Annotated in this window: 46 protein-coding genes and 1 riboswitch (1 of these 47 running past the window's edge); of the genes, 26 read left to right on the forward strand and 20 right to left on the reverse strand. The window is 53.7% G+C overall.

Annotated features, from left to right (window positions below; all coding sequences use genetic code 11):
• Nucleotides 1-342: 342 nt before the first annotated feature.
• Both murI and btuB read right to left on the reverse strand, forming a co-directional pair.
• Nucleotides 343-1194, reverse strand: a complete 852-nt coding sequence (gene murI / locus HV477_RS19975; protein ID WP_000201805.1) for a glutamate racemase — start codon at nucleotides 1192-1194, stop codon at nucleotides 343-345.
• Nucleotides 1139-2983, reverse strand: coding sequence for a TonB-dependent vitamin B12 receptor BtuB (btuB, locus tag HV477_RS19980; RefSeq protein ID WP_079899248.1), 1845 nt, complete (start codon nucleotides 2981-2983; stop codon nucleotides 1139-1141). Before btuB ends, murI begins: the two co-directional genes overlap by 56 nt.
• 65 nt (nucleotides 2984-3048) lie before the next feature.
• Nucleotides 3049-3242, reverse strand: a riboswitch (cobalamin riboswitch).
• 114 nt (nucleotides 3243-3356) lie between these two features.
• Between btuB and trmA the strand changes: the two genes are divergently transcribed.
• Nucleotides 3357-4457, forward strand: a complete 1101-nt coding sequence (gene trmA, locus HV477_RS19985) for a tRNA (uridine(54)-C5)-methyltransferase TrmA (RefSeq protein WP_000186967.1) — start codon at nucleotides 3357-3359, stop codon at nucleotides 4455-4457.
• Nucleotides 4458-4503: 46 nt separating this feature from the next.
• On the opposite strand, the gene HV477_RS19990 is transcribed toward trmA, so the two are convergent.
• Nucleotides 4504-4863: a YijD family membrane protein gene (locus tag HV477_RS19990; protein ID WP_000813837.1), complete on the reverse strand. Its 360-nt coding sequence runs from the start codon at nucleotides 4861-4863 to the stop codon at nucleotides 4504-4506.
• A 15-nt stretch (nucleotides 4864-4878) separates the two neighbouring features.
• Nucleotides 4879-5514 carry an HTH-type transcriptional repressor FabR gene (gene fabR / locus HV477_RS19995; protein ID WP_000971958.1) on the reverse strand — a complete coding sequence of 212 codons (636 nt, stop codon included), beginning with the start codon at nucleotides 5512-5514 and terminating at the stop codon, nucleotides 4879-4881.
• A 198-nt stretch (nucleotides 5515-5712) separates the two neighbouring features.
• On the opposite strand from fabR, the gene sthA reads away from it, so the two are divergent.
• Nucleotides 5713-7113, forward strand: coding sequence for a Si-specific NAD(P)(+) transhydrogenase (gene sthA, locus HV477_RS20000; protein WP_001120791.1), 1401 nt, complete (start codon nucleotides 5713-5715; stop codon nucleotides 7111-7113).
• Here the strand turns inward: sthA and oxyR are convergent.
• From oxyR to argC, 4 genes are all read right to left on the reverse strand, one after another.
• The gene (gene oxyR, locus HV477_RS20005) at nucleotides 7096-8013 is read right to left on the reverse strand and encodes a DNA-binding transcriptional regulator OxyR (RefSeq protein WP_001025919.1); all 918 of its coding nucleotides are present in this window, start codon (nucleotides 8011-8013) and stop codon (nucleotides 7096-7098) included. The two genes, sthA and oxyR, sit on opposite strands and share 18 nt — an antisense overlap.
• A 284-nt stretch (nucleotides 8014-8297) precedes the next feature.
• A complete protein-coding gene (gene argH / locus HV477_RS20010) occupies nucleotides 8298-9674 on the reverse strand; it encodes an argininosuccinate lyase (protein WP_079899249.1) in 1377 nt (458 codons plus the stop codon).
• Nucleotides 9675-9791: 117 nt separating this feature from the next.
• On the reverse strand, nucleotides 9792-10568 hold the full coding sequence (argB, locus tag HV477_RS20015; RefSeq protein ID WP_001575262.1) for an acetylglutamate kinase: 777 nt from the start codon (nucleotides 10566-10568) through the stop codon (nucleotides 9792-9794).
• A gap of 7 nt (nucleotides 10569-10575) precedes the next feature.
• Nucleotides 10576-11580 (reverse strand): N-acetyl-gamma-glutamyl-phosphate reductase, encoded by a 1005-nt coding sequence (gene argC / locus HV477_RS20020; protein ID WP_079899250.1) that lies wholly within the window; start codon nucleotides 11578-11580, stop codon nucleotides 10576-10578.
• Nucleotides 11581-11668: 88 nt separating this feature from the next.
• Here argC and argE point away from each other — a divergent pair, with 88 nt between their 5' ends.
• The 4 genes from argE to HV477_RS20040 all read left to right on the forward strand — a co-directional run bounded on the left by argE (nucleotide 11669) and on the right by HV477_RS20040 (nucleotide 18796).
• Nucleotides 11669-12820 (forward strand): acetylornithine deacetylase, encoded by a 1152-nt coding sequence (gene argE / locus HV477_RS20025; protein WP_000800208.1) that lies wholly within the window; start codon nucleotides 11669-11671, stop codon nucleotides 12818-12820.
• Between the two features lie 368 nt (nucleotides 12821-13188).
• Nucleotides 13189-15840: a phosphoenolpyruvate carboxylase gene (gene ppc / locus HV477_RS20030; protein WP_001005548.1), complete on the forward strand. Its 2652-nt coding sequence runs from the start codon at nucleotides 13189-13191 to the stop codon at nucleotides 15838-15840.
• Nucleotides 15841-16050: 210 nt separating this feature from the next.
• The gene (locus tag HV477_RS20035) at nucleotides 16051-17784 is read left to right on the forward strand and encodes a phosphoethanolamine transferase CptA (RefSeq protein WP_001192092.1); all 1734 of its coding nucleotides are present in this window, start codon (nucleotides 16051-16053) and stop codon (nucleotides 17782-17784) included.
• Nucleotides 17785-17944: 160 nt separating this feature from the next.
• Nucleotides 17945-18796: an AraC family transcriptional regulator gene (locus HV477_RS20040; RefSeq protein WP_000274596.1), complete on the forward strand. Its 852-nt coding sequence runs from the start codon at nucleotides 17945-17947 to the stop codon at nucleotides 18794-18796.
• On the opposite strand, the gene HV477_RS20045 is transcribed toward HV477_RS20040, so the two are convergent.
• From HV477_RS20045 to HV477_RS20065, 5 genes are all read right to left on the reverse strand, one after another.
• A complete protein-coding gene (locus tag HV477_RS20045; protein ID WP_000290522.1) occupies nucleotides 18783-19136 on the reverse strand; it encodes a PTS fructose-like transporter subunit IIB in 354 nt (117 codons plus the stop codon). The two genes, HV477_RS20040 and HV477_RS20045, sit on opposite strands and share 14 nt — an antisense overlap.
• A gap of 1 nt (nucleotide 19137) precedes the next feature.
• Entirely contained in the window at nucleotides 19138-20016 is an 879-nt protein-coding gene (locus HV477_RS20050; protein WP_000171724.1) for a [formate-C-acetyltransferase]-activating enzyme, read from the reverse strand.
• Complete coding sequence (locus HV477_RS20055; protein ID WP_000149714.1) at nucleotides 19982-22279, reverse strand: formate C-acetyltransferase; 2298 nt, start codon at nucleotides 22277-22279, stop codon at nucleotides 19982-19984. The genes HV477_RS20050 and HV477_RS20055 overlap by 35 nt, the downstream gene beginning before the upstream one ends.
• 98 nt (nucleotides 22280-22377) lie before the next feature.
• On the reverse strand, nucleotides 22378-22698 hold the full coding sequence (locus tag HV477_RS20060) for a PTS fructose-like transporter subunit IIB (protein ID WP_000161258.1): 321 nt from the start codon (nucleotides 22696-22698) through the stop codon (nucleotides 22378-22380).
• A 14-nt stretch (nucleotides 22699-22712) separates the two neighbouring features.
• The gene (locus HV477_RS20065) at nucleotides 22713-23792 is read right to left on the reverse strand and encodes a PTS fructose transporter subunit EIIC (protein WP_000661597.1); all 1080 of its coding nucleotides are present in this window, start codon (nucleotides 23790-23792) and stop codon (nucleotides 22713-22715) included.
• A gap of 308 nt (nucleotides 23793-24100) precedes the next feature.
• Here HV477_RS20065 and ptsP point away from each other — a divergent pair, with 308 nt between their 5' ends.
• The 4 genes from ptsP (at nucleotide 24101) to HV477_RS20085 (ending at nucleotide 29272) form a co-directional block, all read left to right on the forward strand.
• Nucleotides 24101-26602, forward strand: coding sequence for a phosphoenolpyruvate--protein phosphotransferase (gene ptsP, locus HV477_RS20070; protein WP_079899251.1), 2502 nt, complete (start codon nucleotides 24101-24103; stop codon nucleotides 26600-26602).
• Between the two features lie 10 nt (nucleotides 26603-26612).
• A complete protein-coding gene (gene fsa, locus HV477_RS20075; RefSeq protein WP_000424866.1) occupies nucleotides 26613-27275 on the forward strand; it encodes a fructose-6-phosphate aldolase in 663 nt (220 codons plus the stop codon).
• An 11-nt stretch (nucleotides 27276-27286) separates the two neighbouring features.
• Complete coding sequence (locus tag HV477_RS20080) at nucleotides 27287-28390, forward strand: glycerol dehydrogenase (protein WP_000374031.1); 1104 nt, start codon at nucleotides 27287-27289, stop codon at nucleotides 28388-28390.
• Nucleotides 28391-28648: 258 nt separating this feature from the next.
• The gene (locus HV477_RS20085) at nucleotides 28649-29272 is read left to right on the forward strand and encodes a DUF1287 domain-containing protein (RefSeq protein WP_000666689.1); all 624 of its coding nucleotides are present in this window, start codon (nucleotides 28649-28651) and stop codon (nucleotides 29270-29272) included.
• A 57-nt stretch (nucleotides 29273-29329) separates the two neighbouring features.
• Here the strand turns inward: HV477_RS20085 and katG are convergent, their stop codons facing one another.
• From katG to HV477_RS20100, 3 genes are all read right to left on the reverse strand, one after another.
• Complete coding sequence (katG, locus tag HV477_RS20090) at nucleotides 29330-31510, reverse strand: catalase/peroxidase HPI (protein ID WP_000108105.1); 2181 nt, start codon at nucleotides 31508-31510, stop codon at nucleotides 29330-29332.
• 164 nt (nucleotides 31511-31674) lie between these two features.
• Nucleotides 31675-32565: a methylenetetrahydrofolate reductase gene (metF, locus tag HV477_RS20095; protein WP_000007507.1), complete on the reverse strand. Its 891-nt coding sequence runs from the start codon at nucleotides 32563-32565 to the stop codon at nucleotides 31675-31677.
• A gap of 194 nt (nucleotides 32566-32759) precedes the next feature.
• A complete protein-coding gene (locus HV477_RS20100) occupies nucleotides 32760-34316 on the reverse strand; it encodes a bifunctional UDP-sugar hydrolase/5'-nucleotidase (protein ID WP_000865261.1) in 1557 nt (518 codons plus the stop codon).
• A gap of 135 nt (nucleotides 34317-34451) precedes the next feature.
• On the opposite strand from HV477_RS20100, the gene HV477_RS20105 reads away from it, so the two are divergent.
• From HV477_RS20105 to mscS, 3 genes are all read left to right on the forward strand, one after another.
• Nucleotides 34452-35576: a hypothetical protein gene (locus HV477_RS20105; protein ID WP_001134808.1), complete on the forward strand. Its 1125-nt coding sequence runs from the start codon at nucleotides 34452-34454 to the stop codon at nucleotides 35574-35576.
• Between the two features lie 234 nt (nucleotides 35577-35810).
• The gene (locus HV477_RS20110) at nucleotides 35811-36809 is read left to right on the forward strand and encodes a hypothetical protein (RefSeq protein ID WP_023245395.1); all 999 of its coding nucleotides are present in this window, start codon (nucleotides 35811-35813) and stop codon (nucleotides 36807-36809) included.
• Between the two features lie 2 nt (nucleotides 36810-36811).
• On the forward strand, nucleotides 36812-37669 hold the full coding sequence (gene mscS / locus HV477_RS20115) for a small-conductance mechanosensitive channel MscS (protein WP_000398243.1): 858 nt from the start codon (nucleotides 36812-36814) through the stop codon (nucleotides 37667-37669).
• Between the two features lie 115 nt (nucleotides 37670-37784).
• Here the strand turns inward: mscS and HV477_RS20120 are convergent, their stop codons facing one another.
• Both HV477_RS20120 and metB read right to left on the reverse strand, forming a co-directional pair.
• Nucleotides 37785-40217, reverse strand: coding sequence for a bifunctional aspartate kinase/homoserine dehydrogenase II (locus HV477_RS20120; RefSeq protein ID WP_079899253.1), 2433 nt, complete (start codon nucleotides 40215-40217; stop codon nucleotides 37785-37787).
• A 2-nt stretch (nucleotides 40218-40219) separates the two neighbouring features.
• The gene (metB, locus tag HV477_RS20125; RefSeq protein WP_000197213.1) at nucleotides 40220-41380 is read right to left on the reverse strand and encodes a cystathionine gamma-synthase; all 1161 of its coding nucleotides are present in this window, start codon (nucleotides 41378-41380) and stop codon (nucleotides 40220-40222) included.
• 264 nt (nucleotides 41381-41644) lie between these two features.
• Here metB and metJ point away from each other — a divergent pair, with 264 nt between their 5' ends.
• From metJ to HV477_RS20140, 3 genes are all read left to right on the forward strand, one after another.
• A complete protein-coding gene (metJ, locus tag HV477_RS20130) occupies nucleotides 41645-41962 on the forward strand; it encodes a met regulon transcriptional regulator MetJ (protein WP_000852811.1) in 318 nt (105 codons plus the stop codon).
• Nucleotides 41963-42417: 455 nt separating this feature from the next.
• On the forward strand, nucleotides 42418-44208 hold the full coding sequence (locus HV477_RS20135; protein ID WP_079899254.1) for an aryl-sulfate sulfotransferase: 1791 nt from the start codon (nucleotides 42418-42420) through the stop codon (nucleotides 44206-44208).
• 200 nt (nucleotides 44209-44408) lie between these two features.
• On the forward strand, nucleotides 44409-45071 hold the full coding sequence (locus tag HV477_RS20140; protein WP_023261633.1) for a TIGR02117 family protein: 663 nt from the start codon (nucleotides 44409-44411) through the stop codon (nucleotides 45069-45071).
• A gap of 44 nt (nucleotides 45072-45115) precedes the next feature.
• Here the strand turns inward: HV477_RS20140 and rpmE are convergent, their stop codons facing one another.
• Nucleotides 45116-45328 (reverse strand): 50S ribosomal protein L31, encoded by a 213-nt coding sequence (gene rpmE / locus HV477_RS20145; RefSeq protein ID WP_000715284.1) that lies wholly within the window; start codon nucleotides 45326-45328, stop codon nucleotides 45116-45118.
• 203 nt (nucleotides 45329-45531) lie between these two features.
• Between rpmE and priA the strand changes: the two genes are divergently transcribed.
• From priA to rraA, 7 genes are all read left to right on the forward strand, one after another.
• A complete protein-coding gene (gene priA, locus HV477_RS20150; RefSeq protein WP_000109389.1) occupies nucleotides 45532-47730 on the forward strand; it encodes a primosomal protein N' in 2199 nt (732 codons plus the stop codon).
• A 154-nt stretch (nucleotides 47731-47884) separates the two neighbouring features.
• A complete protein-coding gene (cytR, locus tag HV477_RS20155; RefSeq protein ID WP_000841337.1) occupies nucleotides 47885-48910 on the forward strand; it encodes a DNA-binding transcriptional regulator CytR in 1026 nt (341 codons plus the stop codon).
• 93 nt (nucleotides 48911-49003) lie between these two features.
• Nucleotides 49004-49978 (forward strand): cell division protein FtsN, encoded by a 975-nt coding sequence (ftsN, locus tag HV477_RS20160; RefSeq protein ID WP_000068811.1) that lies wholly within the window; start codon nucleotides 49004-49006, stop codon nucleotides 49976-49978.
• A gap of 91 nt (nucleotides 49979-50069) precedes the next feature.
• Nucleotides 50070-50600, forward strand: a complete 531-nt coding sequence (gene hslV / locus HV477_RS20165) for an ATP-dependent protease subunit HslV (protein ID WP_000208240.1) — start codon at nucleotides 50070-50072, stop codon at nucleotides 50598-50600.
• A gap of 9 nt (nucleotides 50601-50609) precedes the next feature.
• Nucleotides 50610-51941 carry an HslU--HslV peptidase ATPase subunit gene (hslU, locus tag HV477_RS20170; protein ID WP_001293360.1) on the forward strand — a complete coding sequence of 444 codons (1332 nt, stop codon included), beginning with the start codon at nucleotides 50610-50612 and terminating at the stop codon, nucleotides 51939-51941.
• A 66-nt stretch (nucleotides 51942-52007) separates the two neighbouring features.
• A complete protein-coding gene (gene menA, locus HV477_RS20175; RefSeq protein WP_000139639.1) occupies nucleotides 52008-52937 on the forward strand; it encodes a 1,4-dihydroxy-2-naphthoate polyprenyltransferase in 930 nt (309 codons plus the stop codon).
• A 92-nt stretch (nucleotides 52938-53029) separates the two neighbouring features.
• Nucleotides 53030-53515, forward strand: a complete 486-nt coding sequence (gene rraA, locus HV477_RS20180) for a ribonuclease E activity regulator RraA (RefSeq protein WP_000872918.1) — start codon at nucleotides 53030-53032, stop codon at nucleotides 53513-53515.
• 221 nt (nucleotides 53516-53736) lie between these two features.
• On the opposite strand, the gene zapB is transcribed toward rraA, so the two are convergent.
• On the reverse strand, nucleotides 53737-53976 hold the full coding sequence (zapB, locus tag HV477_RS20185; protein ID WP_000051370.1) for a septal ring assembly protein ZapB: 240 nt from the start codon (nucleotides 53974-53976) through the stop codon (nucleotides 53737-53739).
• 398 nt (nucleotides 53977-54374) lie between these two features.
• Here zapB and HV477_RS20190 point away from each other — a divergent pair, with 398 nt between their 5' ends.
• The 3 genes from HV477_RS20190 to glpX all read left to right on the forward strand — a co-directional run.
• A complete protein-coding gene (locus tag HV477_RS20190; protein WP_000084285.1) occupies nucleotides 54375-55220 on the forward strand; it encodes an MIP/aquaporin family protein in 846 nt (281 codons plus the stop codon).
• A 20-nt stretch (nucleotides 55221-55240) separates the two neighbouring features.
• A complete protein-coding gene (gene glpK / locus HV477_RS20195) occupies nucleotides 55241-56749 on the forward strand; it encodes a glycerol kinase GlpK (protein WP_001523753.1) in 1509 nt (502 codons plus the stop codon).
• Nucleotides 56750-56860: 111 nt separating this feature from the next.
• Nucleotides 56861-57671, forward strand: partial view of a class II fructose-bisphosphatase gene (glpX, locus tag HV477_RS20200; protein WP_001250624.1) — the 5' portion only. Its footprint extends 200 nt past the window's final position; 811 of the gene's 1011 nt are visible here — the first part of the coding sequence; the start codon lies at nucleotides 56861-56863; its stop codon lies beyond the right edge, outside the window.

Consider the following 57671-nt stretch of genomic DNA (forward strand, 5'->3'; position numbering starts at 1 on the left):
ATTACGTGTTCACTCTTGAGACTTGGTATTCATTTTTCGTCTTGCGACGTCAAGAATCCGTATCTTCGAGTGCCCACACAGATTGTCTGATAAATTGTTAAAGAGCAGTGCCGCTTCGCTTTTTCTCAGCGGCGCGGGGTGTGCATATTACGCTTTCCCGCTTCAGAGTCAAGCGTTTATTTTCGCTTTTCTCCGTGAGGTTCTGGTCTGAACCCCGCTGACCCGGCGGCCTGTATGCCGTTGTTCCGTGTCAGTGGTGGCGCATTATAGGGAGTTATTTCTGCCTGACAAGAGGAAATTTAAAATAATTTCTCAAGTGCCTGGTATTTACCCAAAACGCCATTAAACCGGCAGTTTTTCGAGCGTTTCAAAGCCATAACGCTGTAAAACGGGTAATAATTGTTCAGCTCCTGGCGTCATTGCCATGCAATAAGCAATATTGGCATCGGTTGATTTCGCATCCGGCGCTTCATGTTCCAACAGCCAGGCTGTACGACGCGCTATCGCCGCGCCGGAATCCACTAACCGCGTCCCTTCGGGCAGGACTTGCAAAAGCTCGTCCCGTAATAGAGGGAAATGCGTACACCCCAGAACGACCGTGTCAGGCGGCTCCGGCATTCGTAGCCATGGGCGTAATATGCGGCGCAGCTCTTCCAGCGAGACCGAGTCGCCATGTAATTTCGCTTCCGCCAGTTCCACCAGTTCTGCCGACCCCAACATCGCTATCTGACATTCATTAGCGAAGCGCGCAATCAGCTCGTGAGTATAAGGACGTTTGACCGTGGCTCTCGTCGCCAGTAGCCCGACGACGCCATTGGCGGTAAGCCGCGCCGCTGGTTTAATCGCAGGCACAACGCCCACCACCGGGAAGGCAAACTTTTCACGTAATGCGGGAAGTGAGACCGTACTGGCGGTATTACAGGCAATCACCGCCAGTGAAAGGGGATAGCGCTGCTGTACCGCAGTCACAATCTCGACAACGCGCTCAACGATAAACGTTTCACTCTTTTCCCCGTAGGGGAAAGCCACGTTATCGAAAGCATATATATAGTGGAGATCCGGCAGGAGCCGCCGAATCTCATCATAGACCGACAATCCACCGACGCCGGAATCAAATACCAGCACGGTGGGACGTGGTTCAGAAGGTGTAGCTGCCAGACAAGGTGTATTCTCGTCCTGCAGTTTGGTAGCCATAAACTGTCTCGTAATCTTTGTCGAACAGGTTGGCTATTTTACCACGAACTGTCAGATGTGAGGTGACCGGATATGCAACCGTAAGATCCCATAAACTGACGCCGCCCATTTTTACTGTCCGGTATGGGTAAGCGGAGTAATCCGAATCATAGCGGGAACCAAGGTATTGATATGTCACCCCCCAGTCAAAATCGTAAACGTCCCAGTCAAGTTGATATTTTGCCATCTGTTTGGAACGCCGCAGTAATGGCGTATCGGTAATCGCATTACGCGCATCAACGTAATCGTAACTGACCGTATGCGTTAACGGTCCGGTATCGAAATTCGCCGTCGCCTCAATACCTTTAATGCGCGCCTTACCTTCGTTGTAATATTTTTGCAGATGATCGTCATAATCGATCATGTCATTAATATCGTTACGATAACCTGAAATACGCCAGCTGACGCCAGCGGTTAGCCCTTCAAATGCGCCTTCCCACTGTTTACTCTTTTCAGGATTCAGGTTCGGATTACCGTAATAACCATACAGTTGGCCCAAATTAGGCGCTTTGTAGGAGGTTCCGTAGGAGGCAATAAAGCGATAACCTTCTATAAACTCCCATCCCGCGCTGGTTTGCCATGTACCATGACGACCAAACTGGGAGTTGTCATCACTGCGCGCCGCCGCTTCCAGAGTGAAGTCACCCAACTGTTGTAATCCTGTCAGGTAAACCCCGGTATTACGCTGGTCATATCCCTCGGGCACATAGCCGGTACCTGGCGTGGTAGTCTGTTTCTGCCAGTCTACGCCCGCCCCAACATTACCGTGCCCCACGACCACACTGTTGGTCCATTGAACATTGTACTGTTTCATCTCATCCAGCGTGGCGGAGGTATCATACCGGCCATAGTGCGGATCATAGTTGTAATCTTTACTGTGGCTATAGCTTGAAACCAGCTGAGACTGAATACGTTCGCCATTAAAGCGCAGCCCGGCGTCCCAGCTTTGGCTATAAAGTTTGCGTGTATCAATCAGCGGCGAGCCCGGCGAGTAATAGGCGTCGTAATCGGTACGGTTATCGTAGCCATAACCACGCACGAATCCGCTCCAGCGATCAGAAAAGGTATGCTCTAACGCGCCATAAAGCGTTTTACTCAAAAAGCCGTCCCGGTCAGGCTGCGCCTGCATCCCGGTACCGCCTTTCGCTACCACGTCAAACCCTTTGGTGTATTCGTAATCGCCGATCAACGTCGCCCGCGTGTTTTCGCCAAGTTGCTGTTGCGTCGAGATGTCGTAATTCTGGTAGCTATTGCTTCCCCATCCAGCGGTTAATTCTGTGCCTGGGTTATCGCGCGTCGTAATGATATTCACTACGCCGCCGATAGCATCGGAACCATAAATAGCGGAGCGCGGACCGCGAATATATTCAATGCGCTGTACCAGCGACACCGGGAACTGGCTGAGATCGGCGGACCCGCTCACGCCTGCTAAATTCAGACGCACGCCGTCAATCAATACCAGTACATGGCTGGAGTTGGTGCCGCGAATGAAAATGGAGGAGTTTTGTCCGGCGCCGCCGCTCTGCGCAATATCGACGCCAGGCAAACGGCGCAGAACATCATTTACGGAGGTCGATTGCCAGCGTTCAATATCCTGACGCGTCACGATGGTAACGGGCGCCAGAACCGCGCTGCGCGGCTGCTGAAAACGGTTGGCGGTGACAACCAGGGTATCCGGGCTAGTGTCCTGCGCCCAAGCGGAAAAGGCCGTGACGGAGAACGCCGTCAGCAGCGTAGCTTTTTTAATCATTGTAAAGCATCCACAATATAAGAAGGATGCCGCAGGCTTCATCGATAGTACGCGATGATGAAAAACCAGATGCGACGTTAGCCGGCAGGTCTTCGGGCTTGGAGGGTTATCCGTTGGCTGGATAGCAGAAATGATGACTTCCCGCCGGAGGCAGTGTCTGCTTACGCTCTCATCTCACCTTTCCTTACCGCTGCGCGTCAGCTCCAGATTTTCACTGGATTCCCTATTAACTCACAGGACCGGCCCACGGATGCTACCGTCTGTCACAACACCCTGTCCAGACCGCGCATCACAAATCAGAAATCATCAATAGCTGGACATCCACTGAGCAATCCCTACAATCCCCGCGTACTTTTATTATTCAGGATGCGATATGACCCCCGAACATCTTCCGACAGAACAGTATGAGGCGCAGCTAGCCGAAAAAGTGGCGCGCTTGCAGAGTATGATGGCGCCGTTTTCTGACCTGGTTCCGGAAGTATTTCGCTCGCCGGTCAGTCACTATCGTATGCGTGCGGAATTTCGCCTGTGGCATGACGGCGATGACCTGTACCACATTATGTTTGATCAGCAGACCAAAAGCCGGATTCGCGTTGACACCTTCCCGGCGGCCAGCCAACTGATTAATACCTTAATGAAGGCGATGATTGCCGGCGTGCGCGATAATCATGCACTGCGGCATAAGCTGTTCCAGATCGATTATCTCACGACCTTGAGCAACCAGGCGGTAGTGTCGTTGCTGTACCATAAGAAGCTGGACGAAGAGTGGCGTGAAGCCGCCACTGCGTTACGCGATGCTTTACGCGCGCAAGGTCTGAACGTACACCTGATTGGCCGGGCCACTAAAACTAAAATCGAATTGGATCAGGATTATATTGATGAGCGTCTGCCTGTGGCAGGTAAAGAGATGATCTACCGCCAGGTCGAAAACAGCTTTACGCAGCCAAACGCCGCCATGAATATTCAGATGTTAGAGTGGGCGCTGGAGGTGACGAAAGACTCAAAAGGCGATCTGCTTGAGTTGTATTGCGGCAACGGCAATTTTTCTTTAGCGCTGGCGCGCAATTTTAACCGCGTGCTGGCAACCGAAATCGCCAAACCGTCCGTCGCTGCCGCACAGTACAATATTGCCGCTAATCATATTGATAATGTGCAAATTATTCGCATGGCGGCGGAAGAGTTTACCCAGGCGATGAATGGCGTTCGTGAGTTTAACCGCCTGCAGGGGATCGACCTGAAGGGCTATCAGTGCGAAACCATTTTTGTCGATCCGCCGCGCAGCGGTCTGGACAGCGAAACGGAAAAAATGGTGCAGGCTTATCCACGTATTCTGTACATTTCCTGCAATCCGGAAACGTTGTGCAAAAACCTGGAAACGTTAAGCCAGACGCACACGGTGTCTCGCCTGGCGCTATTCGATCAGTTCCCGTATACACATCATATGGAATGCGGGGTATTACTCACCGCAAGGTAAAATGTACGTCGGATGGCCGGTTATACCGCCATCCGGCATTCGCACACTATTCCGCGGTGTCCTCCTTGCGGTTACGCAGTTTAAAGCCAATCCAGAATACCAGAATCACCGACAGCACCGCCGGGAAGAAATTAGAGCCAATATCCGGATATTCTGCACGCACGACGGTGCTATACAGTAAAACGCCAAGAATGAAACAAGCGGCGGCCAACCCCGGCAAACCTACCGGCATAGTACGATTTTGGTAGCGCTGATGCAGGCAATATACCGTCAGCACCAGCGAGATAACCGGGAATACGGAGAACGGCACAATAGCGCTAAACAGCGCCGCGAATGTGCCGTTAATCGATAAGCCAGCGATGAGCGCCAGCAACAGCGTACCTTTATCTTGACCTGACTGTTTCATTACTCGTCCTTCACGTTATTCGGAATGATGTGCTATTTTCTCTTGCTCACGGCGATACCAGTAATACGCCCCTTTCGCAATCATGCGCAGTTGCAATACCAGCCGCTCTTCTAATTGCCGACGCTGTTCAGCGCCGATGTCCAACGCCTCTGCGCCCGCGCTAAAGACAATAGTCACCATCGCTTCGGCCTGGGCTTCAGTAAACGCGCGCGGCATATGGTTTTCGAGTTCCAGATAGTCGGCAAGTTCCGCAATAAAATGCTGAATCTCCCGCGCGACGGCGGCACGAAACGCCGCTGAAGTGCCGGAACGCTCGCGCAACAACAGACGGAAGGCGTTGGGGTTGTTGCCGATAAACTCCATAAATGTGGAGACCGACGTGCGAATGACGCTGCCGCCTTTCGCGATGCGCTGTCGCGCCTGACGCATCAACTGACGCAGCATCAGACCGCTTTCATCCACCATCGTCAGACCGAGTTCATCGACATCGCGAAAATGACGGTAAAACGACGTTGGCGCAATGCCCGCTTCACGCGCCACCTCACGCAAACTCAGGCTGGCAAAACTCCGCTCAGCGCTCAGTTGGCTGAATGCGGCTTCCACCAGCGAACGCCGGGTTTTTTCTTTTTGTTGCGCTCTAACACCCATCACAATGTCTGAATCCTTCCATATGCCTTATTCGGCACTATACCAGAGAATAAAAGTAACGGGTTCACACTGGATTGTGAATGATTGTTTACAGACAGTTTGTGCTCCGGCTTCGCAAAAAAGCACAACGATAATTGGGTTAAAGCTGGGCAAATGTTATCATCGTGTTTATTTTATGTATAAAAACAGGTGAGTAATACCATGCCACATTCCTGGGATTATGATGCAGTCGTCATAGGGTCAGGCCCCGGCGGTGAAGGCGCTGCAATGGGTCTGGTTAAGCAAGGAGCACGCGTCGCGGTGATTGAGCGTTATCATAACGTTGGCGGCGGATGTACCCACTGGGGCACCATCCCATCCAAAGCCCTTCGCCACGCCGTCAGCCGCATTATTGAATTTAATCAAAACCCGCTCTATAGCGACCACTCCCGTCTCCTTCGTTCTTCTTTCGCCGACATCCTTAATCATGCCGATAACGTGATTAATCAACAAACGCGTATGCGTCAGGGGTTTTATGAGCGTAACCACTGTGAAATATTGCAGGGCAACGCCCATTTTATTGACGAACATACCCTGGCGCTGGAATGCCATGACGGCACGGTTGAAACCCTGACGGCAGAAAAATTTGTTATTGCCTGTGGTTCGCGTCCTTACCATCCCAGTGATGTGGATTTCTCGCATCCGCGCATTTATGACAGCGACTCAATCCTGAGTCTCCACCATGAACCGCGCCACGTTATTATTTACGGCGCTGGCGTTATCGGCTGCGAATATGCGTCCATCTTCCGCGGTATGGATGTGAAAGTGGATCTGATCAACACCCGCGATCGCCTGCTGGCCTTTCTCGATCAGGAGATGTCCGACTCTCTCTCTTACCATTTCTGGAATAGCGGCGTGGTTATTCGCCACAATGAAGAGTATGAGAAAATCGAAGGCTGCGATGATGGCGTCATCATGCACCTGAAATCCGGCAAAAAACTGAAGGCTGACTGCCTGCTCTATGCTAATGGCCGTACCGGTAACACCGATTCGCTGGCGCTGGAGAATATTGGTCTGGAAACAGACAGCCGTGGACAGCTCAAAGTCAACAGTATGTACCAGACCGCCCTGCCGCACGTCTATGCGGTGGGCGACGTGATTGGCTATCCCAGTCTGGCCTCCGCCGCCTACGATCAGGGGCGTATTGCAGCGCAGGCGCTGGTGAAAGGCGAAGCGACCGCGCATCTCATCGAAGATATCCCCACCGGGATTTATACCATTCCGGAAATCAGTTCTGTCGGCAAAACCGAGCAGCAGTTAACGGCAATGAAAGTGCCTTACGAAGTGGGCCGCGCGCAATTTAAGCATCTGGCGCGAGCGCAAATCGTCGGCATGAACGTCGGCACGCTAAAAATTCTCTTCCACCGCGAAACCAAAGAAATTCTGGGGATTCACTGCTTTGGCGAACGCGCCGCCGAAATTATTCATATCGGCCAGGCGATCATGGAGCAGAAAGGTGGCGGTAACACCATCGAATACTTCGTTAACACCACCTTTAACTACCCAACCATGGCGGAAGCTTATCGGGTTGCGGCGTTGAACGGCTTAAACCGCCTGTTTTAACGCCTTGTCGAAATGGCCATCCATTGCGCCACGGATGGCCTCTGCCAGTTGCTCATAACGGCTACGCAGCGGCGATCCCGGGCGATAAACCAGCCCCACGGTACGACGCGGCTCCGGCTTAATGCATGGCAGATAAACCACGCCGTCGCGCTTACGCTCCTGCGGTACGGCCAGCGCGGGGAGTAGTGTAATACCACTGCCCGCCGCCACCATGTTGCGCAGCGTTTCCAGACTGGTCGCCCGGAAATGGGTATCTTCATCCGCTCCCGCTTCAAAACAGAACCCCATCGCCTGATCGCGCAGACAGTGACCATCTTCCAGCATCAGTAATTTCTCGCCCGCCAGGTCGGACATCGGCACGCGATCGCGATTCGCCCACGGATGATCCTCATAAATAGCCAGCATCATCGGTTCATCAAACAGCGGCACTTCGATAAACGCCTCGCTCTCTTTCACCAGCGCCAGAATAGCGCAGTCAAGCTTGCCGCTATCGAGTTGCGCTAACAACTGATGCGTTTGCGCCTCATGCAGATACATTTCCAGCTTCGGGAAAGTCTGGTGCAACATTGGAATGATAAGCGGCAGCAAATAGGGACCAATTGTTGGGATTAAACCAATATGCAGCGGGCCGGACATCGTCTCGCCTTGTTGGCTTGCCATCTCCTTGAGCACCTTGACCTCACGCAGTACGGTACGCGCCTGATCCACCAGCAGTAAGCCCGCCTGGGTAAACAGCACTTTACGGCTCGTACGCTCCAGCAGCATAACGCCCAGCTCATCTTCCAGCTTACGTATTTGCCCACTAAGGGTTGGCTGGCTGACGTGACAGGAGTCCGCCGCTCGCCGGAAATGGCGATGTTCGGCTAACGCCACCAGATATTCAAGATCACGAATATTCATTATTCATCCTCCGTCGCCACGATAGTTCATGGCGATAGGTAGCATAGCAACGAACGATTATCCCTATCAACCTTTCTGATTAATAATACATCACAGAACGGAGCGGTTTCTCGTTTAACCCTTGAAGACACCGCCCGTTCAGAGGGTATCTCTCGAACCCGAAATAACTAAAGCCAACGTGAACTTTTGCGGACCTCTGGTCCGCTTTTTTTTTGCGTAAAAAAGCCCGGCGTCGCTGATGCTCGGCCAGGCAGTATTACCTGATAGCGCTACGCTTATAAGGCTTACAACGCGAGGCGCGCCTTCGCATCGTTGATGGCCTGCGCCACCTGCTGCGGAGAAACGCCGCCTTTTGCCGCCCGTTTATCCAGACACGACTGCAAAGACAATATCGGATACACATCGTCGCCAATCACGCGGCTGAATTTCTGTAAATCGGCCAGCGGCAACGCTTCCAGCGGCTTACCCTGGCGAATAGCCTCTACCACCGCTTCGCCGACAATATGGTGCGCTTCGCGGAACGGCACGCCTTTCGCGACCAGGTAATCCGCCAGCTCCGTGGCGTTGGCATACCCCTGTTGCGCCGCGTCCTGACAACGTGGGCGTTTCACCTGAATACCGTCCAGCACCAACGCCGCCATATGCAGGCAGTCAAGCCAGGTATCGAGCGCATCGAACAGCCCTTCTTTGTCTTCCTGCATATCTTTGTTATACGCCAGCGGCAGACCTTTTAAGGTCATCATCATACCGGTTAGCGCCCCTTGTACGCGACCGCACTTACCGCGAATCAGCTCCAGCGCGTCCGGGTTTTTCTTCTGCGGCATTAACGATGAACCGGAAGTCACGCGGTCAGAAAGCTCTACAAAGCCCGCTTCGCCAGAATTAAAGAAAATCAGATCTTCCGCGAAGCGTGACAGATGCACCATGCCGATAGCCGCATCAGAAAGCAGTTCCAGTACGTGGTCACGATCGGACACGCTGTCCAGGCTGTTGCGGGTCGCAGACGTAAAGCCCAGCCAGCCTGCCAATTGTTCACGGTCAATCTCATAGGCCGTGCCCGCCAACGCGCCGCAGCCTAGCGGGCTCACGTCCAGACGTTTAAGCGTGTCCTGCAGGCGGCTTTCATCGCGCGCCAGCATTTCGACATACGCGAGACACCAGTGGGCGAAAGTCACTGGCTGCGCGCGTTGCAGATGGGTATATCCCGGCATTACCGCGTCCTGGTTCGCCTGCGCGGTTTCCACCAGCGCGCTCTGTAGCTGGCGGTTAGCGGTAAGCAGTTCCCTCACCATCTCTTTGCACCACAGTTTCAGGTCCGTCGCCACCTGATCGTTACGGCTGCGTCCGGTGTGCAGCTTTTTACCCAACTGACCCACTTTGTCGATGAGCTTACCTTCCACCCAGCTATGGATATCTTCCGCATCGCTTTGCAGGATTTGCTGCGGATTCGCGCGAACCTCTTCCAGCAGCACGTTCAGCGCTTCTTCCAACTGTCGTTGCTCATCGGCAGTCAGTACGCCTACCGTGACCAATGCTTTGGACCAGGCCACAGAACCGACAATATCCTGCTCCGCCAGACGGTAATCGAAGCGCAACGAATCATTGAATTGTTTAAACCGCTGGTCTGCCGCCTGTGTAAAACGCCCACCCCAAAGTGCCATAATAGACTTCCTTAAATTCTTCGAATTTCACTGCCGGATGGCGCTACGCTTATCCGGCCTACAATTTCTGTTCACGCAGGACCGATAAGGCGCAGCCGCCATCGGGCGAACAAATAGTTAAGCCAGAATACGCGTGCCAATCGGCGTACCGTTAAACAGCGCCGGCAGTTGCTCCGCATGACGCCAGGAAGCGATATCCACCGGGCGACCCAGCGCCCGCGCAGCATCGAGAGCCGCATTCACTTTCACAATCATCCCGTCGGTAATAATGCCCTGGTCGATAAGCTGCTCGGCTTTGGACGCCGTCATTTCGGCGATACGCTGGCCTTTGCCGTCCAGAATACCGCTCACGTCGGAAAGCAGGATCAGATCGGCCCCCAGCGTCGCCGCCAGCGCGGTTGCCGCCTGATCGGCGTTGACGTTCATCAGTTGACCGTCGTCTGTTACGCCAATGGAGCTGACCACCGGCAGAAAGCCGTTTTCCAGCAGCATGTTAATCAGCTTCGGCGACCCCGGCTGCGCCAGCCCGACGTGGCCTAACGCTTCATCGAGTTGAGTCACGTTTACGCTGTCGCCATCGCCCAGAAACAGACCAACAGAGGCGATATGGTGTTTCTTCGCCCAGGCCAGCAGAGTTTTGTTAGCGGTTCCCGCCAGCGCGCCGGTAATGATGCCAATCTGATCGGCAGGCGTCACGCGCAGGCCGTCTTTCTTTTTCACTGGCAAATTAAGCCCTTTCATCAGCTCATCCACCACGCAACCGCCGCCGTGAACAATCACCAACGGACGCTGATGGGACTCACGATAGTTGACCAACGCGGTAAAAAGACGTTCCAGAGCCTCTTCGCTATCCAGTAATACGCCACCCAGCTTGATAATTAATGGATTCATCATTTCACCCTTAAATAAGAGACTGCGTTTCAGCGAAGCCAAAACGAATATTAGCGCACTGCACCGCCTGCGCCGCTGCGCCTTTCAACAAGTTGTCTTCGGCTGCCACCACAATCAGATGTTCGCCCTGGACGGCAAAACCAATATCGCAGAACGGCAGCCCGACGACATTCTTTAACGCCGGAACGCCTTTGTCATACAGGCGCACCAGCGGTTTGTCGCCATAGGCTTTTTGCAACACGTCGGCGACCTGCGCATGGGTTACTCCCGCTTTCAGGCGGCAGGTAATGGTTTCCAGAATCCCGCGCGGAAAATTCCCCAGATGCGGGGTGAAGATGACCTCCGCGCCCAGATGGACGGCGATTTCCGGCTGATGACGATGCGTAAACACGCCATACGGTTGCAGACTCACTTCACAGAAACTGTTCGAAATTGCCGCTTTGCGCCCCGCGCCGCTCACCCCGCTGGTGGCATTAATTACCGGCCACTGCGTCAGATCCAGAAGCCCGCCGTCAATCAGCGGTTTTAGCGACAACTGCGCTGCGGTTGGATAGCAACCAGGAACCGCAATCAGATTCGCCGTGTTCAGTTTATCGGCATTCCACTCCGCCAGACCGTACACCGCCTGCTCCAGCAGCTCAGGATACTGATGAGTAAATCCGTAATACTTTTCATAGAAGGCGCGACCGTTTACCCGAAACGCGCCGGAAAGATCGAATACGACGCATCCGGCCTGTAAAAATTGCGGCGCCAGATCGTGGCTCACTTCATGCGCTGTCGCCAGGAACACCACATCAACATCTGCGCTAAAGTCACGTACATCCGACATCGGTTGCAATGGCAGGTCGACAATCCCTTTTAACTGCGGATGTAAATCAGAAATTAACTTTCCTGCATCATTGCTTTGCGCTGAGACGGTCAAAGCGGTTATGGTCATATGTGGGTGGCGATTTACGTAGCTTACAAGCTCTGCGCCCGCATAACCGCTAGCGCCTACAATCAGCGTATTCAACATCGGGTTCCTTTATGCTCAACGTTAATGTATTTTTATTCATAATTAATGCATGAATATTGATACTATCATGACCTGAGGTGTGTCAACAATGAAAAACGTTTTACCGCCATTTATCGAGATTTACCGCGCTTTGATTGCCACACCGTCGATAAGCGCAACCGAAGAATCCCTGGATCAAAGTAATGCGTCTTTAATCACTTTGCTTGCAGGCTGGTTCAGCGATCTTGGTTTCAACGTAGAGGTTCAACCGGTTCCAGGAACGCGAAACAAATTTAATATGCTCGCCAGCACCGGACATGGCGCGGGCGGTTTGCTGCTGACCGGCCATACCGACACGGTTCCCTTTGATGACGGACGCTGGACGCGCGACCCGTTCACGCTGACCGAGCACGACAATAAGCTCTATGGTCTGGGCACTGCGGATATGAAAGGCTTCTTCGCTTTTATTCTGGACGCGCTACGTGACGTTGACGTCACAAAGTTGAAAAAGCCGCTCTACATTCTGGCGACCGCCGATGAAGAGACCAGCATGGCGGGGGCGCGTTATTTTTCCGAAACCACGGCATTACGTCCGGACTGCGCGATCATTGGCGAACCGACGTCGTTGCAACCGATACGCGCGCACAAAGGGCATATCTCTAATGTCGTTCGCGTCCTGGGGCAGTCCGGTCATTCCAGCGACCCGGCGCGTGGGGTTAACGCCATTGAACTGATGCACGATGCGATTGGCCATATCATGCAACTGCGTGACTCGCTGAAAGCGCGGTATCACTACGAGGCGTTTACCGTTCCGTATCCAACGCTGAATCTGGGCCATATCCACGGCGGCGATGCCTCAAACCGTATCTGCGCCTGCTGCGAATTGCATATGGATATTCGTCCACTGCCGGGCATGACGTTAAACGACCTTAATGGACTGCTTAACGACGCGCTGGCCCCGGTAAGCGAACGCTGGCCGGGCCGCCTGACGGTGGCGGAATTACATCCGCCGATTCCAGGTTACGAGTGTCCACCGGACCACCAACTGGTTGAAGTAGTAGAAAAACTGTTGGGAACAAAAACCGACGTGGTGAACTACTGTACTGAAGCGCCGTTTATGCAGACATTATGCCCAACGCTGGTGCTTGGTCCGGGCTCAATTAATCAGGCGCATCAGCCGGATGAATATCTCGAAACGCGTTTTATTAAGCCAACCCGGGAATTGATTACCCAGGTAGTACACCATTTTTGCTGGCATTAATGCATATTGCCCGGTGACGCGATGTTTACCGGGCCTCCCCCGTCTTGTAGGCCGGATAAGCGCAGCGCCATCCGGCATCTCTACGCCACATGTTCATAAGCATTTCTTATTTGGCACGATGCGAATTAACTTTAATAAATTACCGCCATTTTTTCGTTTGCTGAACCGATTTCGCAGTAATTGACGCCACGGGTTTTACGTGGCTTTATAAAAGACGGCTAAAAAGCAAAGTCCGAAAAATTTCACGTCACAGCAAGGCGGCAAACGAGCCCATTCCGCAGAACTGGCATACGGGCGAGCGCAGCCACTGCCGCTGTGGCGTGAAAGAGACAGGGCAATTACATTAAAGATGGGGTGTCTGGGGTCATATGAACGAACAATATTCCGCGTTGCGTAGTAATGTCAGTATGCTCGGCAAGGTGCTGGGAGAAACCATCAAGGATGCGCTGGGAGAACACATTCTTGATCGCGTAGAAACAATCCGTAAGCTATCCAAATCTTCACGCGCCGGCAATGAAGCTAATCGCCAGGAGCTGCTCACCACGCTACAAAATTTGTCTAATGACGAGCTGCTGCCAGTTGCGCGCGCGTTTAGTCAGTTCCTGAACCTGGCCAATACTGCCGAGCAATACCACAGCATTTCGCCAAAAGGCGAAGCCGCCAGCAACCCGGAAGTGATTGCCCGCACTCTGCGCAAACTGAAAAACCAACCGGACCTCAACGACGCAACCATCAAAAAAGCGGTAGAGTCGCTGTCGCTGGAGTTGGTGCTAACCGCCCATCCGACAGAAATTACCCGCCGTACGCTTATTCACAAAATGGGTGAAATCAACAACTGTCTGAAACAGCTTGATAATACCGATATCGCCGACTACGAACGCCACCAGGTGATGCGTCGCCTGCGCCAGTTGATTGCCCAATCCTGGCATACGGATGAGATCCGCAAGCAGCGTCCAAGCCCGGTGGATGAAGCCAAATGGGGCTTCGCCGTGGTTGAGAACAGCCTGTGGCAGGGCGTACCTAACTATCTGCGTGAACTGAACGAACAGCTGGAAGAAAATCTCGGCTACAAATTGCCGGTGGATTTTGTGCCGGTACGTTTTACCTCCTGGATGGGCGGCGACCGTGACGGCAACCCGAACGTGACGGCGGATATCACCCGCCACGTGCTCTTGTTAAGCCGCTGGAAAGCCACCGATCTGTTCCTGAAAGACATTCATGTTCTGGTATCAGAACTGTCGATGGTCGACGCCACGCCGGAGCTGCTGGCGTTAGTGGGCGAAGAAGGCGCGTCTGAGCCGTATCGCTACCTGATGAAAAAATTGCGCGCCCGTCTGATGGCGACCCAGTCCTGGCTGGAAGCGCGTCTGAAAGGCGAGAAGCTGCCCAAACCGGCTGGCCTGCTGACGCAAAACGAGCAGCTCTGGGAACCTCTGTACGCCTGCTACCAGTCGTTACAGGCCTGCGGCATGGGCATTATCGCCAACGGCGAGTTACTCGACACGCTCCGCCGCGTGAAGTGTTTCGGCGTACCGCTGGTGCGTATTGATATCCGTCAGGAGAGCACCCGCCATACCGAAGCGCTGGGCGAAATTACCCGCTACCTCGGTATTGGCGACTACGAAAGCTGGTCGGAAGCCGACAAGCAGGCCTTCCTGATCCGCGAGCTGAACTCCAAACGTCCGCTGCTGCCGCGTAACTGGGAGCCGAGCAACGATACCCGCGAAGTGCTTGAAACCTGCAAGGTTATTGCCGAAGCGCCAAAAGGATCGATCGCCGCCTACGTAATTTCAATGGCGAAAACGCCGTCTGATGTGCTGGCTGTGCATCTGCTGCTGAAAGAGGCAGGTATCGGCTTTGCCATGCCGGTCGCGCCGCTGTTTGAAACCCTCGACGACCTGAACAATGCCGACGACGTGATGACCCAGTTGTTGAATATCGACTGGTATCGCGGACTGATTCAGGGTAAGCAGATGGTCATGATCGGCTACTCCGACTCGGCGAAAGACGCCGGCGTCATGGCCGCGTCATGGGCGCAGTATCAGGCGCAGGACGCCCTGATCAAAACCTGTGAAAAAGCCGGCATCGAGCTTACCCTCTTCCACGGCCGCGGCGGTTCTATTGGCCGTGGCGGCGCGCCAGCCCACGCGGCGCTGCTTTCGCAACCGCCAGGCAGTCTGAAAGGCGGCCTGCGCGTGACCGAGCAGGGCGAGATGATCCGCTTCAAATACGGCCTGCCGGAAGTCACCGTCAGCAGCCTCTCGCTCTACACCAGCGCAATTCTGGAAGCAAACCTGCTGCCGCCGCCGGAACCGAAAGACAGCTGGCGTCATATTATGGATGAGCTTTCCGTCATCTCCTGTGAAACCTACCGCGGCTACGTGCGCGAAAATAAAGACTTTGTACCGTACTTCCGCTCCGCGACGCCGGAGCAAGAGTTGGGCAAATTGCCGCTCGGCTCACGTCCGGCGAAACGTCGTCCAACTGGCGGCGTCGAATCGCTGCGCGCGATTCCGTGGATCTTCGCCTGGACGCAAAACCGCCTGATGCTGCCAGCCTGGCTGGGCGCGGGTACTGCGCTGCAAAAAGTGGTGGAAGACGGTAAACAAAGCGAACTGGAAGCCATGTGCCGCGACTGGCCGTTCTTCTCCACGCGTCTTGGGATGCTGGAAATGGTGTTCTCGAAAGCCGACCTGTGGCTGGCCGACTATTACGATCAGCGTCTGGTGGCGAAAACGCTATGGCCGCTGGGCAAAGAGCTACGAGACCTGCTGGAAGAAGACATTAAAGTGGTGCTGGCGATTGCCAACGATTCGCACCTGATGGCCGACTTACCGTGGATTGCGGAGTCCATTCAGTTAAGAAACGTTTATACCGATCCATTAAACGTGTTGCAGGCCGAGTTGCTGTATCGTTCCCGTCTGACTGAAGAGCAGGGCAAATCACCCGATCCTCGCGTCGAACAGGCGTTGATGGTCACGATTGCGGGCGTCGCCGCCGGTATGCGCAACACCGGCTAACGCAAAAAGAGAGCCGCTCTCACGCAGTTATGTGGGGGCGGCATGAAATACTGCTGTCATCCTCGTCATTTTTTCAATATATTCCTGTCTGCATTTTATGCATTTGTAAATCTTTCTTAGCAAAACGTGCGGCATAAAGCAGGTTTGCTTCAGATTCTTTTAAGGTTCAGGCGTTACGTTTGGCGCTACGATTAAAGACAGGCTCTCATTATGCAATCCACATTACTCCAGACTAAACCCGCGTTTAGCTGGAAAGCCCTGGGCTGGGCACTGCTCTACTTTTGGTTCTTTTCCACCCTCCTGCAGGCCATTATTTATCTCACCGGATACAGTGGGACAAACGGTCTGCGGGATTCGCTACTGTACAGCTCACTGTGGCTGATCCCGGTCTTTCTGTTTCCAGGCCGCATCCGGGTTATTGCTGCCGTTATTGGCGTCGTACTCTGGGCCGCCTCGCTGGCGGCGCTGAGCTATTACGTAATCTACGGGCAGGAGTTCTCGCAAAGCGTGCTGTTTGTGATGTTTGAAACCAACGCCAATGAAGCCAGCGAATATTTAAGCCAATATTTCAGTCTGAAAATTGTTCTTGTCGCCCTGGCTTATACGGTAGCGGCGATTCTGCTGTGGACACGTCTGCGCCCGGTTTATATTCCATCGCCCTGGCGCTATCTGGTGTCGTTTGCCCTGCTGTACGGGCTGATCCTCCATCCCATCGCGATGAATACCTTTATCAAGCATAAGTCGATGGAGAAAACGCTGGATAGCCTGGCGTCACGAATGGAGCCCGCCGCGCCGTGGCAATTTATTACTGGCTACTATCAGTACCGTTTACAGCTCGCCTCGCTGAATAAACTGCTGAATGAAAACGATGCCCTGCCGCCGCTGGCTAACTTCCAGGACCACTCCGGCGATGCGCCGCGCACGCTGGTACTGGTGATTGGCGAATCGACCCAGCGTGGCCGTATGAGTCTGTACGGTTATCCGCGCGAAACCACGCCGGAACTGGACGCGCTGCATAAAACCGACCCCGGGCTGACCGTGTTTAATAATGTGGTAACTTCGCGACCGTACACCATTGAGATCCTGCAACAGGCGCTAACGTTCGCGGACGAAAAGAACCCGGACTGGTATCTGACGAAGCCATCGCTGATGAATATGATGAAACAGGCCGGGTATAAAACCTTCTGGATCACTAACCAGCAGACGATGACGGCGCGTAATACCATGCTGACCGTGTTCTCTAAGCAGACTGATAAGCAGTTCTATATGAACCAGCAGCGCACTCAAAGCGCGCGCGAATATGACAGCAACGTGCTGGCGCCGTTTAAAGCGGTGTTAGCCGACCCGGCGCCGAAAAAATTCATTATTGTGCATCTGCTGGGAACGCACATTAAATACAAGTTCCGCTATCCAGAAAACCAGGGCAAGTTTGATGGTAAAACCGACCATGTTCCGCCGGGATTAAGCAGCGACGAACTGGAGTCGTATAACGATTACGACAACGCGAATCTGTATAACGACTATGTTGTCGCCAGCCTGATTAAGGACTATAAAGCGACCGATCCGAACGGTTTCCTGCTCTACTTCTCCGATCACGGTGAAGAAGTGTATGACACGCCGCCGCATAAGACGCAGGGACGAAACGAAGATTCGCCAACCCGTCATATGTATACGGTGCCGTTCCTGCTGTGGACCTCAGAGAAATGGCAGGCGGCGCATCCGCGCGACTTCTCACAGGATGTCGATCGTAAGTACAGCAGTTCCGAGCTTATCCATACCTGGTCGGACTTAGCGGGCCTGACCTATGATGGCTACGACCCGACGCGTTCCATCACCAACCCGCAGTTCAAAGAGACCACGCGCTGGATTGGCAACCCGTATAAGAAAAACGCGCTGATTGATTATGATACGTTGCCGTATGGCGATCAGGTCGGTAATCAATAGCCTGTATGTTGCCCGATAACGCTAACGCTTATCGGGCCTGGCGTGCTTCTCTCCCGTAGTCCGGATAAGGCGCAAAGCGCCGCTATCCGGCAATAATCGCTTGAGGACATCGGTTTTCGACGTTACTGTTTCCTCTGTTTGCGATCGGCAGGGGATTATCATGTATCACGACGTCAGCCACCTTCTCTCCCGTCTCATCAACGGCCCGCTGCCGCTGCGCCAGATTTATTTTGCCAGCGCCAGCGGCCCAGCGCCGGAACTGGCGTACCAGGTGGATTTTCCGCGGCTGGAGATTGTGCTGGAGGGCGAGCTTACTGACATGAGCATTACCGCCCCGCTCATTCCTTGCGATGTTCTCTACGTTCCGGCTGGCGGCTGGAACATCCCGCAGTGGCAAACGCCCGTCACCACCCTGAGCATTCTGTTTGGCAAACAGCAGTTAGGTTTCAGCGTAGTCCACTGGGATGGTCAGCAGCATCAAAACCTCACGAAACAGCACGTTGCGCGCCGTGGCCCGCGTATCGGCTCTTTCCTGTTACAAACGCTTAATGAGATGCAGATGCAGCCGCAAGAGCAGCAAACGGCCAGATTGATTGTCGCCAGCCTACTAAGCCATTGCCGCGATCTGCTCGGCAGCCAAATCCAGACCGCCTCCCGCAGCCGCGCGCTTTTTGAAGCCATTCGGGAGTATATTGATGAACGCTACGCCGCGCCGTTGACGCGTGAATCGGTAGCACAGGCGTTTTATATCTCGCCAAATTACCTCTCGCACCTGTTCCAGAAAACGGGGGCCATCGGCTTTAACGAATACCTGAACCATACGCGACTGGAACACGCCAAAACGTTGCTGAAGGGTTATGACCTGAAAGTGAAAGAGGTGGCGCACCGCTGCGGCTTTGTCGACAGTAACTATTTCTGCCGCCTGTTTCGCAAAAATACGGAACGCTCGCCGTCGGAGTATCGCCGCCAGTATCACAGCCAGCTAACGGAAAAGCAGATTACTCCAGGATAAGGTGGGTATGTTGCGGCGCGGAAAGGAGTTTACGCACAGCGCTCATTACCCGCTGTGGCTCCCGCAAAAAAGCGCTGATCCCCGACTGGACATAGCGACTCCGGGTAAATCGCTCCACGCCCGCCAGCTCGATATCGGTAATGAGCAACACGACATCGGCACGGCGGATATCCTCTTCCGTTAAGCGGTTCTCTGTACCGAGTGCCCCCTGGGTTTCAATCTTGATGCTCCACTTCTCCTGCTGGCAAAGTTTTTCCAGCCGTTCAGCAGCCATATAGGTATGCGCTACACCGCTCACGCAGGCGGTCACTGCCACCAGATGCCGTACAGGTACTGCCATATTAACCTCCTGTGGTGACCTGAAATCCTGCTTGCTCCGCCATCTCCCGAAACAGAGCGATCTCTTGCACCGACGGCGCGGGAATATCTTTCATCATCCATGATTTTCCAAGCAGCCGGTATTTCGGCTCGCCGTACTGATGAAACGGTAGCAGGTGAACCTGCTTTATTCCTAATGATCTCAACAATGTTAACGCGCACTGCAGATTCTCTGCGTTAAGCGTAAAGCCAGGAATCAACGGCAAACGAGGGATCACCGTGATTCCCTCGCTAACCAGTAACCGTAAATTCTCCAGTACGCGCGGCAGATTCATGTTGATCACCTCGCGCGCCCGCTCCGCATCCATAATTTTCAGATCAAACAATACCTCATCACACGCCCTTGCCAACGGCAGTAGACGGCTGGCCGACGTATCGCCAGCCGTTTCAATAGCACAAGGAACGCCCCAACGCCGCAATCGCTGTAAGAAGCGCGTGGCGAACGGCGCCTGCATCAGCACTTCGCCGCCAGAAAGCGTCACCCCGCCGCCGGAAGTACGAAAGAAGATGTCGTCTTTCAGCACTTCGCGTTCCAGTTCATCCAGCGTAATATCACGCCCAATACGCTCAAACGCGCCGGAAGGACATTCGTCGGCATCCCGCAGACACGGCGTGCAACGCAGGCATTTATTTTCCCGGCGCACCGTTTCAATGCGCGGCGAGATAGATTCCGGATTAGCGCACCACGGACAGGTATGCGGACAGCCCTTAAAAAAGACCACCGTACGAATCCCCTGCCCGTCATTCAGCGAATAGCGCTGGATATTGAAGATACGCGCGGTCTCCTCATCGCGCGCCCCCACAACCTCACAACTGATGCGCGGTGCGGCGAATAATGTCATCCTGAATCTCCTTCGACAGCTCGACAAAGAAGGCGCTGTAGCCCGCCACGCGCACCACCAGCCCCGCAAAATCCTGAGGCCGTAGCTGCGCTTCGCGCAATGTGTCGGCATTCACCACATTAAACTGGATGTGCTGCAGTTTGAGCTGGGTAAACGCGCGCAGGAAATCCGCCAGCTTGCGCAGTCCCGCCTCTCCTTCCAGAGTCGCAGGAGTAAACTTCACGTTCAGCAACGTACCGTTCGACAGCAGCGTGTTATCCAACTTACTTACTGATTTTAGTACCGCCGTCGGCCCTTGCATATCCTGTCCGAGCATCGGCGACAGGCCGCCATCCGCCAGCTGTTCTCCGGCAAAACGCCCGTCCGGTGTCGCGCCGACCACCGCTCCCAGCGGCACATGCGCGGAAACCGTGTATGAACCCGGCGTAAACTGGCCGCCGCGCGGATTCTGGTATTTTTCCACCTCTTTGCAGTAATACCGCAGCAGTTCGGCGCTGATGTTATCGACATTATCAATGTCGTTGCCATATTTTTCGAAGCGGTTGATAAGCCTGGCGCGGATCTTTTCCCCTTCTGGCGTGGCGAAGTTGTTTTTCAGGATCGACAGCAGCGCATCAAAACTCAGGCGCTGCTGATCGAATACCAGCCCATTGAGCGCATGAAGGGAATCACTCAGGTTGGCGATACCGATGCCCTGTACGCCCGAAAAGTTATAGCGCGCGCCGCCGTCGGTGATGTCTCGCCCTTTCTCCAGGCAGTCGCTGATAAACGAAGAGAGCAGCGGCACCGGCGCCCAGTCACGATGACCGATATCGCAAATATTGCTGCCTTCTACCATTAGTGTAATGTAGTGACTGATTTTGGCGCGAATATGCGCCAGCAACGCCTCATAAGTAAGAGTGTCGTTGCCCTCATTTTCATACAAGCTGATTTCCATCACTTTCAGCAGATTAAACATGGCGATGTCATGCAGCCCGTAGGTTCTGCCCGGAATCGACAGCTCAACACATCCCACCACCGCATAATCGCGCGCATCCTCCAACGACACGCCACGGTTAAGGAACGCGGGAACCACCACTTCGTCATTGAAAATCTGTGGAATGCCGGTACCGAGGCGAATGGTCTCGGCGGTCTTGAGCAGGAACGGCGTATCAATCAGCGCGTTAGTGCGCACGCCGAGATTCGGCTGCGGCAACTGCACGCTCTGGTAGGCATCCAGGCAGAGAAAAGAGAGCACGTTTACCGCGCTGCGTCCGCTTTCCGTCAATCCGCCCAGCAGCGCGGTGTAACCCGTCGGGAAACCGGCAAAATAGCGCGCGCTACTGGTGGAACGCAGCAGCACGATATCGTTGCATTTCACCCACAGCGACTCGAGCAACTCTTTCAGGAACGCCGGATCGTCGCCCTGAGTGAGCGAAGTCTGATAAAACGGCAGCATGTACTGGTCGAAGCGCCCGAGCGACAGCGAACTGGCGTTGGACTCGTACTGCAAAATAATGTTCATGTACCAGAACAGCTGACATGCTTGCCAGAACGTCTGTGGTTTGTGCTGCGCGTTATGCCGCGAATTGGCGGCAATGGTGAGCAGTTCCTGACGACGACGAGCGTCCGGGCAGCGCTCCGCCTGCTGTTCCGCCAGTACGGCATAACGCAGGATGTGGCGTTGCGATGCCTCAAGTAACAACAGCGCGGCCTGATAAAAGTCGTTTTCCGGCTGTTGCTCGCAGCGCGCGCGCATCTGCGCCGCCAGTTCACCCAGCCCGTTATTGAGCAAGCGTGGATAATCAATAATGATATGCCCCTGCCCTTTATCCGTCTGGTTAATGCTAAAAATCTGGGTGCTGACGGCGGCTTTCACCTCATCGGTCATCTGCCCGTTAATAAAATCTTTCATCGACCGTTTTTCCCAGTACGGGAATAGAACCTCACGATAGAGGCGCTTATCCTCTTCGCTGATATCAAAACGGTCCTGCGGACGCGTCGGGAACCGATCCAGCTCGTTAAGCAGCCAATACGGGTCCATTTCCGGCGACATAATACCCGCGCGCGGCTTAACGGTTCGGTTTCCGGCAATCAGCTCCTCGTCACGAATCGAAATTTCAACATGTTCAAGGATATACGCCGTCGCTTTGGCGCGGCGCAAAATGACCGGTTCGCCCTCCGTCTGCTGATGGCTGGCGGTATAAAGCAGCGCGCGCTCCAGAGAAATTTCACGGTGATTCTGAAACAGAGCGGCTTTGAGGCGTTGAATACGATGGGTCATGAGGAGCTCCTGTGGACACGAGCGCCGGATGGCGGCATAAATCTCTTATCGGGCCTGTGAGCAGGCCCGATAAACTTGCGCCATCGGGCATTTTAACGTTACGCGGTTTGCGAAAGATGGGCGTCAATCTTGTTCATAATGGCGTCGGCGCGTTTTACCGCGTCGCTGATATTGACGCGAACGATAGTTTTACCCGCAAACCGCTCTTCGAACTTGATGCCGATATCTTTAGTCAAAATCACCATATCGGCGCTCGCCACATCCTCTGCCGTCAGTTCATTTTCCAGCCCAATCGAGCCCTGAGTCTCCACTTTTACATCCCAACCTTTCGCTTTGGCTGCGCTTTCCAGCGCTTCAGCCGCCATATAGGTATGCGCAACACCAGAAGGACACGCGGTTACTGCAATAATTTTAGTCATGGCTTATTCCTCGCTTAATTCATCTCAAAATCTAAATCCAGGTCGTCTTCTTTTTCGTCAACTTGCGACACATTCTTACGCGTCAGGCTTTTCAGCACGTTAACGCAGACTGCCGTTACCACCGCGCCCACGGCGACTGCCGCGACATAACCCAGCTTGCCTTCCACGACTGGCAGAACAATTAAACCGCCCCAACCGGCATAACACTGCGCGCCAAACAGCGCGGCCATTACCGCACCGCAAGCGGAGCCCACCATAATGGATGGGATCACGCGCAGCGGATCGGCAGCGGCGAAAGGAATCGCCCCTTCCGTTACGCCCACGCAGCCCATGACCAGCGCGGCTTTACCGGCTTCGCGCTCTTCAACAGAAAAATTCTTGCGGCCAATCAGCGTCGCCAGCCCCAGTCCCAGTGGCGGTACGCAGATGCTCACCGCGGCGATAGCCACCACGGTATATACGCCCTGCGCCACGCAAATCAGCATGAACGCATAAGCGACTTTGTTAACCGGGCCGCCCATATCAAAAGCCAGCATCAGCCCCATGATCACCGCCAGCAGCACGATGCTGCCCTGCTGCATCCCTTGCAGCCATTGGGTCAGGCTGCTTGTCAGCGCACCGATCGGTTCGCCCAGCCCCCACATCATGATGCCCGCGGTGATAAAAGTGCCAACGATGGGAATCACAAAAATAGGCATCACAGAACGCAGCACCTTATGCACCGGGATTTTCTTCAAGTAATGCACCACGATCCCGCCGATAAGTCCGGCGATAAGTGCCCCGAAAAAGCCCGCGCCGAAGCTGTTACCCACCCAGGCACCAATCGCGCAAGGAGCCAGCGCGGAGCGTTCGGCAATGGAGTAGCCGATGTATGCGGCAAGGAAAGGCACCATCAGCGTCAGCCCGGCGACACCGATATCAAACAGTTTTTTAAGATTCGGATCGGTGGCGGCATCGGGTACGGCGCCCTTGCCATATAGCATGACGGAGACTGCCAGCAAAATTCCGCCAGCCACCACAAAGGGGATCATATGCGAAACACCGGTCATCAGGTGCTGGCGGGTATTTTTCAGGATCTGTACCAACTCTTTCATAAGTCGCTCCCGGGCTGGATAAAGCCCATGTCCATAAAGTTACTGCGGAAAACAATAGGCAATCCATTGCCGCGCAGACAGTGGATAAAAAGGCCATTTACTGGATTTTTGTAATATCAGTATAAAAATGCGATCCGCTTCATAACTTCTGAAAAAGGTAAAACCCGCGCTACCACGCTAAGTTGTGAGACAACTCGCACTTTTTGCGCTACATTACATTTATCCAGCTTTTGACAGATTTGTCACATGGCGTATTCCGGCTACCTCCTTTTATGCTGTAGCGAGAGAATCGTTATGGGAGAGAGGCAATGCCCCTGATTGTGGAATTTACCTGTGAACTGCCGAATGGCGTACATGCGCGCCCGGCAAGCCACGTAGAAACGCTGTGTAATACCTTCACGTCGCAAATTGAGTGGCACAACCTGCGCACCGATCGCAAAGGCAGCGCCAAAAGCGCGCTGGCGCTGATTGGCACCGACACGCTGGCTGGCGACCACTGTCAGCTGGTGATTTCCGGTGCCGATGAACAGGTTGCCTGTCAGCGTCTGAGTCAATGGCTGCGCGATGAATTCCCACTCTGCGACGCGCCGCTGGCGGAGATTAAAAACAGCGAACTGGAGCCGCTTCCGGCGTCGTTGACCCAGCTGAATCCGCAGATTTACCGCGCCCGTAGCGTGTGTAGCGGCAGCGCGGGCGGCGTACTGACGCCACTCTCTTCCCTGGATCTCAATGCGCTCGGCGAACTCCCGACCGCCAACGACACAGAGACGGAACAAGCCGCGCTGGACAATGGCTTAGCGATGTTGATAAAGCATATTGAGTTTCGTCAGCTCGACAGTGACGGTGCCGCCAGCGCGATTCTGGAAGCCCATCGTTCGCTGGCAGGCGACGCTTCACTGCGTCAGCATTTACTGGACGGCGTTCTGCGCGGTTTAAGCTGCGCGCAGGCAATCGTGGAAAGCGCGAACCATTTCTGCAATGAGTTTGCTCGCGCCAGCAGCAGCTATTTACAGGAACGCGCGCTGGATGTTCGTGACGTTTGCTTCCAGTTACTGCAACACATTTACGGTGAGCGGCGCTTTCCGGCGCCGGGCCAGTTGACCCGGCCATCTATCTGTATGGCGGAAGAGTTGACGCCAAGCCAGTTCCTCGAACTGGATAAAACCTTTCTCAAAGGTCTGCTGTTAAAAAGCGGCGGCACCACTTCGCACACGGTGATTCTCGCCCGCTCATTCAACATTCCCACCCTGGTTGGCGTGGAGATTGAGGCCTTAACACCGTGGCGTCAGCAGACGGTTTATATTGACGGCAACGCAGGGGCGATTGTCGTTGCGCCTGACGAGCCTGTCACTCGTTACTATCAGCAGGAAGCCCGCGTGCAAGACGCCCTGCGCGAACAGCAGCGCATCTGGCTGACCCAGGAAGCGCGCACCGCTGACGGCATCCGCATGGAGGTCGCCGCCAACATCGCGCACTCCGTCGAGGCGCAAGCGGCCTTTAGTAACGGCGCGGAAGCGGTTGGCCTGTTCCGCACAGAAATGCTGTATATGGACCGCGCCTGCGCGCCGGACGAAAACGAGCTGTACAATATTTTTTGCCAGGCTCTGGAGTCCGCAAAGGGACGCAGCATTATTGTGCGCACAATGGATATAGGCGGCGATAAGCCCGTTGATTATCTGAATATTCCTGCCGAAGCCAACCCATTCCTCGGCTATCGCGCCGTCCGTATTTATGAAGAGTACGCTTCTCTGTTTACCACCCAGCTACGCTCGATCCTCCGCGTGTCCGCCCACGGCAACCTGAAAATCATGATCCCGATGATCTCCTCTATGGAAGAGATTCTGTGGGTCAAAGAGAAGCTGGCGGAAGCCAAACAGCAGCTGCGTAATGAACATATCCCGTTCGATGAGAAGATCCCACTCGGCATTATGCTGGAAGTGCCGTCGGTGATGTTCATCATCGATCAATGCTGTGAAGAGATTGATTTCTTTAGTATTGGTAGTAACGATCTAACACAATACCTGCTGGCGGTAGACCGTGATAACGCCAAAGTCACTCGTCACTACAACAGCCTGAATCCCGCCTTCCTGCGCGCGTTGGATTTCGCGGTGCAGGCGGTACATCGTCAGGGCAAATGGATTGGTCTGTGCGGCGAACTGGGGGCCAAAGGTTCGGTTCTGCCATTGCTGGTAGGTCTGGGGCTGGACGAGATCAGCATGGGCGCGCCGTCGATTCCCGCCGCCAAAGCGCGGATGGCACAACTCGACAGCCGAGCCTGCCGCCAGTTGTTGAATCAGGCGATGGCCTGCCGCACCTCGCTGGAGGTGGAGCATCTGCTGGCGCAGTTCCGCATGTCGCAGCAGGATGCCCCGCTGGTTACCGCCCAATGCATAACGCTTGATAGCGACTGGCGCAGCAAAGAGGAGGTGATTAAAGGCATGACCGACAATCTGCTGCTGGCGGGCCGCTGCCGCTACCCGCGCAAACTGGAAGCCGATCTATGGGCGCGCGAGGCGGTATTCTCCACCGGACTGGGCTTTAGCTTTGCCATTCCGCACAGCAAATCGGAACATATCGAACAGTCCACCATCAGCGTGGCGCGCCTGAACGCGCCGGTACGCTGGGGAGATGACGAGGCGCAGTTCATCATTATGCTGACGCTTAACAAACACGCCGCGGGCGACCAGCATATGCGTATTTTCTCGCGCCTGGCCCGCCGCATCATGCACGAAGAATTCCGCAACACGCTGGTTAACGCCGCTTCCGCCGACGCTATCGCCAGCCTGCTGCAACATGAACTTGAACTGTAAAGGAAAGACTATGGAACTCTATCTGGATACCGCTAACGTGGCGGAAGTTGAACGTCTGGCGCGCATTTTCCCGATTGCCGGCGTCACCACCAATCCAAGCATTGTGGCAGCCAGCAAAGAATCTATCTGGGATGTGCTGCCCAGGCTGCAAAACGCCATCGGCGAAGAAGGCACTTTATTTGCGCAGACCATGAGCCGCGACGCGAAAGGGATGGTGGAAGAAGCCAAACGACTGAATAACGCCATCCCCGGCATTGTGGTTAAAATTCCGGTGACCGCCGAAGGTCTTGCAGCGATTAAATTGCTGAAAAAAGAAGGCATCGTGACGCTGGGCACCGCCGTCTACAGCGCATCGCAGGGCCTGCTGGCGGCGCTGGCGGGCGCAAAATATGTCGCTCCCTACGTCAACCGCGTTGATGCGCAGGGCGGCGATGGCATTCGTATGGTTCAGGAGCTGCAAACGCTACTGGAACATCACGCGCCCGACAGCATGGTACTGGCGGCCAGCTTTAAAACGCCGCGGCAGGCGCTGGATTGCTTACTGGCAGGTTGCCAGGCGATTACCCTTCCTTTAGATGTAGCGCAACAAATGCTCAATACGCCTGCGGTAGAGTCGGCAATAGAGAAGTTTGAGCAAGACTGGAAAAACGCTTTTGGTAATCTGAACCTGTAGGAGAGAAATGTATGGATCGCATTATTCAGTCACCAGGTAAGTATATTCAGGGTGCAAACGTCATCGCGCGTCTTGGCGATTATTTAAAACCAATGGCGAACAACTGGCTGGTTGTGGGCGATAAATTCGTGCTGGGATTTGCCGAAGAGACGCTGCGCAAAAGCCTGACGGATGCCGGTTTGTCAGTAGAAATCGCCCCGTTTGGCGGCGAATGTTCGCAAAATGAGATCGACAGGCTGCGCGCCGTCGCCGAAAAAAGTCAGTGTGGCGCCGTACTGGGTATCGGCGGCGGTAAAACGCTGGATACCGCCAAAGCGCTGGCGCACTTTATGAACGTCCCGGTCGCTATCGCGCCGACCATCGCCTCTACCGACGCACCGTGCAGCGCACTCTCGGTTATTTATACCGATGCCGGTGAGTTTGACCGTTATCTGCTGCTGCCGCATAACCCGAATATGGTTATTGTCGATACGCAGATAGTGGCGGGCGCGCCGGCGCGTCTGCTGGCAGCCGGTATCGGCGATGCACTGGCGACTTGGTTTGAAGCGCGCGCCTGCTCACGCAGCGGCGCCACCACAATGGCGGGCGGCAAGTGTACACAGGCCGCGCTGGCGCTGGCGGAGCTATGCTATAACACGCTGATCGAAGAAGGCGAAAAAGCCATGTTGGCCGCCGAACAGCACGTCGTCACGCCAGCGCTGGAACGCGTCATCGAAGCCAACACCTACCTGAGCGGGGTCGGTTTTGAAAGCGGCGGTCTGGCCGCAGCGCACGCGATTCATAACGGTTTAACGGCGATTCCGGATGCGCACCACTATTATCACGGTGAGAAGGTCGCTTTCGGTACGCTGACGCAACTGGTGCTGGAAAACGCGCCGGTCGAAGAAATCGAAACCGTTGCGGCGCTGTGCCATTCCGTTGGCCTGCCGATTACGCTGGCGCAACTGGATATTAAACAGGATATCCCGGCCAAGATGCGCACCGTCGCGGAAGCCTCCTGCGCAGAAGGTGAAACTATTCATAACATGCCTGGCGGCGCAACGCCGGATGAAGTGTACGCCGCGCTGCTGGTCGCCGACCAGTATGGTCAACGCTTCTTGCAGGAATGGGAATAAGGTCTGAGCAATACTCCTGACGATAGTCAGGAGTATTTCAGCTTGCTGACACAACAGAATTCATTTGCCGAATGTCGACACAGGCACCTTATCTGGCCTTGTTATCCAATCATCCAGGCCGGGTAAGCGAAGCGCCATCATCAGGTATTCCATAGCCTGGAATCAGTCCATTTTGTCCTGAAATAGACTTTTTTATCACGCACCATTCTCTCCGCGGAAAGTCAAATGACGTACTGACACACTTCACGGACGAAGAAGATGAAATTCGCACAGGCGCTTATCGGTATTCTTGCTGCTTTTTTTATTAGCCATATCTCTCATCATTCGCCACGCTCTGATACCAGACCAATAACCGTTCAGGCGCAAACTAATGCTGCAATCGCCCAAAGTGCCGGGACACAAATAGGTAAGACGCTATTTTATGATGCTGCCTATGTTCGTCTGGATTATCCGAATGGCGATCTTCCGCTGGAGCGTGGAGTATGTGCAGATGTCGTCATCCGCGCGCTACGCAGTCAGCAGGTTGATTTACAGAAACGGGTACATGAAGACATGCAGGCGCATTTCTCTGCCTACCCGAATAACTGGAAGCTGAAACGCCCGGACAGCAATATCGACCATCGCCGCGTTCCGAATCTGGAAACCTGGTTCCAGCGTCAAAACAAAGCGTTGCCGGTGACAGATAAATATAGCGATTATCAACCGGGAGATATTGTCTCCTGGCGGCTGGATAACGGCCTTGCGCATATTGGCGTGGTGTCCCTGAACGTCACGCCTGAAGGGGTGCCGCTGGTTGTGCATAACATAGGCGCGGGAGCACAGGAGGAAGATGTATTATTTAACTGGAAAGTCACGGGGCATTTTCGTTATTTTTCGCATTAAACGCGGAAAACGTCAGCGACTACCGAATAGCAGCCGCTGACGAATTAACCTGTCAGATTATTGCAGATCGAAACGGTCCAGGTTCATCACTTTCACCCATGCCGCGACGAAGTCCTTCACAAACTTCTCGTGCGCATCGCTACACGCGTAAACTTCCGCCAGCGCGCGCAGTACGGAGTTGGAACCAAACACCAGATCGGCGCGGGTCGCCGTGTATTTCACCTCGCCAGTCAGACGATCCCGGCCTTCGAACAGCTCATTAGATTCGTCGGTCGGTTTCCACTCGTAACGCATATCCAGCAGATTAGCGAAGAAGTCTGTGCTGAGCACGCCCGGTCTGTCGGTAAAGACACCGTTCTGGCTGCCGTCAAAGTTGGTTCCCAGCACACGCATCCCGCCAACCAGTACCGTCATTTCCGGCGCGGTCAACGTTAACTGCTGCGCTTTATCAATCAACAGCGATTCGGTCGTCGACACATCCAGACGCGCACGATAGTTACGGAATCCATCGGCAATCGGTTCAAGCAGCGAGAACATCTCGATGTCGGTCTGATCCTGACGCGCATCCACCCGGCCCGGCGCAAAAGGTACGCTGATGCTGACACCCGCAGCAGCGGCCGCCTGCTCGATACCGACCACGCCCGCCAGCACAATAATATCGGCCAGCGAGGCTTTATTCGTCGTTTTCTGGATCTCTTCTAATACCGGCAGAACGCGAGCCGCAACGGCGTTGACATCCCAGTCGCGCTGAGGCGCTAATGCCAGACGCGCGCCGTTAGCGCCGCCACGCTTATCGCCGCCGCGGAAAGTAGACGCGGATGCCCAGGCAACCGAAACCATCTCGCTAATAGAAAGCCCGGATGCAGCGATCGCCGCTTTCAGGTTGATAATGTCTTCCTGCGTTGGCTGGTAGAGCGGTTGCGGCAACGGGTCCTGCCAGATCAGATCTTCTTTCGGCACTTCCGGTCCGATGTAACGCGCTTTTGGTCCCATATCTCTGTGCGTCAGTTTGAACCAGGCACGAGCAAAGGCTTCATTAAAGGCCTGCGGATCGTTAAGGAAACGACGGGAAATCTTCTCGAACTCCGGATCAAAACGCAGCGTCAGGTCGGTGACCAGCATGGTTGGCTTACGTTTTTTCGACGGATCGAACGGGTCCGGGATGATATCCGGCGCATCAACCGCTTCAAACTGGATAGCGCCAGCCGGACTACGGGTTTGTACCCACTCATATTTGAACAGGTTCTCGAAGAAATAGTTGCTCCACTGGGTCGGCGTCTGCGTCCAGACCACTTCCAGCCCGGAGGTGATAGCATCCGCGCCAACGCCGCTACCATAGCTGCTGGCCCAACCTAAGCCCTGCGCTTCAATCGGCGCGGCTTCCGGATCGGCCCCTACATGGGATGCCGCTGCCGCGCCGTGGGTTTTACCGAGGGTATGCCCGCCAGCGATCAACGCCACGGTTTCTTCGTCGTTCATCCCCATATTGCCAAAGGTAGCGCGAATGGCGGCGGCGGCAGAAAGTGGTTCGCCGCTGTGATCCGGCCCTTCCGGGTTAACGTAGATAAGGCCCATCTCGGTCGCGCCCAGCGGCGCTTTTGCCAGCGCTTCAGGGTGTCGGTGAGTCAACCAGGCTTTTTCATCGCCCCAGTTCACATCCAGATCCGGTTCCCAGACATCTTCACGCCCGGCGCCGAAACCGAAGGTACGGAAGCCGGAGTTTTCCAGCGCCACGTTACCCGCCAGAATAAACAGGTCAGCCCAGGAAATTTTCTGGCCATATTTCTGCTTAATCGGCCACAACAAACGACGCGCCTTATCCAGGCTGACGTTATCCGGCCAGGAGTTAAGCGGCGCAAAACGCTGTTGACCACGACCCGCGCCGCCACGACCATCAATAGAACGGTAGGTGCCAGCGCCATGCCAGGCCATACGAATAAACAAACCGACATAGCTGCCCCAGTCGGCGGGCCACCATGGTTGTGAATCGGTCAGCAGCGCCTTGAGATCCCCTTTCAGGGCGGAGTAGTCTAACTTGCTAAACTCTTTGCGGTAGTCAAAGTCTTCACCCAGCGGGTTAGAACGGTTGGAATGTTGATTCAAAAGATCCACGCGAAGCTGGTTCGGCCACCAGTCGCGGCTGGCAGTCCCTGCGCCTGCGCTTCGGTCATGCCCCCCCTGATGGAAAGGACATTTTCCAGTGGATAACGTGTTATGGGTATCGTCGGTCGTGCTCATATCTCAGCTCCCTTTTAAAGTGTTACCGTTACGATATACACCAGGAGCAAATAGATATAGTTGAATTAATCCACAGATTCGATAGCTAATACCTTTTATATTTTTAGTTACAGAGATGTAGATCAATATGAGTTGTAATAAAGCTCCCGGCAGGGAGCTGGAGGTTATAAACCCGGTCTTACGCCCAACGTGTGGCAAATGGCATAACTCATTTCCGCACGATTCAACGTGTAGAAGTGGAAATCCTTCACTCCTTCGCGACTTAAAATTTTCACCATGTCCATCGCAATGTTAGCGCCCACCAGCTTGCGGGTTTCTGCGTCATCATCCAGACCCTCAAACATCAGTGACATCCAGGACGGAATGCGGACATTGGTCATATCGGCAAATTTTTTCGCCTGTTTAAAGTTAGACACCGGTAAAATGCCGGGAATAATTTCTACGTCGATACCGGCGGAAACACAGCGGTCACGAAAACGCAGGTAGCTTTCCACATCGAAGAAAAATTGGGTTATCGCGCGGTTAGCGCCAGCATCCACTTTACGCTTCAGATTAAGCAGATCGGCCTGCGCGCTTTTCGCTTCCGGATGTACCTCCGGATAGGCCGCTACTGAAATATCGAAATCGGCCACCTCTTTGAGCAAACCAACCAGATCGGCGGCGTACATCTCCGGCTTACCGCTGCCCGGCGGCAAATCGCCGCGCAAAGCGACAATGTGGCGGATACCGTTATTCCAGTAGTCGCGGGCGATGGTGCGCAGTTCATCGCGGGTGGCGTCAATACAGGTAAGGTGCGGCGCGGCCTCAAGCCCAGTACGCTCTTTAATGCCTTTAATAACGCTATGAGTGCGGTCGCGTTCCCCGGAGTTGGCGCCATACGTTACCGAAACAAACTTCGGTTTCAGACTGCTCAGGCGATCGATGGAGTTCCACAGGGTTTGCTCCATTTCACTGGTGCGCGGCGGGAAAAATTCAAACGAAACGTTAATCTGACCCTGTACTTCCGCCAGGCTCTGATTCAGGGCTTCCCGCTGGTTGGCGTGAAAAAAGCTCATACCTTACCTCATCAATCGCATGTTATTATTTGTTGTGTTGTAAACATCTATCCGTTTAGACGTCCAGATGTAAAAATGACGGAAAAGCAGAAGGACGTCAACTGAAAAATCACGCCAAAGAATGAGGAATATTCAGCAAAGTTGAATTTTCTTCATGTCACGCCGCGGCACTGAACGCGCCGCGGCAGGGGAAATTACTTCTTCACATCCGCAACGCGCATCCCTTTGAGCTGCTCATCCGTGATGGTGTTGCCCGCCTTAAAGTAATCGACTATCGCATTCGACACATAGTAGCCGCCGGAGGTATTCCGCGCCTGGCCTTCCGTGAATGCCGCAAAACCATCGCCGCCGTCGGCAAGGAAGCTGTTGGTAGCGATGTGATAAACCGTAGCATCGTCAATCGGCTTGCCATTGAGCGTCAGCACTGTAACCCGCTGGCCGACAGGTTTGCTGCTGTCATACTTCATCTCCAGCCCTTTAGACACCTGCAATACGCCGTTGCTTAATCCGGCGCCATGCTCCATCAGGCTGCGCAATTGTTTACCGGTTAAATCCATCGTGACCAGTTCATTAGGGAACGGGAAGGTACTGATTACCGCACCCATCGTCACCGCGCCAGCCGGGATTTCGTTGCGGATACCGCCAGAGTTAGTAAGCGCTAGCTGGGTGTCTTTCCCCGCCGTAAAAAGCAGCGCATCCGCCGCCAGATTCCCCAGCGACGACGATTCGCCATACGCGCGGGTCAGCTCAACCGGCGACTGCGCCACCGTTTGCTGCACGACTTTATCGAGCTTTTTGTTCCAGCCGTCGATCACCTGTTTCGTTTGCGGATCTGGCTTCCACTCATCAGCAAAAATGGTCTTCAGCTCGAAGTTCTTCACGGTAAACTGATGCGGCTTTTCCTGGTAGTCCAGCACCAATTTGCCGACATCAATGCCGCCGCTGTCCGTTGAAAGAATCAGCGTATTACCGACTTTAATCGGTTCCGGCGTACCGACATGCGCGTGGCCGGTAATCAAAATATCCAGCCCTTTTACCTGACTTGCGGTCTGAATATCTTTATCCAGCGCGCGTCGCACATCGGTATTCCCCATGCTGGACTGGCGGGCCGGGGTGCCTTCGTGGATCAGCGCGACGGTCAGATCGACTTTACCTTTAAGTTCATCAATGTAACGTTGCAGCCACTTAATCTCATCGCGTGCCTCAATGCCCACGCGCGTCGCGGCAGAAACCGTATCATTAAAAGCAAAGACACCGTGTAAGCCGATTACGCCAATCTTGACGCCATCTTTTTCAACAATGGTGTACGGCTTATCCCAGAAGGATTTACTGCTGTCCTCATAAAAAATATTGCCCTGTACGATAGGGAATTTCGCCCGGCTCAGTTGCAACAATGTATTGTCCCAGCCATGATCGAACTCATGATTACCGATAGTGGCAGCGTCATACTGCATGGTATTCAAAATATCGATAATCGCTTTACCCTTCGTCAGGCTGCTGATATACGGTCCGGTAAAGTAATCTCCGGCATCAAAAAACCACGTCGCCTTATTTTTGGCTTTTTCCTGCTTCACCAACGTGGTGATATTGGCCCAACCGCCAATATCGCGTTTACCGTCAGCAATCCACGGCACTTTATAAGGCTCCACATGAGCGTGTAGATCGTTGGTGTAAATAATGGTGACATCTTTGGCGCAGGCCCAGAACGGCAGCGTGAACAAAATACCGGCAGCAAGCAGTTTTACTTTCATAAATAAGTCCCTTTCAGTCATATAAAGATTCGCTACGTTACATTCTGAAAGGTTTTTTTATGTGAGAGTCCTCACACCCGCGTACCGTTTTATGAAGGCAGAATCAACGACCTGCCAAAATCGTTGGTAAAATGTATGCCGCCTCTGTTCACCATTAATGCCTGCAAAAGCGCTGGTTGTCGCAATCTTGGGCTGCCTGACTCGCCGGATTATGTGTGGCCGGACTATCGCCTGGGTTATCCGGCATTGCATTGTCGAGCCTGCGGCAGTTATCCGCCGCTCTTCAACGAGGGGGAATTTCGCCGCTGGGCGTCTGCTTATATCGCGCAATATGCCAAAGAGCATGGTCACTTTTGCCCCGACTGCTATCAAAAAACATGGATTCGTTATGGACGTAATCCCGGCGGAACGCAGCGACTTCAGTGCCAGTACTGTAAGAAAGTCTGGACGCCAAAACAGCACGCGCTGAATGTCGCCGAAACGCCGGAACAGATTTGCAGTATTCCGCTGCTCGTACCGTTTCAGGGAGCGAATGCCTTCCAGCAATTGTATTTTTTATTCAGTTTTGACGCTGTTCGCGGCAATATTCTTCACCTTTCCAGCAATTTCACGTTACTTTCTGCCGGAAAGAGTTTGCATTACCACTGGAAAGGAATTGCGCCGCCCGAGGGCGAGAAGGGCGATATTATTCACCGTATCGCCATTAAAGAACGGCAATTTTTACAGCGCAGTCAGTTCGATGAGATTCAGTATGGCCCGGCGGCGCTTAAACGTAACGCGCAAGGAACAATACTTCGCCCGGTCATTACGGCGCATGGTCATTTTCGGGTGCTGAAAAACCGCTTTCCTGATGTCGCGACACACATCATTGCCCATGAGTGTTTTTTGCGCGGCGCGGTCATTACGGCATGGGCGGAGCGGTTTCGCCAGCGTCTCTCCTCGCTGTGGTTCGTTGAGGAAGAGATAAACGATGACGATTGCCGCGCAGAGTGGCAACTGTTAGGCAAAACATGGCAGGGATGGTGGCAAAATCAGTGGCAACTCTGGGGGCAAGGTCACAACCGCAAAATGGTCTGTTCGTTAACCGGTTCCCACTTAGAACAAGGTGTCGCCGTTAATCTGGCGGCTAGTCGCCGCTTTGTTACCTGGCTATGGCAACAACCTGAATTCCAGCAAAGCGCCCACTATTCCGCCAAACGCGTCACGCAAATTCTGTATTTGCTGACGGAAAAATATAACTCACAATGGAATCACATTTAACCCAATGATGTAATGCCACGCATAAAAAATCACAGATTATCATTCAGAAGGCGCTATAGATTTAATCACCTCACATCCTACTTTTATACGCTGAAAAAGAATAGAACTATTTGATAAAATGGCCCTTCGTTTTAAGTTAAAATTGACTATAAACGTTATTCACATAATCAATATTTATTATCAATTTAAATAGTTCTATACATTCTTATTTTCTATGGAAAACAAGGGATAAATATGGAAATTACTTTACCGTCAATGTCAGATAAAAAATGGACCTGCGCCGATCTCCTGAGTAGCTATCGATTCTGGGGGATCACTTTTTTCTTTTTGGTGCTCTCTTTTATCAGTTCGCTGGGATCGTCGTATGGTGTTTATTTTTGGAGTAAATCACTGTCTATTCCAGCCGATCGTATTGGTGTTATTCTCGTTGGCGGCCAACTGGGATACCTCCTGGGTATGGTTGCCAGCTGGTTTGTCTGCCGTATAAAAAATTGTTACCCCTTCTACTTTGTTGCGCTCCTGTTAATCATTGGCGTGGTCTGTTCCTTCTGCATAAATGGCCCGTCTGACGTAGTCAGGCTTATCATAGCGCAGTTTTTAATTAATCTGGGTATGGGGATCGTAACGCTGTTAGTCCCCATGCTGCTTTTCAGCGCTATCGGCAGTGCTCAGACATTTGTTATTTTATTTAGCCTCTGCTTACTGTTCAAATTTATCATCGCTGGCTATCTGTCTATATTTATATACTCAATTCCTTATATAGGAATAATCGTAATTACTTTAGCGGTTATCGCGCTTTTGCTACTATTACCGCTCAAAAAAGAACTTTTCTATATTGCACCGCCCAAAAGGTTCTCATCAACCCAGCGACCTGAGTGCGCAGAACCCCTTGTCGTCGCATTATTGGCCTTTTTCATTCCATTTTATATTATTTATTGGTTCTTCAGAATTCACCGGGAAATGCAATTTGTGGCGCCTTCGCCCCGACTCATGACCGCATGTGGCGCGGGATGGCTGTCAGCCATTATGCCGTTTGGCACAGCCATATTGTGTCTGACGCTTAGCGACGAAATCCGCGATCTGCTGGCGAATAAAAACGAAGATGGCGGAATACGAACCGGCTGGACACTATTCTGGGCGTTACTGCTACCACCCGTCGGCGCGGCGATTATCCAGGCAAAAATGAACCGTTTTATTACCGCTAATACCGCGGATACTGCTGACAGAGGATAAACATGGAAGGTTTTGAGCTATTTCCAAAAATTAAAGGCGCGATCAAATGGATGGCCGAGCACAGTGACTCGGTAATTCATTTTGGCTGGAATGTTGTTGCCGCCATCATTCTACTTTTCATCGGTAAGTTAATAGCTCGCTTACTATCGAGGGGGCTGGAAAAATTACTTCTTAGGCGGCAAGTGGATGCCACTATTGTCCACTTTTTCTCCGCGCTGGTTCGCTACATCACGATAGCTTTCACGGCAGTAGCCGCTCTTGGCCGTATCGGTATAGAAACCTCCTCAATTATTGCCGTTATCGGCGCGGCGGGTTTAGCCATTGGTCTGGCGTTGCAAGGGTCACTTTCCAACTTTGCCGCAGGCGTACTGCTTGTCTCCCTGCGTCCTTTCCGCGCCGGGGAAATTGTACAAATTGGCCTGGTTATCGGCACAGTAGAAAAGGTCCATATTTTCTCCACCACTCTGCTCACTGCGGATAGCAAAGAAGTTGTCATCCCGAATGGTAAAATTATTGCTGATAATATTATCAACTATTCACGACACCCCTATCGACGTATTGATCTGATTATTGGCGTGGATTACCAAAGCCGTATTGCTGACGTAAAAAACGTGATACATCGTATTATTGAGCAAGATCATCGCATTGATAAAACCCGCGATATTACGGTCCGCCTGGGCGAACTTGCGCCCTCTAGCCTGAATTTCTATGTTCGCGTATGGGTGCCCAACGCTCAGTACTGGAGTACTTACTACGATCTTCTGGAAAATATCAAGGAAGCAATGGATGAAAATGGCATCAATATTCCTTACCCCCGGATGGATGTCCGGGTTGAGAATGTAAAAAGCATCACGCCATAATGTTTCGTCAGCAATCGGATAGCGCTTCGTATATCAGTATCTACAGAATGACTGCATAACGTATTGATGAGGGAGCGAAGCGCAACCTGGCGCTTCGCTCACGAACTTGCCTTTATTACAGCAACTGCGCCAGGCGGTTGATATCCGACTGAATCGCCCCGGCGGTCACATCGCGACCCGCGCCCGGCCCACGGATCACCAGCGGGTTATCGCGATACCAGCGGCTTTCAATAGCAAAGACATTATCGCACGGCAGCAGCGCCGCCAGCGGATGTTCCGGACGCACCGCTTCAACGCCGACGCGCGCTTTGCCATTGGCGTCGAAACGCGCCACGTAACGCAACACCAGCCCCAGTTCGCGGGCTGCCTCCAGACGCTGCACCATCTGTTCATTCAGCGCGTCGCCGTTTTCGAAAAAGTGATCGATAGACCCTTCTTCACAATGCGCCGGCACCAACGATTCTACACGCACCTGATCCGGCTCGATGTCGTATCCCGCCTCGCGCGCCAGAATCACCAGCTTACGCATGACATCTTTTCCGGAAAGATCGACGCGCGGATCGGGTTCCGTCAGCCCCTGCTGCCAAGCCTGATCCACCAGATCGGTAAACGGCACCGTACCGTCAAATTGCAGGAACAGCCAGGATAGCGTCCCGGAGAAGATCCCGCTGATCGAGAGAATCGTATCGCCGCTGTCAATCAGATCCCGCACCGTGTGGTTGATCGGCAATCCCGCGCCCACGGTGGCGTTATACAGCCAGTAACGCCCGGTTTTTTCAAACGCGTCATGAATCTGGCGATACTTATCGCTGGCGCTTGCGCCCGCCAGTTTATTGGCGCTAATCACATGAAAACCGTGGCTGGCGAAATCCAGATACTGATCGGCCAGTTGCTCGCTTGCTGTCACATCCAGCACCACTAAATCATCATACGGATGCGCACGCATCCACAGGAATAGCGACTCTTCGTCCTGCTCAACGGCTTCATCATCAAAGAATGCCAGCGCGCGGCTGGCGTCCAGCCCTTCATAATTCAGCAGGCTACGGCGGCTATCCACCACGCCCGCCAGCACAAATTCAAAACCAGTACGCGCGGAAAGCGTGCTTTGTTCACGGGCAAACAGTTCCAGCCAACGGGAGCCGATGTTCCCCTTACCGAACAGCATCAGGCCAATGCGTTTTTCGGCGCGGAAAACAGACTGATGCAGCCCCTGAATCAGGCTCTCAGTCGGGCCGGTACGCAGCACCGCCACCAGACTGATGCCCTCCTCCGACTGCCAGGTAAACTCCACTGGCTGACCTTTCAACTGCTGCCAGAAGCGATGGCAGTGTAGCGGATTGCGAGTAACGCCCGCACCGACCATCGCCACCAGCGCCAGCCCCTGCCGCAGGCGCAATTCGCCCGGCAGCCCGACATCTTCGAGGAGTTTCAGTACGCTATCCGCTACCTCGGCGGTATAGCAGAACTGCAATAGCTGGCGATCGCGATGCACGCCCACCGCCAGCGGACGCGCCTGCGCCCGTTTTAAAATTTGGTCGAGCTCTTTATGCGCCAGCCTGAAATCCTGGCTGGCGGGCACCTGAAACTCAATCAGACAGATATCATCGTGACTGGTCACGATACGCGCGCCCGTCCCGGAAGCCAGCACTCGTTCAATTCGGGTTGACCCTTGATCCGGCGTGTAGCTACAGCGCAACTGCAAATCGATATCGCTGCCGGACACTGGCTGTAGCGTACGGGCGTGCAGAACAGGCGCCGCCAGACGCGCCAGCTCGCTGGCTTCGTCCAGACGCAGCAACGGCAGCAGGCAGGCATCTTTCACTTTGCGCGGGTCGGCGCTATAAACGCCCGCGACATCGCTCCAGATGGTCACGCGGGAAACGCCCGCCAGCGCGCCGATTTGCGTGGCGGAATAGTCGGAACCGTTCCGGCCTAACAGGACCGTTTCGCCGTCGTGATTGCGGCTGATAAAGCCGGTCACGACCAGACGTTTGCCAGGATGCTGCGCCAGTAGCTGTTGCAATAAAGGATAAGATAGCCCTTCATCAACCTGCGGCTGTGCGGCGCGTTCGGCGCGTAAAAATGCGCGCGCGTCCAGCCAGGCGGCATCCAGACCCTGCTGATTCAGGACGGCGGACATCAATCTCGCCGACCAAATTTCGCCGTGTCCGACGATCTCAGCATAGACGGCATCCGTTACGCCGCCGTCGAGCAAGGCGGCAAGACGTTCCAGATCGCTGATAAAAGCGCTGGTTAAGTCATCTGCCGCGTCGGCGGGAAGCAGCCCGCTAATCAGATCGCACTGGTAGCGGCGTAACGTCTGTAATACCTGATGCGCAGAAAGGCGATCGGTCTGGCTTAACTTGAGCCAGCTAATCAACTGGTTGGTGGTACTGCCTGCGGCGGACACTACCATCATATCGTCAGGCTGCGAATACTCCGCCATAATGCCTGCGACACGCAGGTAACACTTCACATCCGCCAGACTACTGCCGCCAAATTTATGCAGTTGACGACCTTTCGCCCCTGCCTGCGCAATCACACTCATGTTTACCCCTTGTTTGCAGCCCGGAAGCCATTTTCCAGGTCGGCAATTAAATCTTCGCCATCTTCAATACCGGTGGAGATACGCAGTAGCGTTTCGGAGATCCCGGCGGCGGCACGCGCCTGCGGCGACATACCGGCATGCGTCATGGTGGCGGCGTGAGAGATCAAACTTTCCACTCCCCCTAAAGATTCCGCCAGCGTAAACAGCGACAGCCCGCCCAGAAAACGACGCAGCGTCTCCTCATCCCCATCCAGTTCAAAACTCAACATTGCGCCAAAGCCTTTTTGCTGGCGCGCGGCAATTTCATGCCCCTGATTTTCCGGCAGCGACGGGTGATACAGTTTTTTCACCAACGGCTGGGTTTGCAGATATTTCACAATCGCCTGCGCGTTGCGCTGCGCCAGCTCCATACGCGGCACCAGAGTTCGCAAACCGCGCAGCAGCAGATAGCTATCAAACGCCCCGCCGGTCACGCCAATATTATTCGCCCACCACGCCAGTTCAGTGACCATTTCCGGATCTTTAGCAATCACCACGCCGGCCACGACATCCGAATGACCGTTGAGATATTTCGTGCATGAATGCAACACCAGATCGGCACCCAACGCCAGCGGATTTTGCAGCGCCGGGCTTAAAAACGTGTTATCAACGACGCTCACTGCGCCCGCCTCGCGCGCCAGCCGACAGATTTTCGCAATATCCACCACGCGTAACAATGGATTACTTGGACTTTCTACCAGTACCAGCTTCGGTTTTTCTTCCAGCGCCGCCTGTAAGGCGCGTTCATCGCCCTGATCGACAAACCGCACACGATAACAGCCGCGTGTCGCCAGACTGTCAAACAGACGATAACTGCCGCCATAGCAATCATGCGGCGCGACCAGCAGATCGCCCGGCTTGAGGAAAACGGTGGTGACCAGATGAATCGCCGACATGCCGGTATTCGTCAATACCGCGCCCGCGCCGCCTTCCAGTTCCGCTAATGCGCGCTGAACAACATCACGCGTGGGATTACCGCGGCGGGAATAATCATGCGCGCGCGGCTCATTGAAACCGGTAAAGTTATAGGTACTGGAGAGATGGATTGGCGGCACAACGCAGCCGTATTGTTCGTCATCGTTTAATCCGCTACGCACTGCGATAGTGGCCTGTTTACGCGTCATATGAAGATATTCCTGGCTGAGTCGGTGAAAGTCAGGCCACAGATTAACCACTACCACAATAGACGTCAATACATCTGGACATCTAAACTTCTTTGCGTATAGATTGAGCAAACCGCAAATAGCCGTTAAAATTATATGCATTAGCGCACATCTGCGACCGCTAACTTCGTGTCAGGGCCGCGCCACTACGGTAAACTACGCGCGATTATGGTCCGGGCTCAGGTTCAGACCTCAATATTAATGACGAAGAGGATTAAGTATCTCATGGCTGAATGGAGCGGCGAATATATCAGCCCATACGCTGAGCACGGTAAGAAGAGTGAGCAAGTCAAAAAAATTACGGTTTCCATTCCTCTGAAGGTGTTAAAAATCCTCACCGATGAACGTACGCGTCGTCAGGTGAACAACCTGCGCCACGCCACCAACAGCGAGCTGTTGTGTGAAGCATTTCTGCACGCCTTTACCGGGCAACCCTTGCCGGATGATGCCGATCTGCGAAAAGAGCGCAGCGATGAAATCCCGGAAGCGGCAAAAGAGATCATGCGTGAGATGGGGATTGACCCGGAAACGTGGGAATACTGATAACAAAGCATGCGGTCAGAACGCCTCTGGCCGCGCTTTTTTAACGATTTCCCCTGTACACGGCTATCTCCGACATTGTTCTAAACGTTCATCTTCCCGAATAGCCCTCGGTGGATAAATTTGTCAGACATGATAAGTTTCTCTTCGTTATTTTCCTGAAAAAATTCCCGGCATGCCATAATCGATATAATTTTATTATATTTAAACTTCCAATATTTATTTAATGTTTCACGTAGCAAAGCGTACATGAATAATAATACACCGCCATATATTTACTGAATAAATAGTACAACGATGATTATTGTTAAAAAGACCATGAACACCTCATATTTGTGACCAACATCATTATTCCCCTCCGCGGATTGTTTTACTTTTTTAAATGTTTTTTCATCTCCGATAAATAAGAAGGTTAATATACATTCATTTTATCGATAATATCGAATGGGGAAATAAATATGTTATTTACAAGGAAAGTCTTACCTGTATTATGCTGCCTGTGTTTGAGCGGCAGCGTTTTGGCCTCAGGCGTTTTAGACCCAAACAGGCCAATGGTCGCATCAGCAGATGTCATTCCAGTCCATGAGGGGCCATTAGGTATGGTCGATGTCGCCCCCTACGGCGGCGTTTTCCCATTAACAGCAATCATTAATAAAGCCAATCATAATGTACAGAACGTGAAGGTTACCGTTTTAGGGAAAGGGGAAAAAGGTATCCCGATCAGTTATGATGTCGGCCCGCAGGCTATAAATACCCATGACGGCATACCTGTATTTGGCTTGTATCCAGATTATGTCAATAAAGTTAAAGTTGACTGGACTGAAGAAGGTAAAAAACAAACTTATACGTGGTCCATTTACGCCGCACCGGTATCATTACCCTCTACTACCGGGCAAACTGCCGTTCTTCCTACGGTAGAACCGGTTAAAGTCGATAGCTCGCTTAAAAATCGCTTATATCTTTTTAACCATATAACGGGGATGCCAAGAGCCGGCCACATTATGCATGTCGCAGGCGGCGCGGCGAACTGGGATTATACCGGTATCAACTGGATTAGCGATACGAATGGCGATGTTCGCGGCTATATGAATATTGATAAATTCCGTAACCAGGATGATATAACGCGCTTTGGTTCCATGATGGGCTTCCATCAGGTTAACGATGGCAATCTTATTTTTGGCCAGGGTCAACGTTACTTTAAATATGATTTCTTAGGCCGCGTTATTTCTGATAAACGACTGCCAAAAGGATTTATTGATTTTTCGCACGCCATTACCGAAACGCCGAAAGGCACCTACCTGCTGCGTGTCGCAAAAGAAAATTATCCATTAAATGGTAAATACACCATCAATACGGTGCGTGATCATATTCTTGAAGTTGACCAGAACGGCGATACCGTCGATTACTGGGATCTGCCAAAAATCCTCGACCCCTATCGTGACGACGTTATTCTGGCGATGGATCAGGGAGCGGTATGTTTGAGCGTCGATGCCGAACATTCCGGTCAGGTCATGACCAAAGAGCAGCTTGCAAAACAACCCTTCGGCGATATCGCGGGCTCCGGCCCGGGCCGCAACTGGGCGCATGTTAACTCCGTCAGCTACGATCCTCGCGACGACAGCATTATCATTAGCTCGCGCCACCAGTCTGCCATCATCAAAATTGGCCGCGATAAAAAAGTGAAATGGATACTTTCCGATCCATCCGGCTGGAAAGGCGAACTGGCGAAAAAAGTGCTGAAACCCGTAGACAGCAACGGTAAACCGCTAACCTGCGAAGCGCACCACTGCGACGGTGGATTTGACTGGACATGGACACAACATACCGGTTGGTTAGTGCCATCCAAAAGCACCGGAGGTAAAACCGTCGTGACCGCCTTTGATAACGGCGATGCGCGCGGCATGGAACAACCGGCCATGCCGTCAATGAAATATTCCCGCGGCGTGGAATATCAGATTGACGAAAAAAATATGACGGTTTCCCAAATGTGGGAATATGGTAAAGAGCGCGGTTTTGACTGGTACAGCGCCATTACTTCCGTCACGGAATATCGCCCGGAAACCAAAACGATGTTCATGTACTCGGCTACAGCGGGAATGAGCGGTACAAAACCGATCGTTTCCGTTCTGGATGAAGTCAAAGACGGTACTCAGGATGTGATGCTGGAGCTAAAAGTACACAGTAACCGTGCCGGTATGCTGGGTTATCGGGCGCTGATTATCGATCCAGAGCAGATGTTTAAAAAATAAAGCGAGATAGTAAAAGTAAAACAGGCGGAAGCTAACTTCCGCCTGAATGGTTAAAACGTATTGTAGTTATGACATTCGCCTTATTGCCCTCGAAGAGGAATGCAAAAATATCAATGAATTACCAATCCGGCACCGACCCGATAAGCGCAGCGTCATTAGACAAACGCCACAACATACCGCGCCTTTGCTGGTGATATGTCATGAAAAATCTCTTTATCGCCTGGATAAGTTTATTGCTATATGGCTGCACAACCTTTCCACAAGCCGTAAAACCTACGACAGGCGGACAGCCCTCCCCGACGGAAATCTATATCGTCAGTCATGGCTGGCACACGGGAATTATTGCGCCGGCCCATGATGTTAATACCGTTCTGCCACAGCTTAAAAAACGGTTCGCTCAGGAGACGCAGTGGTATGAAATCGGCTGGGGCGATAAGGGCTTTTATCAGTCACAAGAAATAACCACCGCGCTTACGCTCCAGGCCATGTTCTGGTCATCCGGCGCGGTTATGCACATCGTCGCCTTTTCCGGTAAACCAGAACGCTATTTCGCCGGTAGCGAGATAAAATCACTGCTCCTGCACACAAACCAGCGTAACAGTCTGATGCGTTATCTGGGCCGCAGCTTTGCGCGTGACGAAGGGGGTAATCTGATTCCGTTAAAACAAGGAATTTACGGCGATAGCCAGTTTTACGCCGCGAATGGCCGCTACGGCATACTCAATACCTGCAATAAATGGACAGCGAAGGGGCTGGAAAGCGCGGGACTAACTATAAATCCTTCGTTAAAACTCACGGCAGGAAGCGTAATGAAAGCGATTACGGATCACAGAATGTGTCTGAACAAATACTGTTATCCCTAGAAAACAAAAAAAGCGCCCTGCGGCGCTTTTTTTCTGGCGGTAACTTATTTGCTGCCAGGGATGCTGAAGCGCTTGTTGAAGCGCTCAACACGACCACCGGTATCAACAACACGCTGCTTACCAGTGAAGAACGGGTGGCATTTGCCGCACACGTCCAGGTTCAGGTCGTGACCCACGGTAGAGTGGGTTTTGATAACATTACCGCAAGAACAGGTTGCAGTAATTTCTACGTAATTCGGGTGAATACCTTTTTTCATGGGGAACCTCAGTGTAAGGCCGCGTCGCTCTTCCAGCCCTAACGCCAGACACCACGCGAAGTTAATAGTAAAGGGTTTGATGCTCACAACACGCACCAAAGGCGGCGAATCATACAGAATTTGACCACCGTATGCAAACTGATCCGCGCTCCCTTATCGTAATGTGTATACTACCCGACGAAATTTCAAGTCAGGAAGATGCTATGTCCGTCGCGCACGTTGCCTTGCCCGTTCCGCTTCCCCGAACCTTTGATTACCTGCTGCCGGAAGGCGGGGTCGCCAAAGCCGGGTGCCGCGTGCGCGTGCCATTCGGCAAGCAGCAAGAGCGCGTGGGCATTGTCGTCTCGGTTAGCGACCACAGCGAATTGCCGCTCGATGAATTAAAATCGGTCATTGAAATCCTGGATAACGAGCCAATCTTTTCTCCCTCCATCTGGCGCTTACTCCTCTGGGCGGCGGATTACTACCACCATCCCCTCGGCGACGTTCTGTTTCACGCTCTGCCGGTTTTACTGCGTCAGGGAAAACCAGCCAGCAACGCGCCTCTATGGTATTGGTTCGCCACCGAAGAGGGGCAAGCCGTCGACATCAACAGCCTGAAACGCTCCGCCAAACAACAACAGGCACTGGCGGCGCTGCGGCAAGGAAAGATCTGGCGCTATCAGGTAGCCGAGCTTGATTTTACTGACGCCACGCTGCAAACGCTGCGGCGTAAGGGGCTTTGTGAGCTTGCCAGTGAAGCGCCCGCGTTTACCGACTGGCGGGAGCATTATGCCGTCGCAGGAGAGCGCCTGCGGCTGAATACCGAACAGGCGACAGCAGTCGGCGCGATTCACAGCGCGTCGGACGGTTTCTCCGCCTGGTTGCTGGCAGGCGTAACCGGCTCCGGCAAGACCGAAGTGTATCTGAGCGTGCTGGAAAACGTCCTCGCCCAGGGCAAACAGGCGCTGGTGATGGTGCCGGAAATCGGCCTGACGCCGCAAACGATCGCCCGTTTTCGCGAACGTTTTAACGCGCCGGTGGAAGTGCTGCATTCCGGGCTAAACGACAGCGAGCGTCTTTCGGCATGGCTGAAAGCGAAAAACGGCGAAGCGGCGATTGTCATCGGCACGCGCTCCTCGCTGTTTACGCCGTTTAAAAATCTTGGCGTGATTGTCATCGACGAAGAGCACGACAGCTCTTATAAACAGCAGGAAGGGTGGCGCTACCACGCCCGCGATTTGGCAGTGTATCGCGCCCATAGCGAGCAGATCCCGATTATTCTCGGCTCCGCCACCCCAGCCCTGGAAACGCTATGTAACGTGCGGCAGAAAAAATACCGGATGCTGCGTCTGACGCGGCGCGCAGGCAACGCCCGCCCAGCTCTGCAGCATGTGCTGGATTTAAAAGGCCAGCGTCTTCAGGCGGGACTGGCGCCCGCCCTTATCGCCCGTATGCGCCAACATCTCCAGGCCGACAATCAGGTAATTTTATTTCTTAACCGCCGGGGATTCGCGCCCGCGCTGCTTTGCCACGACTGCGGCTGGATTGCAGAGTGCCCGCGTTGCGATCACTACTACACGCTGCACCAGGCGCAGCATCATTTACGCTGTCATCACTGCGACAGCCAGCGTCCGGTACCGCGTCAGTGCCCCTCCTGTGGCTCCACACATATGCTACCGGTTGGGTTAGGGACGGAACAGCTGGAGCAGGTGCTGGCGCCCTTCTTCCCCGGCGTGCCGATCTCACGAATCGACCGCGATACCACCAGTCGTAAAGGCGCGCTGGAGCAGCATCTGGCGGAAGTTCACCGCGGCGGAGCGCGCATTCTGATAGGCACACAAATGCTGGCGAAAGGCCATCACTTCCCGGACGTCACGCTGGTGGCGTTGTTGGACGTCGATGGCGCGCTTTTTTCCGCAGATTTTCGTTCGGCGGAACGCTTCGCCCAGCTCTACACTCAGGTTTCCGGTCGCGCCGGGCGCGCGGGCAAACAGGGCGAAGTGGTGCTCCAAACGCACCATCCTGAGCATCCCCTGCTGCAAACGTTACTGTATAAAGGCTATGATGCGTTTGCGGAACAGGCGCTGGCGGAACGGCAAACGCTCCAGCTTCCGCCGTGGACCAGCCACGTCATTATTCGCGCAGAGGATCACAACAATCAGCAGGCGCCCGTCTTTCTCCAGCAGTTGCGTAATCTGATTCAGGCCAGCCCGCTATCAGACGATAAGCTGTGGATCTTAGGTCCGGTTCCGGCCCTCGCGCCAAAACGCGGCGGCCGCTATCGCTGGCAAATTTTACTTCAGCATCCTTCACGGATTCGCCTGCAACACATCATCAGCGGCACGCTGGCGTTGATCAATACGCTCCCTGAAGCGCGGAAAGTTAAATGGGTTCTGGACGTCGATCCGATTGAAGGATAGTCCTCACGATGCGAGGCGGATCGTAAAATTAAAGATCCATCACACTTTTTATGAAAATTCTGTAACCGCTTCCACGCACTATCTGATAAAAATGTTTTCGATGAGTGTTACCAGGGATAGATCTGCGCCAGCAGTTCCCAGGCGAGGAGAAAGAGTGAAATCGAACAAGCAGGTTACTGCCGCTACGATGAAGGATGTTGCGTTGAAGGCGAAAGTCTCTACGGCAACCGTATCCCGCGCGTTAATGAACCCCGATAAAGTCTCCCAGTCGACCCGTAGCCGGGTTGAACAGGCCGCGCTTGAAGTGGGTTATTTCCCGCAGTCGATGGGGCGAAATGTAAAACGCAATGAATCCCGTACGATTCTGGTGATTGTCCCGGATATTTGCGATCCCTTCTTCAGTGAAATTATCCGCGGTATCGAAGTGACCGCGGCAGAACAGGGGTATCTGGTGCTGATTGGCGATTGCGCCCATCAAAACCAGAAAGAAAAAACCTTTCTTAATCTCATCATCACCAAACAGATCGACGGCATGGTACTTCTCAGTTCCCGGCTGCCCTTTGACGCCAGCGTTGAGGAGCAGCGCAATTTGCCTCCGATGGTGATGTCGAATGAGTTTGCGCCTGAGCTTGAACTGCCGACGGTACATATTGATAACCTGACCGCCGCGTTCAACGCCATGAATTACCTGTTGGATTTGGGCCACAAGCGGATTGGTTGTATTGCGGGGCCGGAAGATATGCCGCTCTGTCACTATCGCTTACAAGGTTACGTACAGGCATTAAGACGCAGTGGCATTGTGGTCGATCCGCATTACATCGCCCGTGGCGACTTTACCTTTGAAGCCGGGGCAAACGCATTAAAGCAGTTGCTTGAGCAACCGTTGCCGCCTACCGCCGTCTTTTGTCATAGCGACGTAATGGCGCTGGGCGCCCTCTCCTGGGCCAAGCGCCAGGGTCTGAAAGTGCCTGACGATCTGTCGATTATCGGCTTTGACAATATCGCGCTGGCCGAGTTTTGCGACCCTCCGTTGACAACCGTGGCGCAGCCGCGTTTTGACATTGGTCGCGAGGCGATGCTGCTGTTGCTCGATCAGATGCAGGGGCAAAATGTGAGCAGCGGCTCGCGTTTAATGGATTGCGAGCTGATTATTCGCGGTTCTACGCGCGCTTTACCCTAAAGTAAATAGCTTTAAGACTCACCTGTCTGGTCAAAGGCCCGCCGCTTCAGTAACATGACGGGCTGACGAACGAATAAATACAGCGAAACGATAGTGGCACAACGAGATTATGTACGTCGCGGCCAACCGGCTCCTTCGCGGCGCAAAAAGAGCACCTCACGGAACTCACGGAAGAAGCAAAGCAACATGCCTGCCGTCTCGCCGGCAATGGTCGCGATTGCGGCAGCCGTCCTTGTGACCTTTATCGGCGGTCTGTACTTCATTACTCACCATAAGAAAGAAGAGTCCGAAACGCTACAAAACCAGAAAGTCACCGGCAATGGGCTTCCGCCAAAACCGGAAGAGCGCTGGCGTTACATCAAAGAGCTGGAAAGTCGCCAGCCGGGCGTGCGTACGCCAACGGAACCGTCCGCCGGCGGCGAAGTCATGAATCCGAATCAGCTCACCAGCGAGCAGCGTCAACTCCTGGAACAGATGCAGGCGGATATGCGTCAGCAGCCAACGCAACTTAACGAAGTGCCGTGGAACGAGCAGACGCCAGAACAACGCCAGCAAACGCTACAGCGCCAGCGTCAGGCGCAGCAGCAGCAGTGGGCTCAAACGCAGCCTGTTCAGCAACCACGTACGCAGCCGCGGGTAAACGAACAGCCGCAAACGCGCACGGTACAGTCCGCCCCGGCGCAACCTGCGCGCCAAAGTCAGCCGCCGAAGCAGACGGCCTCGCAGCAACCTTATCAGGATTTGCTGCAAACGCCGGCGCATACCAGCGCGGCAGCGCCGAAAGCCGCGCCAATTACGCGCGCGCCTGAAGCGCCGAAGGCGACAGCAGAGAAAAAAGATGAACGTCGCTGGATGGTGCAATGCGGTTCATTCAAAGGCGCCGAGCAGGCAGAAAGCGTCCGCGCTCAGCTGGCGTTTGAAGGCTTTGACTCCAAAATTACCACCAATAACGGCTGGAATCGCGTGGTTATCGGGCCGGTTAAGGGTAAAGAAAATGCCGACAGCACCATTAACCGTCTGAAGATGGCGGGCCATACAAACTGCATTCGACTCGCCACCGGGGGTTGAAACCCTCAAAATCTCCCCCATCTATACTTGCATTATGCCCCGTACGCCGTACGGGGCCGCAATTCAGCATTAGTAACCAAGGGGTCTGCTCGTGACAACAATAGTAAGCGTACGCCGTAACGGCCACGTGGTAATCGCCGGTGATGGTCAGGCCACACTGGGTAACACAGTAATGAAAGGCAACGTGAAGAAAGTCCGCCGCCTCTACAACGACAAGGTCATTGCGGGCTTTGCGGGCGGTACTGCGGATGCATTCACGCTGTTCGAGCTGTTTGAACGTAAACTGGAAATGCATCAGGGGCACCTGGTCAAAGCCGCCGTTGAACTGGCGAAAGACTGGCGTACCGACCGTATGCTACGCAAACTGGAAGCGTTGCTGGCCGTCGCGGATGAAACCGCTTCGCTCATCATCACGGGTAACGGCGATGTCGTGCAACCTGAAAACGATTTAATTGCTATCGGCTCCGGCGGTCCTTATGCCCAGGCTGCCGCTCGCGCTCTGTTGGAAAATACCGAGCTCGGCGCGCGCGAAATTGCTGAAAAGGCGTTGGATATTGCAGGCGATATCTGCATTTACACCAACCATTTCCACACCATTGAAGAATTGACCGCCAAAGCGTAAGGACCTCTCATGTCTGAAATGACCCCACGCGAAATTGTCAGCGAACTGAACAAACACATTATCGGCCAGGATAACGCAAAGCGTTCCGTGGCGATTGCATTGCGTAACCGCTGGCGTCGTATGCAGCTTGATGAAGAGCTGCGCCACGAAGTAACGCCGAAAAATATTCTGATGATTGGCCCGACCGGCGTCGGTAAAACCGAAATCGCCCGTCGTCTGGCAAAACTCGCCAACGCGCCGTTCATTAAAGTCGAAGCCACCAAATTCACCGAAGTGGGCTATGTCGGGAAAGAAGTGGACTCTATCATCCGCGATCTGACCGATGCCGCGGTGAAAATGGTTCGCGTACAGGCTATCGAGAAAAATCGCTATCGTGCGGAAGAGTTGGCGGAAGAACGTATTCTCGACGTGCTGATCCCACCCGCAAAAAATAACTGGGGCCAGGCCGAACAGCAGCAGGAGCCTTCTGCCGCCCGTCAAACGTTCCGCAAAAAACTGCGCGAAGGCCAGCTCGACGATAAAGAGATCGAGATTAACCTCGCCGCCGCGCCGATGGGCGTAGAGATTATGGCGCCTCCGGGCATGGAAGAGATGACTAGCCAGTTGCAGTCTATGTTCCAGAACCTGGGCGGTCAGAAACAGAAACCGCGTAAGCTGAAAATTAAAGACGCGATGAAACTGTTGGTTGAAGAAGAAGCTGCTAAGCTGGTCAACCCGGAAGAGCTGAAACAGGACGCTATCGACGCGGTTGAACAGCACGGCATCGTGTTTATCGATGAAATTGACAAAATTTGTAAGCGTGGCGAAACCTCCGGCCCGGATGTTTCACGCGAAGGCGTACAGCGCGACTTACTGCCGCTGGTAGAAGGCTGCACGGTTTCGACCAAACACGGGATGGTCAAAACGGATCATATTCTGTTTATCGCCTCTGGCGCGTTCCAGGTGGCGAAGCCGTCTGATCTGATCCCGGAACTGCAGGGCCGCCTGCCGATTCGCGTTGAGCTTCAGGCGCTGACCACCAGCGATTTCGAACGCATTTTGACCGAGCCAAACGCGTCCGTCACCGTGCAGTATAAAGCGCTGATGGCAACTGAAGGCGTCAATATCGAGTTCACCGATTCCGGTATTAAACGTATTGCCGAAGCCGCCTGGCAGGTTAACGAAACCACCGAAAACATCGGCGCGCGCCGTCTGCATACCGTACTGGAGCGTCTGATGGAAGAGATTTCCTATAACGCCAGCGATCTGCACGGCCAAAACATCACAATTGATGCGGAATATGTGAGCAAACATCTGGATGCGCTGGTCGCAGATGAAGATCTAAGCCGTTTTATCTTATAATCGCGTCCAATGCATTTTCATCACTGTTGATGGGGCTGAAAAGCCCCATTTTTATTGGCGCTAAATATGACTGAACAACAACAAATTAGCCGCACCCAGGCCTGGCTGGAAAGCTTACGACCCAAAACCTTACCTCTCGCCTTCGCGGCGATTATCGTCGGTACGGCCCTGGCATGGTGGCAAGGCTATTTCGATCCTCTGGTCGCGCTGCTGGCCCTTATCACCGCCGGGCTGTTGCAAATTTTATCCAACCTCGCCAACGATTACGGCGACGCTGTCAAAGGCAGTGATAAACCGGATCGCATCGGGCCGCTGCGGGGGATGCAAAAAGGCGTCATCACCCGGCAGGAGATGAAGCGGGCGTTAATCATTACCGTCGTGCTGATCTGTATCTCCGGACTGGCGCTGGTGGCGGTCGCGTGCCATACGTTAACCGATTTTGTCGGCTTCCTGATTTTGGGCGGGCTGTCGATTATCGCCGCCATCACCTACACCGTGGGTAATCGGCCCTACGGTTATATCGGGCTGGGTGATATCTCTGTCCTGGTATTCTTTGGCTGGCTAAGTGTCATGGGGAGCTGGTATCTCCAGGCGCATACGCTGATTCCGGCGCTGATTCTCCCGGCCACCGCCTGCGGTTTACTGGCGACGGCGGTGCTGAATATTAATAACCTGCGCGATATTAATAGCGACAGAGAGAACGGCAAAAACACCCTTGTAGTACGACTGGGCGATGTCAACGCGCGTCGTTATCACGCCTGCCTGTTGCTAGGCGCGCTGCTCTGTCTGGCGCTGTTTAATCTGCTCTCGCTACACAGTCCGTGGGGATGGTTGTTTATTCTGGCCGCGCCCTTGCTCATTAAACAAGCGCGCTATGTAATGCGCGAAAGGGAGCCTGCGGCAATGCGCCCGATGCTTGAACGTACCGTTAAAGGCGCGTTGTTAACCAACCTGTTATTTGTGATTGGGATACTCTTAAGTCAGTGGGCCGTTTAACTGACAAATATCAATTAACAATTGATGATTTTGCCAACAGTATACTTAGCGCGATATACTAAAAATTCTCGCAGCAACTGAACGTTAAGCCTATGAAATACGATACTTCCGAGCTTTGTGACATCTATCAGGAAGATGTCAACGTCGTGGAACCGCTGTTCTCTAATTTTGGAGGGCGGTCGTCGTTTGGCGGACAAATCATCACGGTAAAATGTTTCGAGGACAACGGGTTGCTGTACGATCTGCTCGAACAAAATGGCCGTGGTCGGGTTCTGCTGGTCGATGGCGGCGGTTCTGTCCGTCGTGCATTAGTCGATGCGGAGCTGGCGCGTCTGGCCACGCAAAATGAATGGGAAGGGCTGGTTATCTATGGCGCGGTGCGTCAGGTGGACGATCTGGAAGAGCTGGATATCGGCATTCAGGCGATCGCCGCCATTCCGGTTGGCGCCGCAGGTGAAGGCATTGGGGAAAGCGATGTGCGCGTCAATTTCGGCGGCGTGACGTTCTTCTCCGGCGATCATCTCTATGCCGACAACACCGGGATTATCCTTTCCGAAGACCCGCTTGATATCGAGTGATCAAAAAAGGTGCCGTAAGGCACCTTTTTTATGCGTTGTCGCTGATTGCCGGATGGCAGCTTACGCCTTATCCGGCCCACCGGTATCCGCATTCTAAATCCTCTATAGATTTCGCGTCAGGGCAAGGCGGCAAGTAAGTGAATCCCCAGGAGCATAGGCCACTATGTGACTGGGGTGAACGCACGCAGCCAACGCCGCCATAACGTGAAATATGACGAGGATTAGACTTCTTCCATACGACCAAGCAGCGCCTGCAAACGTTCCTGCCAGCCGCTCTGCTGTTCCTTCAGAGAATTATTTTCACGCTCGAGTTCTTCACGCTGATGCTGTGCAGACTGCACTTCCTGCGTCAGGCTGTTGTTCTTTTCTTTCAGCTCTTCAATTTCCATCTGTAACAGGGTGATGGTGTCAATCGCCTGCTGTACTTTTGCTTCCAGTTTCTCAAACACTTCTAAAGACATGATCTTACCTCTCCTGAATTGCAAGGCGACGCTTCACGTAAACGCGCACAATATATAGTGTCGATTGTATGAAGCCCCGCTCTCGCTGTCCAGCGACATACCGCGTAGATCGCGGTTTGGAGCAATTTTCATCCATCTCCTGGTAACATTCATTCAATAACTTAAAAGTGTTAACATATTGGTTAATGAAATGATTCAATTCACTCTCTTCTGCTGTCTCAAAATGCGCCTCATGGCGCGATAACGCTCATTTTATTGACACAGTACACACATTTTGATTTCGATATTTCTCGTTTTTGCTCGTTAACGATAAATTAACAGTGTGCCTACAGGGCATCGTGGATGTCCATGACCTCCTCGCATACCAATAATCATTACATACTCTTCAGGATCCGATTATGAGTCAAACATCAACCTTAAAAGGCCAGTGCATTGCTGAATTCCTCGGTACCGGGTTGTTGATTTTTTTCGGTGTGGGTTGTGTCGCTGCGCTTAAAGTTGCCGGAGCTACTTTTGGACAGTGGGAAATCAGCGTCATCTGGGGTCTGGGGGTAGCGATGGCTATCTACCTGACGGCAGGTGTTTCTGGCGCACACCTGAACCCGGCAGTGACCATCGCACTCTGGCTATTTGCCTGTTTCGACAAACGTAAAGTTGTTCCTTTTATTATTTCTCAAGTTGCCGGCGCCTTTTGCGCAGCGGCGTTAGTTTACGGGCTTTATTACAATCTTTTTGTGGACTTCGAACAAACCCACCATATCGTCCGTGGCAGCGTTGAAAGTCTCGATCTCGCAGGCATTTTCTCAACTTACCCGAATCCTCATATCAATTTTGTGCAGGCCTTCGCGGTTGAAATGGTGATTACCGCTATTCTGATGGGGCTGATTCTGGCGCTGACCGACGACGGCAACGGCGTACCTCGCGGTCCGCTTGCGCCACTGCTCATTGGTTTACTGATCGCCGTTATCGGTGCCTCTATGGGGCCGTTGACCGGGTTTGCGATGAATCCGGCGCGTGACTTTGGCCCCAAAATGTTCGCCGGGCTTGCCGGCTGGGGTGAAATTGCGTTTACCGGCGGTAGAGACATTCCTTACTTCCTGGTGCCGCTGTTTGGCCCCATCGTCGGCGCCATTCTGGGCGCGTTTGCTTATCGCAAATTTATTGGCCGTCATTTGCCGTGCGATACCTGCGTCGTGGAAGAGAAGGACTCCACCGCGACCACACAACAAAATGCTTCGCTGTAATCTGATTACGGGACAAAATTATGACTGAAAAAAAATATATCGTTGCGCTCGACCAGGGTACCACCAGCTCCCGCGCGGTCGTTATGGATCATGACGCGAATATCGTCAGCGTATCACAGCGTGAATTTGAGCAAATTTATCCTAAGCCAGGCTGGGTAGAACACGACCCGATGGAAATTTGGGCGTCCCAAAGCTCAACGCTGGTAGAAGTGCTGGCTAAGGCCGATATCAGTTCCGATCAGATTGCCGCTATCGGTATCACCAACCAACGTGAAACCGCGATCGTCTGGGAACGTGAAACCGGCAAACCGATATACAACGCTATTGTCTGGCAGTGCCGTCGTACCGCCGATATTTGCGAACAGCTTAAACGCGACGGCATGGAAGATTACATCCGCGACAATACCGGTCTGGTCGTCGACCCGTACTTCTCTGGCACTAAAGTGAAATGGATCCTTGACCATGTGGAAGGTTCGCGCGAACGCGCGAAGCGTGGCGAACTGCTGTTCGGTACGGTGGATACCTGGCTTATCTGGAAGATGACGCAGGGCCGCGTCCACGTTACGGATTACACCAACGCCTCACGAACCATGCTGTTCAACATCCATGATTTGGACTGGGACGATAAGATGCTGGACGTGCTGGATATCCCACGCGCGATGCTGCCCCAGGTACGTAAGTCCTCCGAAGTCTACGGCCAGACCAATATTGGCGGTAAAGGCGGTACACGTATTCCTATCGCCGGGATTGCCGGGGATCAGCAGGCCGCGCTATTCGGCCAACTGTGCGTAAAGGAAGGAATGGCAAAGAATACCTACGGCACCGGCTGCTTTATGCTGATGAACACCGGCGAGAAAGCGGTAAAATCGGAAAACGGCCTGCTGACCACCATCGCCTGCGGCCCAAGCGGCGAAGTCAACTATGCGCTGGAAGGCGCGGTGTTTATGGCGGGAGCGTCCATTCAATGGCTGCGTGATGAAATGAAGCTCATCAGCGACGCGTTCGACTCCGAATATTTCGCCACGAAAGTGAAAGATACCAACGGCGTCTACGTGGTTCCGGCCTTCACCGGTCTGGGCGCGCCGTACTGGGACCCGTATGCCCGCGGCGCCATTTTTGGCCTGACCCGCGGCGTGAACTCTAATCACATTATCCGCGCGACGCTCGAATCCATCGCTTACCAGACCCGCGACGTACTGGAAGCGATGCAGGCCGACTCCGGTATCCGCCTGCACGCTCTGCGTGTGGACGGCGGCGCAGTGGCCAACAACTTCCTGATGCAGTTCCAGTCAGATATTCTCGGCACGCGGGTGGAACGCCCGGAAGTGCGCGAAGTGACCGCGCTGGGCGCCGCCTATCTGGCTGGCCTGGCCGTCGGTTACTGGCAGAACCTGGACGAGCTGCAGGAAAAAGCCGTCATTGAGCGAGAATTCCGCCCCGGCATTGAAACCACCGAGCGTAACTACCGTTACAGCGGCTGGAAGAAAGCGGTTAAACGCGCAATGGCGTGGGAAGAGCACGACAAGTAAGGTCGCCATCCGGCAAAATCTTTGTGCGGAGGCAACTCCGCACACACATCAATTATTCCCTCCTTCCCCTGTGCTACACTGCGCGCCACTCCTTTTTGCTACGAGTTTGTTATGAGACGAGAACTTGCCATCGAATTTTCCCGTGTGACCGAAGCGGCGGCGCTGGCTGGCTACAAATGGCTGGGACGCGGCGATAAAAATACCGCGGACGGCGCGGCGGTCAACGCCATGCGTATCATGCTCAACCAGGTCAACATTGACGGCACCATCGTGATTGGCGAAGGCGAAATCGACGAGGCCCCGATGCTCTATATCGGCGAGAAAGTCGGTACCGGCCACGGCGATGCGGTAGATATCGCCGTCGATCCGATTGAGGGCACGCGCATGACGGCGATGGGTCAGGCGAACGCGCTGGCGGTGCTGGCGGTCGGCGATAAAGGCTGTTTCCTGAATGCGCCCGATATGTATATGGAAAAACTGATTGTCGGTCCGGGCGCCAAAGGGGCAATTGATCTCAATCTGCCGCTGGCGGATAACCTGCGCAACATCGCGGATGCGCTGGGTAAACCGCTTGGCGATCTGACCGTGACCATTCTGGCAAAACCGCGTCATGACGAGGTCATCGCAGAGATGGCCAAACTGGGCGTACGCGTGTTTGCCATTCCTGACGGCGACGTCGCGGCCTCAATTCTGACCTGTATGCCGGATAGCGAAGTCGACGTGCTGTACGGGATTGGCGGCGCGCCAGAAGGCGTGGTATCCGCAGCGGTGATCCGCGCGCTGGACGGCGATATGCAGGGTCGTCTGCTGGCGCGCCATGATGTGAAAGGCGACAGCGAAGAAAACCGCCGCATTGGCGAACAGGAACTGGCGCGCTGCAAAGCAATGGGCATTGAAGCGGGCAAGGCGTTATGCCTGGGCG

It is taken from the genome of Salmonella sp. SG203 (assembly GCF_013350575.1).
Taxonomy (GTDB): Bacteria; Pseudomonadota; Gammaproteobacteria; order Enterobacterales; family Enterobacteriaceae; genus Salmonella; species Salmonella enterica.

Bases quoted from the DNA above. Each gene is read 5' to 3' on its own strand.
- ptsP (WP_079899251.1), top strand. From the start codon at position 24,101: ATGCCCCTGATTGTGGAATTTACCTGTGAACTGCCGAATGGCGTACAT.
- priA (WP_000109389.1), top strand. From the start codon at position 45,532: ATGTCCGTCGCGCACGTTGCCTTGCCCGTTCCGCTTCCCCGAACCTTT.
- HV477_RS20135 (WP_079899254.1), top strand. From the start codon at position 42,418: ATGTTATTTACAAGGAAAGTCTTACCTGTATTATGCTGCCTGTGTTTG.
- argH (WP_079899249.1), bottom strand. From the start codon at position 9,674: ATGGCACTTTGGGGTGGGCGTTTTACACAGGCGGCAGACCAGCGGTTT.
- fsa (WP_000424866.1), top strand. From the start codon at position 26,613: ATGGAACTCTATCTGGATACCGCTAACGTGGCGGAAGTTGAACGTCTG.
- metJ (WP_000852811.1), top strand. From the start codon at position 41,645: ATGGCTGAATGGAGCGGCGAATATATCAGCCCATACGCTGAGCACGGT.
- HV477_RS20055 (WP_000149714.1), bottom strand. From the start codon at position 22,279: ATGACCCATCGTATTCAACGCCTCAAAGCCGCTCTGTTTCAGAATCAC.
- argE (WP_000800208.1), top strand. From the start codon at position 11,669: ATGAAAAACGTTTTACCGCCATTTATCGAGATTTACCGCGCTTTGATT.
- zapB (WP_000051370.1), bottom strand. From the start codon at position 53,976: ATGTCTTTAGAAGTGTTTGAGAAACTGGAAGCAAAAGTACAGCAGGCG.
- murI (WP_000201805.1), bottom strand. From the start codon at position 1,194: ATGGCTACCAAACTGCAGGACGAGAATACACCTTGTCTGGCAGCTACA.
- ppc (WP_001005548.1), top strand. From the start codon at position 13,189: ATGAACGAACAATATTCCGCGTTGCGTAGTAATGTCAGTATGCTCGGC.
- HV477_RS20085 (WP_000666689.1), top strand. From the start codon at position 28,649: ATGAAATTCGCACAGGCGCTTATCGGTATTCTTGCTGCTTTTTTTATT.
- sthA (WP_001120791.1), top strand. From the start codon at position 5,713: ATGCCACATTCCTGGGATTATGATGCAGTCGTCATAGGGTCAGGCCCC.
- HV477_RS20100 (WP_000865261.1), bottom strand. From the start codon at position 34,316: ATGAAAGTAAAACTGCTTGCTGCCGGTATTTTGTTCACGCTGCCGTTC.
- HV477_RS20110 (WP_023245395.1), top strand. From the start codon at position 35,811: ATGGAAATTACTTTACCGTCAATGTCAGATAAAAAATGGACCTGCGCC.
- HV477_RS20105 (WP_001134808.1), top strand. From the start codon at position 34,452: ATGCCGCCTCTGTTCACCATTAATGCCTGCAAAAGCGCTGGTTGTCGC.
- HV477_RS20045 (WP_000290522.1), bottom strand. From the start codon at position 19,136: ATGGCAGTACCTGTACGGCATCTGGTGGCAGTGACCGCCTGCGTGAGC.
- argB (WP_001575262.1), bottom strand. From the start codon at position 10,568: ATGATGAATCCATTAATTATCAAGCTGGGTGGCGTATTACTGGATAGC.
- HV477_RS20190 (WP_000084285.1), top strand. From the start codon at position 54,375: ATGAGTCAAACATCAACCTTAAAAGGCCAGTGCATTGCTGAATTCCTC.
- argC (WP_079899250.1), bottom strand. From the start codon at position 11,580: ATGTTGAATACGCTGATTGTAGGCGCTAGCGGTTATGCGGGCGCAGAG.
- btuB (WP_079899248.1), bottom strand. From the start codon at position 2,983: ATGATTAAAAAAGCTACGCTGCTGACGGCGTTCTCCGTCACGGCCTTT.
- metB (WP_000197213.1), bottom strand. From the start codon at position 41,380: ATGACGCGTAAACAGGCCACTATCGCAGTGCGTAGCGGATTAAACGAT.
- HV477_RS20035 (WP_001192092.1), top strand. From the start codon at position 16,051: ATGCAATCCACATTACTCCAGACTAAACCCGCGTTTAGCTGGAAAGCC.
- HV477_RS20080 (WP_000374031.1), top strand. From the start codon at position 27,287: ATGGATCGCATTATTCAGTCACCAGGTAAGTATATTCAGGGTGCAAAC.
- HV477_RS20140 (WP_023261633.1), top strand. From the start codon at position 44,409: ATGAAAAATCTCTTTATCGCCTGGATAAGTTTATTGCTATATGGCTGC.
- menA (WP_000139639.1), top strand. From the start codon at position 52,008: ATGACTGAACAACAACAAATTAGCCGCACCCAGGCCTGGCTGGAAAGC.
- trmA (WP_000186967.1), top strand. From the start codon at position 3,357: ATGACCCCCGAACATCTTCCGACAGAACAGTATGAGGCGCAGCTAGCC.
- glpK (WP_001523753.1), top strand. From the start codon at position 55,241: ATGACTGAAAAAAAATATATCGTTGCGCTCGACCAGGGTACCACCAGC.
- HV477_RS20065 (WP_000661597.1), bottom strand. From the start codon at position 23,792: ATGAAAGAGTTGGTACAGATCCTGAAAAATACCCGCCAGCACCTGATG.
- rpmE (WP_000715284.1), bottom strand. From the start codon at position 45,328: ATGAAAAAAGGTATTCACCCGAATTACGTAGAAATTACTGCAACCTGT.
- HV477_RS20040 (WP_000274596.1), top strand. From the start codon at position 17,945: ATGTATCACGACGTCAGCCACCTTCTCTCCCGTCTCATCAACGGCCCG.
- katG (WP_000108105.1), bottom strand. From the start codon at position 31,510: ATGAGCACGACCGACGATACCCATAACACGTTATCCACTGGAAAATGT.
- HV477_RS20060 (WP_000161258.1), bottom strand. From the start codon at position 22,698: ATGACTAAAATTATTGCAGTAACCGCGTGTCCTTCTGGTGTTGCGCAT.
- HV477_RS20120 (WP_079899253.1), bottom strand. From the start codon at position 40,217: ATGAGTGTGATTGCGCAGGCAGGGGCGAAAGGTCGTCAACTGCATAAA.
- HV477_RS19990 (WP_000813837.1), bottom strand. From the start codon at position 4,863: ATGAAACAGTCAGGTCAAGATAAAGGTACGCTGTTGCTGGCGCTCATC.
- HV477_RS20050 (WP_000171724.1), bottom strand. From the start codon at position 20,016: ATGACATTATTCGCCGCACCGCGCATCAGTTGTGAGGTTGTGGGGGCG.
- hslU (WP_001293360.1), top strand. From the start codon at position 50,610: ATGTCTGAAATGACCCCACGCGAAATTGTCAGCGAACTGAACAAACAC.
- mscS (WP_000398243.1), top strand. From the start codon at position 36,812: ATGGAAGGTTTTGAGCTATTTCCAAAAATTAAAGGCGCGATCAAATGG.
- metF (WP_000007507.1), bottom strand. From the start codon at position 32,565: ATGAGCTTTTTTCACGCCAACCAGCGGGAAGCCCTGAATCAGAGCCTG.
- rraA (WP_000872918.1), top strand. From the start codon at position 53,030: ATGAAATACGATACTTCCGAGCTTTGTGACATCTATCAGGAAGATGTC.
- oxyR (WP_001025919.1), bottom strand. From the start codon at position 8,013: ATGAATATTCGTGATCTTGAATATCTGGTGGCGTTAGCCGAACATCGC.